The 57,671-nt window shown below is 65.0% G+C and carries 48 protein-coding genes and 1 pseudogene (1 of these 49 running past the window's edge); 24 read left to right on the top strand and 25 right to left on the bottom strand.

The annotated features are described in order from the left end of the window. Together GGR33_RS24825 and GGR33_RS24820 are read left to right on the top strand one after the other, a co-directional pair. Positions 1-2,704 carry the 3' portion of an autotransporter-associated beta strand repeat-containing protein gene (locus GGR33_RS24825; protein WP_210302210.1) on the top strand. It extends 7,388 nt beyond the left edge of the window, so only the last 2,704 of its 10,092 coding nucleotides appear in the window; its start codon lies beyond the left edge, outside the window; it ends in the stop codon at positions 2,702-2,704. A gap of 107 nt (positions 2,705-2,811) precedes the next feature. Next, the gene (locus GGR33_RS24820) at positions 2,812-3,444 is read left to right on the top strand and encodes an invasion associated locus B family protein (RefSeq protein ID WP_183513401.1); all 633 of its coding nucleotides are present in this window, start codon (positions 2,812-2,814) and stop codon (positions 3,442-3,444) included. 97 nt (positions 3,445-3,541) lie between these two features. On the opposite strand, the gene GGR33_RS24815 is transcribed toward GGR33_RS24820, so the two are convergent. Continuing rightward, positions 3,542-4,141, bottom strand: coding sequence for a TetR/AcrR family transcriptional regulator (locus GGR33_RS24815; RefSeq protein WP_183513421.1), 600 nt, complete (start codon positions 4,139-4,141; stop codon positions 3,542-3,544). A gap of 88 nt (positions 4,142-4,229) precedes the next feature. Here GGR33_RS24815 and GGR33_RS24810 point away from each other — a divergent pair, with 88 nt between their 5' ends. Both GGR33_RS24810 and GGR33_RS24805 read left to right on the top strand, forming a co-directional pair. Continuing rightward, positions 4,230-5,492, top strand: coding sequence for an efflux RND transporter periplasmic adaptor subunit (locus GGR33_RS24810; RefSeq protein WP_183513400.1), 1,263 nt, complete (start codon positions 4,230-4,232; stop codon positions 5,490-5,492). 90 nt (positions 5,493-5,582) lie between these two features. After that, positions 5,583-8,777 carry an efflux RND transporter permease subunit gene (locus GGR33_RS24805; RefSeq protein WP_183513399.1) on the top strand — a complete coding sequence of 1,065 codons (3,195 nt, stop codon included), beginning with the start codon at positions 5,583-5,585 and terminating at the stop codon, positions 8,775-8,777. An 82-nt stretch (positions 8,778-8,859) separates the two neighbouring features. Here GGR33_RS24805 and GGR33_RS26485 read toward each other — a convergent pair whose 3' ends face one another. The 4 genes from GGR33_RS26485 to GGR33_RS24785 form a co-directional block, all read right to left on the bottom strand. After that, positions 8,860-10,167 carry a c-type cytochrome gene (locus GGR33_RS26485; protein WP_183513398.1) on the bottom strand — a complete coding sequence of 436 codons (1,308 nt, stop codon included), beginning with the start codon at positions 10,165-10,167 and terminating at the stop codon, positions 8,860-8,862. 4 nt (positions 10,168-10,171) lie between these two features. Then, positions 10,172-12,331 (bottom strand): xanthine dehydrogenase family protein molybdopterin-binding subunit, encoded by a 2,160-nt coding sequence (locus tag GGR33_RS24795; protein ID WP_183513397.1) that lies wholly within the window; start codon positions 12,329-12,331, stop codon positions 10,172-10,174. Positions 12,332-12,342: 11 nt separating this feature from the next. Beyond that, the gene (locus GGR33_RS24790; RefSeq protein WP_183513396.1) at positions 12,343-12,795 is read right to left on the bottom strand and encodes a (2Fe-2S)-binding protein; all 453 of its coding nucleotides are present in this window, start codon (positions 12,793-12,795) and stop codon (positions 12,343-12,345) included. 208 nt (positions 12,796-13,003) lie between these two features. Then, positions 13,004-13,606, bottom strand: coding sequence for a TetR/AcrR family transcriptional regulator (locus GGR33_RS24785; RefSeq protein WP_183513395.1), 603 nt, complete (start codon positions 13,604-13,606; stop codon positions 13,004-13,006). A gap of 417 nt (positions 13,607-14,023) precedes the next feature. On the opposite strand from GGR33_RS24785, the gene GGR33_RS26480 reads away from it, so the two are divergent. From GGR33_RS26480 to GGR33_RS24760, 5 genes are all read left to right on the top strand, one after another. Next, positions 14,024-15,256 (top strand): tyrosine-type recombinase/integrase, encoded by a 1,233-nt coding sequence (locus GGR33_RS26480; protein WP_183513394.1) that lies wholly within the window; start codon positions 14,024-14,026, stop codon positions 15,254-15,256. After that, positions 15,249-15,713 carry a hypothetical protein gene (locus GGR33_RS24775; RefSeq protein WP_183513393.1) on the top strand — a complete coding sequence of 155 codons (465 nt, stop codon included), beginning with the start codon at positions 15,249-15,251 and terminating at the stop codon, positions 15,711-15,713. The genes GGR33_RS26480 and GGR33_RS24775 overlap by 8 nt, the downstream gene beginning before the upstream one ends. 71 nt (positions 15,714-15,784) lie before the next feature. Next, complete coding sequence (locus GGR33_RS24770) at positions 15,785-16,000, top strand: DNA-binding protein (RefSeq protein ID WP_183513392.1); 216 nt, start codon at positions 15,785-15,787, stop codon at positions 15,998-16,000. 638 nt (positions 16,001-16,638) lie between these two features. Continuing rightward, complete coding sequence (locus GGR33_RS24765; protein WP_183513391.1) at positions 16,639-17,472, top strand: hypothetical protein; 834 nt, start codon at positions 16,639-16,641, stop codon at positions 17,470-17,472. 1,701 nt (positions 17,473-19,173) lie between these two features. Beyond that, entirely contained in the window at positions 19,174-19,506 is a 333-nt protein-coding gene (locus GGR33_RS24760) for a hypothetical protein (protein WP_183513390.1), read from the top strand. A 133-nt stretch (positions 19,507-19,639) separates the two neighbouring features. On the opposite strand, the gene GGR33_RS24755 is transcribed toward GGR33_RS24760, so the two are convergent. Continuing rightward, a complete protein-coding gene (locus tag GGR33_RS24755) occupies positions 19,640-19,873 on the bottom strand; it encodes a DUF6894 family protein (RefSeq protein ID WP_183513389.1) in 234 nt (77 codons plus the stop codon). A gap of 144 nt (positions 19,874-20,017) precedes the next feature. Between GGR33_RS24755 and GGR33_RS24750 the strand changes: the two genes are divergently transcribed. Further along, positions 20,018-20,290 carry a hypothetical protein gene (locus GGR33_RS24750; RefSeq protein WP_183513388.1) on the top strand — a complete coding sequence of 91 codons (273 nt, stop codon included), beginning with the start codon at positions 20,018-20,020 and terminating at the stop codon, positions 20,288-20,290. Positions 20,291-20,965: 675 nt separating this feature from the next. On the opposite strand, the gene GGR33_RS26345 is transcribed toward GGR33_RS24750, so the two are convergent. From GGR33_RS26345 to GGR33_RS24735, 4 genes and pseudogenes are all read right to left on the bottom strand, one after another. Further along, entirely contained in the window at positions 20,966-21,253 is a 288-nt protein-coding gene (locus GGR33_RS26345) for an SOS response-associated peptidase (protein ID WP_284211970.1), read from the bottom strand. A 49-nt stretch (positions 21,254-21,302) separates the two neighbouring features. Then, positions 21,303-21,578, bottom strand: a pseudogene (locus tag GGR33_RS26340) (SOS response-associated peptidase family protein). A 365-nt stretch (positions 21,579-21,943) separates the two neighbouring features. Next, positions 21,944-22,198, bottom strand: coding sequence for a hypothetical protein (locus GGR33_RS24740; RefSeq protein WP_183513387.1), 255 nt, complete (start codon positions 22,196-22,198; stop codon positions 21,944-21,946). After that, positions 22,195-22,971, bottom strand: coding sequence for a COG4280 domain-containing protein (locus tag GGR33_RS24735; RefSeq protein WP_183513386.1), 777 nt, complete (start codon positions 22,969-22,971; stop codon positions 22,195-22,197). Before GGR33_RS24735 ends, GGR33_RS24740 begins: the two co-directional genes overlap by 4 nt. Before the next feature lie 150 nt (positions 22,972-23,121). On the opposite strand from GGR33_RS24735, the gene GGR33_RS24730 reads away from it, so the two are divergent. The 6 genes from GGR33_RS24730 (at position 23,122) to GGR33_RS24705 (ending at position 28,703) form a co-directional block, all read left to right on the top strand. Then, positions 23,122-23,970, top strand: a complete 849-nt coding sequence (locus GGR33_RS24730; protein ID WP_183513385.1) for an SIS domain-containing protein — start codon at positions 23,122-23,124, stop codon at positions 23,968-23,970. A 39-nt stretch (positions 23,971-24,009) separates the two neighbouring features. Further along, positions 24,010-24,789, top strand: a complete 780-nt coding sequence (locus tag GGR33_RS24725; protein ID WP_183513384.1) for a COG4705 family protein — start codon at positions 24,010-24,012, stop codon at positions 24,787-24,789. A 228-nt stretch (positions 24,790-25,017) separates the two neighbouring features. Next, positions 25,018-25,989 carry a helix-turn-helix domain-containing protein gene (locus GGR33_RS24720; protein WP_183513383.1) on the top strand — a complete coding sequence of 324 codons (972 nt, stop codon included), beginning with the start codon at positions 25,018-25,020 and terminating at the stop codon, positions 25,987-25,989. 184 nt (positions 25,990-26,173) lie between these two features. Beyond that, on the top strand, positions 26,174-27,277 hold the full coding sequence (locus GGR33_RS24715; protein WP_183513382.1) for a catalase family protein: 1,104 nt from the start codon (positions 26,174-26,176) through the stop codon (positions 27,275-27,277). Positions 27,278-27,502: 225 nt separating this feature from the next. Next, on the top strand, positions 27,503-28,309 hold the full coding sequence (locus GGR33_RS24710; RefSeq protein ID WP_246413449.1) for an alpha/beta fold hydrolase: 807 nt from the start codon (positions 27,503-27,505) through the stop codon (positions 28,307-28,309). 229 nt (positions 28,310-28,538) lie between these two features. Beyond that, positions 28,539-28,703, top strand: a complete 165-nt coding sequence (locus tag GGR33_RS24705) for a hypothetical protein (protein WP_183513381.1) — start codon at positions 28,539-28,541, stop codon at positions 28,701-28,703. 133 nt (positions 28,704-28,836) lie between these two features. Here GGR33_RS24705 and GGR33_RS24700 read toward each other — a convergent pair whose 3' ends face one another. The 11 genes from GGR33_RS24700 to ligD all read right to left on the bottom strand — a co-directional run bounded on the left by GGR33_RS24700 (position 28,837) and on the right by ligD (position 45,748). Next, positions 28,837-32,013, bottom strand: coding sequence for an efflux RND transporter permease subunit (locus GGR33_RS24700; RefSeq protein WP_246413448.1), 3,177 nt, complete (start codon positions 32,011-32,013; stop codon positions 28,837-28,839). After that, a complete protein-coding gene (locus tag GGR33_RS24695) occupies positions 32,010-33,476 on the bottom strand; it encodes an efflux RND transporter periplasmic adaptor subunit (protein WP_183513380.1) in 1,467 nt (488 codons plus the stop codon). Before GGR33_RS24695 ends, GGR33_RS24700 begins: the two co-directional genes overlap by 4 nt. After that, positions 33,473-33,883 (bottom strand): FixH family protein, encoded by a 411-nt coding sequence (locus tag GGR33_RS24690; RefSeq protein ID WP_183513379.1) that lies wholly within the window; start codon positions 33,881-33,883, stop codon positions 33,473-33,475. Before GGR33_RS24690 ends, GGR33_RS24695 begins: the two co-directional genes overlap by 4 nt. Positions 33,884-35,538: 1,655 nt before the next feature. Next, positions 35,539-36,273: an ABC transporter ATP-binding protein gene (locus GGR33_RS24685; RefSeq protein WP_183513378.1), complete on the bottom strand. Its 735-nt coding sequence runs from the start codon at positions 36,271-36,273 to the stop codon at positions 35,539-35,541. After that, complete coding sequence (locus GGR33_RS24680; RefSeq protein WP_425488815.1) at positions 36,266-38,044, bottom strand: branched-chain amino acid ABC transporter ATP-binding protein/permease; 1,779 nt, start codon at positions 38,042-38,044, stop codon at positions 36,266-36,268. Before GGR33_RS24680 ends, GGR33_RS24685 begins: the two co-directional genes overlap by 8 nt. Positions 38,045-38,057: 13 nt before the next feature. Continuing rightward, positions 38,058-38,891 (bottom strand): branched-chain amino acid ABC transporter permease, encoded by an 834-nt coding sequence (locus GGR33_RS24675; protein WP_183513376.1) that lies wholly within the window; start codon positions 38,889-38,891, stop codon positions 38,058-38,060. 52 nt (positions 38,892-38,943) lie between these two features. After that, positions 38,944-40,101, bottom strand: coding sequence for a substrate-binding protein (locus tag GGR33_RS24670; RefSeq protein WP_183513375.1), 1,158 nt, complete (start codon positions 40,099-40,101; stop codon positions 38,944-38,946). 45 nt (positions 40,102-40,146) lie between these two features. Continuing rightward, positions 40,147-40,992 carry a nitrilase family protein gene (locus GGR33_RS24665; RefSeq protein WP_183513374.1) on the bottom strand — a complete coding sequence of 282 codons (846 nt, stop codon included), beginning with the start codon at positions 40,990-40,992 and terminating at the stop codon, positions 40,147-40,149. Between the two features lie 174 nt (positions 40,993-41,166). Next, positions 41,167-41,772: an ANTAR domain-containing response regulator gene (locus GGR33_RS24660; RefSeq protein WP_425488814.1), complete on the bottom strand. Its 606-nt coding sequence runs from the start codon at positions 41,770-41,772 to the stop codon at positions 41,167-41,169. Between the two features lie 17 nt (positions 41,773-41,789). Beyond that, positions 41,790-42,944 (bottom strand): transporter substrate-binding domain-containing protein, encoded by a 1,155-nt coding sequence (locus GGR33_RS24655; RefSeq protein ID WP_183513372.1) that lies wholly within the window; start codon positions 42,942-42,944, stop codon positions 41,790-41,792. Positions 42,945-43,249: 305 nt separating this feature from the next. Further along, complete coding sequence (gene ligD / locus GGR33_RS24650) at positions 43,250-45,748, bottom strand: DNA ligase D (protein ID WP_183513371.1); 2,499 nt, start codon at positions 45,746-45,748, stop codon at positions 43,250-43,252. 207 nt (positions 45,749-45,955) lie between these two features. On the opposite strand from ligD, the gene ku reads away from it, so the two are divergent. Next, on the top strand, positions 45,956-46,861 hold the full coding sequence (gene ku, locus GGR33_RS24645) for a non-homologous end joining protein Ku (RefSeq protein WP_183513370.1): 906 nt from the start codon (positions 45,956-45,958) through the stop codon (positions 46,859-46,861). 379 nt (positions 46,862-47,240) lie between these two features. On the opposite strand, the gene GGR33_RS24640 is transcribed toward ku, so the two are convergent. Beyond that, the gene (locus tag GGR33_RS24640; RefSeq protein ID WP_183513369.1) at positions 47,241-49,322 is read right to left on the bottom strand and encodes a catalase; all 2,082 of its coding nucleotides are present in this window, start codon (positions 49,320-49,322) and stop codon (positions 47,241-47,243) included. A 178-nt stretch (positions 49,323-49,500) separates the two neighbouring features. Between GGR33_RS24640 and GGR33_RS24635 the strand changes: the two genes are divergently transcribed. From GGR33_RS24635 to GGR33_RS24620, 4 genes are read left to right on the top strand one after another with little or no spacing between them, the layout of a single operon-like run. Beyond that, entirely contained in the window at positions 49,501-50,646 is a 1,146-nt protein-coding gene (locus GGR33_RS24635) for an acyl-CoA dehydrogenase family protein (RefSeq protein ID WP_183513368.1), read from the top strand. A 4-nt stretch (positions 50,647-50,650) separates the two neighbouring features. Then, the gene (locus GGR33_RS24630) at positions 50,651-51,388 is read left to right on the top strand and encodes a PIG-L deacetylase family protein (RefSeq protein WP_183513367.1); all 738 of its coding nucleotides are present in this window, start codon (positions 50,651-50,653) and stop codon (positions 51,386-51,388) included. Further along, positions 51,385-51,990: an SAM-dependent methyltransferase gene (locus tag GGR33_RS24625; protein WP_183513366.1), complete on the top strand. Its 606-nt coding sequence runs from the start codon at positions 51,385-51,387 to the stop codon at positions 51,988-51,990. The genes GGR33_RS24630 and GGR33_RS24625 overlap by 4 nt, the downstream gene beginning before the upstream one ends. Beyond that, positions 51,987-52,838 (top strand): glycosyltransferase family 2 protein, encoded by an 852-nt coding sequence (locus GGR33_RS24620; protein WP_183513365.1) that lies wholly within the window; start codon positions 51,987-51,989, stop codon positions 52,836-52,838. Before GGR33_RS24625 ends, GGR33_RS24620 begins: the two co-directional genes overlap by 4 nt. Before the next feature lie 13 nt (positions 52,839-52,851). Here the strand turns inward: GGR33_RS24620 and GGR33_RS24615 are convergent, their stop codons facing one another. Genes GGR33_RS24615 through GGR33_RS24605 form a run of 3 tightly spaced genes read right to left on the bottom strand, consistent with a single transcriptional unit; the run spans position 52,852 to position 56,034 of the window. Next, the gene (locus GGR33_RS24615; protein WP_183513364.1) at positions 52,852-53,916 is read right to left on the bottom strand and encodes a glycosyltransferase; all 1,065 of its coding nucleotides are present in this window, start codon (positions 53,914-53,916) and stop codon (positions 52,852-52,854) included. Beyond that, positions 53,913-54,998, bottom strand: a complete 1,086-nt coding sequence (locus tag GGR33_RS24610; RefSeq protein WP_183513363.1) for a glycosyltransferase family 2 protein — start codon at positions 54,996-54,998, stop codon at positions 53,913-53,915. The genes GGR33_RS24615 and GGR33_RS24610 overlap by 4 nt, the downstream gene beginning before the upstream one ends. A gap of 4 nt (positions 54,999-55,002) precedes the next feature. Then, positions 55,003-56,034 carry a glycosyltransferase gene (locus tag GGR33_RS24605; RefSeq protein ID WP_210302212.1) on the bottom strand — a complete coding sequence of 344 codons (1,032 nt, stop codon included), beginning with the start codon at positions 56,032-56,034 and terminating at the stop codon, positions 55,003-55,005. Positions 56,035-56,277: 243 nt separating this feature from the next. Between GGR33_RS24605 and GGR33_RS24600 the strand changes: the two genes are divergently transcribed. From GGR33_RS24600 to GGR33_RS24590, 3 genes are all read left to right on the top strand, one after another. After that, positions 56,278-56,826, top strand: coding sequence for a cytochrome b (locus tag GGR33_RS24600; RefSeq protein WP_183513361.1), 549 nt, complete (start codon positions 56,278-56,280; stop codon positions 56,824-56,826). Positions 56,827-56,892: 66 nt separating this feature from the next. Further along, positions 56,893-57,081, top strand: a complete 189-nt coding sequence (locus GGR33_RS24595) for a ribosome modulation factor (protein ID WP_183513360.1) — start codon at positions 56,893-56,895, stop codon at positions 57,079-57,081. A gap of 5 nt (positions 57,082-57,086) precedes the next feature. Next, positions 57,087-57,671, top strand: a 585-nt coding sequence (locus GGR33_RS24590) for an SDR family NAD(P)-dependent oxidoreductase (RefSeq protein WP_183513359.1), incomplete at its 3' end; no start/stop codon positions are given.

Genomic DNA, 57,671 nt, shown 5'->3' with positions numbered 1-57,671 from the left:
CTATGCCGGTGTGATCTCCGGCACGGGCGGTCTTACCAAGGGCGGCACTGGCAATTTCACGCTGTCCGGTGCGAACACCTATACTGGGGCGACGACGGTCTCGGGCGGCACGCTGACGCTGGCGGCCGGTGGCAGCCTCGCTTCGCCGATCGTCACGCTGGCAGGCGCCAGCTTCGCCAATGCCGGAACGGCGACCGGCGGCCTGACCAATGCCGGCAGCTTCTCGAACAGCGGCACGCTGGCGGGTGGGTTGACCAACACCGGCACGGTGACCGCCTCGGCCGGGCGCATCGATGGTGCCGTCGCCAACAATGCCGGCAGCGTGACCATCTCTGGAGCCGTCGCGAGCAACGGTACCTTCACGAATGCCGGCGGTGCTAGCCTCGCGGTGAGCGGCAGCGGCGCCTACGCCCTTGCCGGCCTGCTAAGCAATGCCGGCAGCCTTACGGTCGCGTCAGGTGGCAGGCTCACGGCGCCGGCCGGGATCAACAATGCCGGTTCGATCACGGTGGCCCAGGGCGGCAGCATCATCGATGCCCTCGTCAATACCGGCAGCGTCGTCAATAACGGCAGCTACACCGCGGATACGACCAACACGGCCTCCGGCAACATCACCAACACCGGCACCTGGAGCACGGTGACCGGACCGTTCGGCAATGCCGGGACGCTCGCTACCAGTGGTGTCCTCAACGGCGGCTTGGCCAATACCGGGACCGTCCAGGCCTCGGGCCAGCTCAACGGCGCGGTCTCGAACGCGGCTGGCGCCAATATGACGCTGACCGGCGCCCTGACCGGCGTCACGAGCCTCGCCAATAACGGAACGTTCGATCTCGGCGGCACGGCCTTCACGGTCGGCTCGCTGTCGGGCACCGGCACGGCGGCGCTGATCCGCAATGGCGCCCTGACGGCAGGCGGCGACAACAGCTCGACGAGCTATGCCGGCACCATCGCCAACGGCGCGACCGTCACCTCGCTCACCAAGACCGGTACCGGCAATCTGACGTTGAGCGGCACCAGCACCTATACCGGCGCCACCACGGTGCAGGCCGGCACGCTGACGGTCGCGGGCAACCTCGCTTCGTCCGTGAGCGTGGCCAACGGCGCCCTCCTCGCCGGCTCGGGCAGAACCGGGGGCCTGACCGTCGCCTCGGGCTCGAGTGTGTCTCCAGGCGCGAGCGCCGGTACGGTCGGCACGCTGAACGTCGCCAACATCCTGTTCTCGAACCAATCGTTCTACCAGGTCGACGCCACGGCGCTCGGCCAGTCGGACCGGATCACGGCGAGCGGCACCGCCACAATCCAAGGCGGCACGGTGCGCGTCACGGCGCAGGCCGGCCTCTACAACCCAACCACCAGCTACACGATCCTGAGTGCAGCCGGTGGCGTGACGGGGCGGTTCTCGAACGTGACCTCGAACTTCGCCTACCTGACGCCGTTTCTGACCTACGACGCCAACGACGCCTATCTGCGGCTCGCCCGCAACGACCTGCAATTCGCCACGACGGCGCAGACCCGCAACCAGGCCGCCGTAGCCGATGCGGCCCAGGCGACGGGCGTCGGTGCGCGCCTCTATGATGCGATCGCCGTGCTGTCCGCGCCGCAATCGCGGGCGGCCTTCAATGCGCTCTCGGGCGAGATCCATTCGAGCGCAGTCACCACGCAGTTCGAGAATGCGTTCCTGGTGCGTGAGGCGGTCCTCGACCGGCTGCGCTGGGGGAATGCCACGGGCTTCGGCAACGACACGCTCGGTGTCGGCCAGCGCTTCGCACCGGGCACGACCTTGCCGGCGGCCTACACGGCCGACTTGCCGGGCCGGGCCAGCGCCCCGACGCCGGTCACGGCGCTCCTCGTTGATCCCAACCCGATCGCGGTCTGGGGCCAGGGCTTCGGCGCGTTCGGCTCGACGGCGAGCGACGGCAACGCCGCTCGCCTCGCCCGCCAGACCTCCGGCTTCGTGCTCGGGGCCGATGCGCGGATCGAGAACAACTGGCGCCTCGGCGCGGCCGGCGGCTACAGCTTCACCAATTTCGACGTCACGGGGCGGCAATCCTCGGGCACGATCGAGAGCGGCTATGGAGCGCTCTATGCCGGCGGCCCGCTCGGCGGTCCGCAGAGCCCGCTGCAGCTGCGCCTCGGCGCGACCTATGGCGGCAACAGCCTGACCACACGGCGCGGCATCGCCTTCGCCGGCTTCAACGAGAACGCCAGCGCCCGCTACGGTGGCACGACTGCCCAGGGCTTCGGCGAACTCGGATACCGGGTCGGCACGACGGCGGCATACGTCGAACCCTTCGTCGCCGCCGCAGCGATCCGCATCGGCAGCAACGGCTTCACCGAGGTCGGGGGCGCTTCGGCTCTGACCACGCGAGGCCGCGACTACGACCTCGCTACCTCGACCATCGGCCTCAGGGCGGAGGCGCGGCTCTCAGAGGTGTTCGCCACCGGCATGCCGATCATGGTGCGGGCGCTGGTCGGCTACCGCCGGGCCTACGGCGACGTAGTGCCCTCGGCGCTGCTCGCCTTCGCCGGCGGCCAGCAATTCGTGTCCGCTGGCTTGCCTATCGACCGCGACGCCCTCGTGGCCCAGGCCGGCCTCGACTGGCTGATGGCCCCAAGCACGACCCTCGGTGTCGGCTATACCGGCCAGGTCGGCGAGCGCGCCCAGGACCATGGCGTGAAGGGCAACTTTACCTACCGGTTCTAAGACGCAGCTACAGACAAAGGCCCGCGGGATCACTGAACCCACGGGCCTTCGCTTGCCGATGGGCCTGACCTGTCGCTCTTCTCATTCCCCTCTTCAGGCCAGCCGCCATGTTCCGCTTTGTCACGCTTCCCCGGACGGCAACCCTTGCGCTTGCCCTGCCAGCGACAGTCGCGCTGCTTGCCGCCGGGCTGACCTGGCCGGTCGGTGCCCAGCCGAACAAGCCCGCGTCACCGGCCGCTCCGCAGGCGGCGCCCCAACCCGCGCCGCGGGTCGTCCCGGCCGAGCCTGGCGCGACCACGGCAAGCTTCGGCGACTGGGTGCTGCGGTGCCAGCGCGGTGGCACGGCGGAGAAGCCGGTCCGCGTCTGCGAGGTCGGCCAGACCATGCAGGTCCAGGGACAGAACCAGCCCATCGCCCAGATCGCCATCGGCCGAACCGGAGCTACCGAGCCATTGCAGGTCACCGTGGTGCTCCCTGCCAACGTCGCCTTCCCGAGCACCGTGCGCCTGCTCGCCGAGGAGAAGGACAACAATGGTGTAGAGTTGCCCTGGCGCCGTTGCTTGCCCGGCGCCTGCATCGCCGATGCCGCGGCCAAGGATGAGGCCCTCAAGCGCTGGCGTGCCGCCAGCGAACCAGGCCGCATAACCTTCAAGAACGCCGCTGGCCAGGAGGTTGCCATCCCGCTCTCATGGCGAGGACTGCCGCAAGCCCTTGATGCTCTGGGTAGAGAGCTGGGTTGAACTCGCGGTCGGTGGCTCGAAATCTGAATGTCTGCTCCAAGGGAGCGCACGGGCGAATGCAGCTATTCCGCTTCCGGCCGTCTTCTGACCTATAGGATCAGCTAAGCGCATTACTGGAAAATGCGTGTATCGAGACGCGGGCAACGTCCCGCAGAGCTTCGCGATCGGCTCCCGACGACGCAAGGACGCCCATTCCTGAGGCGACGGTCGAGAGGAAGCGCGCCAGCGCCGAAGGATCGGACTCTTTCGAGAGATCGCCAGTCTGCTTCGCGAGCACGAAGCGTTCCTTGAGGTCCCGCTCGGTTTCCGCGCGCTTGGCCGCGAGCTCGAAGGGGATGCTCTCCGACCCTTCCCCGCAGGCGAGGCCACCCTGGACGAGCAGGCAGCCGGGGGGATTAGCGGGATCGGTGTGGCTTTCGGCGATGCTGGAGAGGAAACGCTCGGCCACGTCGCGGGCCGTCTTGCCGGCCAGCACGTAGCGCATATGTTCGGACCGCTTCTGCGCATAGCGGTCGAGCGCCGCCTTGAGCAGGCCCTCCTTGCTTCCGAAGGCCGCGTAGAGGCTCGGTGGCTTGATGCCCATCGCCTTGGTGAGCATCGCGAGGCTCGATCCGTCGTAGCCGTGGCGCCAGAACACCTCCATCGCCTCGTCGAGGGCCTTGTCCGTGCAGAAGGACCGGGGGCGCCCCATCACCATTGCGCGCAAGCTCCAATTTCTTTATCGAGCGATAAATAAGCATCTTGACGGCCGGCGTCCATGCCGACATGTGTAGCGAACCGTACATATGTCGGAGTCGGTCGTGAACCCTGATCGTTCCCCATCCCTATCGCGCTTCCTCTTCCGCCGCAGCTTCGGGATCGGAATGGTGGCCGTGCTCCTCGCGAGCGCATCCTATCGCCTTGCACCGCCTTCGATGTTCCACAGCGCCGAGGCGGTTGCCGCGCCGGCTCCCGCCGAGCAGGCCGTCCCCGCCGCCGTCGCCACGGTGGAGCCGCGCAACGTCGTCCTTTGGGACGAGTTTTCGGGCCGCCTCGAGGCCGTCGACCGCATCGATGTGCGGGCCAGGGTCGGCGGCGCGGTCCAGTCCACGCACTTCGCGGAAGGCGAGCTGGTCAAACCCGGCGACTTGCTGGTGACGATCGACCCGGCCCCTTACGCCGCCGAAGTCCAGCGCCTGGAGGCGCAGGTTGCAAGTGCGGAGGCGCGTGTCTCGCTGACGACCAGCGATTTGGAGCGCGGCAGGCGGCTGTCGGATCAGGCCATCGTCACGGTTCGCGATCTCGACGTGCGCGCCAATGCGTTCAAGGAGGCGAAAGCCGCCCTCGACGGCGCCAAGGCCGCCCTGGAAACGGCCCGGTTGAACCTCGGATACACGCAGGTCCGCGCCGCTGTCGGTGGCCGCGTCGGACGCCGCGAGATCACGCCCGGCAATCTGGTGACGGCCGGCGCTGGCGGAGCCGTGCTCACGACCCTCGTCTCGGTCGATCCCGTCTATGCGGGCTTCGATGCGAACGAGACGATCGTCTTGAAGGCGCTGGCGTCCATCACCGACCCGAAGGGTGGTCGCGGGAAGCTCGATCGCATCCCGGTCGAGATGGTCACGTCCGATGGTATCACCTCGAAGGGCCATCTTCAGTTCATCGACAACAAGGTCGACGCGCATAGCGGGACGGTCCGGGTTCGCGCGACCTTCGAGAATGGCGATGGGCGCCTGATCCCCGGCCAGTTCGCTCGCATGCGGCTCGGTCAAGCCCGGCCGGAGAGGCTGCTTCTCGTGGACGAGCGCGCCATCGGCACGGATCAGGACAAGAAGTTCGTCCTCGTTGTCGGCGCGGACAGCCGGGCGGAGTTCCGCGCCGTCATCCTCGGCCGGGCCGTCGACGGGCTGCGCGTCGTGACCTCGGGGCTCACCGGTGGCGAGCGCATCGTGGTCAATGGGCTGCAGCGCGTGCGTCCGGGCAGCCTCGTCAAGTCCGAGGACATCGCCATGGGTGCTCGGCCGGACAGCCAGCCCACGCGCAAGCTCGCGAACGCCGACCCCGGCTAACACCCGCCCTTCGCGCCTCATCGACATTCCGGGTAGCCGCCGCGCGGCTGCCCTCTCTCCCCACGTCTCTATTCGCCCGCGGAGGGCGGCATGAACCTCTCCAAGTTCTTCATCGACCGCCCGATTTTCGCGGGCGTTCTCTCCGTGCTGATCTTCATCGGAGGCCTGCTCTCGCTCTTCGCGATGCCGATCTCCGAATACCCGGACGTGGTGCCCCCGTCCGTCGTCGTGCGCGCGACTTTCCCGGGCGCCAATCCGAAGGTCATCGTCGAGACGGTGGCAACGCCGATCGAAGAGCAGATCAACGGCGTCGAGGGCATGCTCTACATGTCGAGCCAGGCGACGACCGACGGCATCATGACGCTGACGGTCACCTTCAAGCTCGGCACCGATCCCGACAAGGCCCAGCAACTCGTCCAGAACCGCGTCTCGCAGGCGGAGCCGCGCCTGCCGGCGGTCGTGCGCCAGCTCGGCATCGTCACGGTGAAGTCGTCGCCCGACCTGACCATGGTCGTGCACCTCGTCTCGCCCAACGGGCGCTACGACATGACCTATCTGCGCAACTACGCGGTCCTGAATATCAAGGACCGCCTCGCGCGCCTCGACGGCGTCGGACAGGTTCAGCTCTTCGGCTCCGGCGACTATTCGATGCGCATCTGGCTCGACCCGCAGAAGGTGGCCGAGCATGGACTGTCCGCGGGCGGCGTCGTGCGCGAGATCCAGGCCCAGAACGTCGAGGCTGCGGCCGGCGTCATCGGCTCGTCTCCGGCAGTGCCCGGCCTCGACCTGCAGCTCTCGCTCAACGCCGAGGGGCGCCTGAACAGCGAGGAGCAGTTCGGCGAGATCGTCGTGAAGACGGGTGCGGATGGCGAGATCACGCGCCTGCGCGACGTTGCGCGGATCGAGCTCGGCGCCTCGGACTATGCGCTCCGCTCGCTGCTCGACAACAAGTCGGCAGTCGCGATCCCAATCTCGCAGTCGCCGGGCTCGAACGCGATCCAGATCTCGGACGAGGTCCGCCGGACCATGGCCGAGATCAAGAAGAACATGCCGGAAGGCGTCGACTACCAGATCGTCTACGATCCGACGCAGTTCGTGCGGGCCTCCATCGAGGCGGTGATCCACACGCTGCTGGAAGCGATCGCCCTCGTCGTGCTCGTGGTGATCCTGTTTCTGCAAACCTGGCGGGCCTCGATCATCCCGCTGCTCGCCGTGCCGGTCTCGATCGTCGGTACCTTCGCGGTGATGCATGTCTTCGGATTCTCGATCAACGCGCTGAGCCTGTTCGGCCTCGTGCTCGCCATCGGCATCGTCGTCGACGACGCGATCGTCGTGGTCGAGAACGTCGAGCGCAACATCGAGGCCGGGCTTTCGCCGCGCGATGCCAGCTATCAGGCGATGAGGGAGGTCTCCGGGCCGATCATCGCCATCGCTCTGGTGCTCGTCGCCGTCTTTGTGCCCCTGGCCTTCATCAGCGGCCTCACGGGTCAGTTCTACAAGCAGTTCGCCCTGACCATCGCGATCTCGACGGTCATCTCGGCGATCAACTCGCTGACCCTGTCGCCGGCCCTGTCGGCGCTGCTGCTGAAGGACCATCACGCGCCGAAGGACCGCCTGACCCGGGTGCTCGACACGCTGCTCGGCTGGTTCTTTCGCCGCTTCAACCAGGCCTTCGGCAAGGCCTCGAACGGATATGGTCGCGGCGTCGGCTTCGTCGTCTCTCGTAGGGCGGTGATGATGGTGCTCTATGCCGGGCTCGTCGGCCTCACCGTCGTGCTGTTCCGCCAGATCCCCGGCGGCTTCGTCCCCGGCCAGGACAAGCAGTACCTCGTCGGCTTCGCGCAGCTGCCCGACGGCGCCACCCTCGACCGAACGGAGGAGGTGATCCGCAAGATGAGCGAGATCGCCCTCAAGGAGCCGGGCGTGGAGAGCGCCGTCGCCTTCCCGGGCCTCTCGATCAACGGTTTCACCAACAGCTCGAACTCGGGAATCGTGTTCTCGACGCTGAAGCCGTTCGACGAGCGCAAGGGCTCGTCGCTGAGCGGCGCGGCTATCGCGATGTCGCTGAACAAGAAATACGCGGCGATCCCCGAGGCCTTCATCGCGATGTTCCCGCCGCCGCCGGTCAACGGGCTCGGCACGATCGGCGGCTTCAAGCTCCAGATCGAGGATCGGGCCGGTCTCGGCTACGAGGCGCTCAACGACGCCACCAAAGCTTTCATGGCCAAGGCGATGCAGGCGCCGGAGCTGGCAGGGCTCTTTTCGAGCTTCCAGATGAATGTGCCGCAGCTCTTCGCGGATATCGACCGCACCAAGGCGCGTCAGCTGCGCATCCCCGTCACGGACGTGTTCGACACGCTGCAGATCTATCTCGGCTCGCTCTACGTCAACGACTTCAACAAGTTCGGACGCACCTACTCGGTGCGCGTCCAAGCCGACGCGCCGTTCCGCGCCCGCTCGGACGATGTCGGGTTGCTCAAGGTCCGGGCCGGCTCCGGGGAGATGGTGCCACTCTCGGCCCTCCTGCGCGTACGACAGACGGCCGGCCCCGAACGGGCCATGCGCTACAATGGCTTTCTCTCGGCGGACGTGAATGCCGGTGCCGCGCCCGGCTACTCGTCGGGACAGGCACAGGCCGCGGCCACACGCATCGCCGCGGAGACCCTGCCGCGGGGCTTCACCTTCGAATGGACCGACCTGACCTACCAGGAGTTCATCGCCGGCAATTCCGGGATCTGGGTGTTCCCGCTCGCCCTGATCCTGGTCTTCCTCGTTTTGGCGGCACAGTACGAGAGCCTGGCGTTGCCCTTGGCGATCCTGATGATCGTGCCGATGGGCCTGCTTGCGGCGATGTTCGGCGTCTGGCTGTCGGCTGGCGACAACAACGTCTTCACGCAGATCGGTCTGATCGTCCTCGTGGGATTGTCGGCGAAGAACGCGATCCTGATCGTGGAATTCGCCCGCGAATTGGAGTTCGCCGGTCGCACGCCGTTCGAGGCTGCCATCGAGGCGAGCCGCCTGCGGCTGCGTCCGATCCTGATGACCTCGATGGCCTTCATCATGGGCGTGCTGCCCCTGGTGACGGCGACGGGGGCCGGCGCGGAGATGCGCAACGCCATGGGCGTCGCCGTGTTCTCCGGCATGATCGGCGTCACCGCCTTCGGGCTGTTCCTGACACCGGTCTTCTACGTGCTGCTGCGTCGTCTGAGCGGCAACAAGGCGCTGAAGCATCACGGCAGCACGGCGGCGCCGATCGCGCACGATCAGGTCGCCGAGCCGGCCTAGCGTCGCCCGGCCCAATCCCCGGAACGAGACCGCGACGGCCCAGTTGCCGCCGCGGTCTCTCGGGCGTTCAGCGCCCCCGACGCTAGTGCGGAGTCCGCCGCTCCCGAACCGCCGTCGCGGTGACTTGGCCCGGCTTTCCGCCGAAATGGCCGATCACGTAGTTCGCGACGGAGGCAAGTTCGGCATCACTGTAGCTGTCGGCGAAGCTCGGCATGAAACCGCGCCCTTTGCTCGTCTTGAGGTCGGCGCCCTCCAGCATCACGCGAACGAGGTTGGTGCCCGCCGGATCGTTGACGGCCTGGCTGCCGGCGAGGGAAGCGTAGTGAGTCTGGCGGCCGCCGCCGTTCCACTGGTGGCATGAGGCGCAGGCGCCCTCGAAGATTCGCTGGCCGGCTTGGTTTCCGGTGTCGACTGAGCCCGGCTTCCAAGCGACGGATGACGTCATCGTCCCCGGGGCCGGATTGACCTCGGTGCCCGGCTTGCCGGTCCTCGGCTCGACCTTGCGGAGATAGGCGACCAGGGCAGCGATGTCCTCGCGCGGCAGGTATTGCAGGCTGTTTGCGATGACCTCGGCCATGGGGCCGGCGGCCGATCCGCGGCCCGGCGCATGGCCGGTCGAGAGATAGGCCGTGAGCTGGTCGTCGCTCCAGTCGCCGATGCCGTAACCCTTGTCGGTGGTGATGTTGTAGGCGTGCCAGCCCTCCAGCATGGCGCCGCCGAAATGCTTCGACATCGCCATGGCGAAGCCGACGTTGCGTGGGGTGTGGCATTCGCCGCAATGGCCCAGCGCCGTCGCGAGATACTCGCCCCGGTTCTCGACCGCACTCGCCTTGGGCTCCGGGCGGAAGCGCTTTTGGTCGAGGAAGGCGAGGTTCCAGAAGGCCAGCGTCCAGCGCTGGTTGAATGGGAAGGCCAGAGTGTTGGGCGTCGCCGGGGCGCGAGCGCTCGGGAGCGAGAAAAGGAAGGCCTTCATCGCGACGATGTCGTCGCGGCTGAGCCCCGTATACGAGGAGTAGGGGAAGGCCGGGTAGAGATGCGATCCGTCCTTGGCGACACCCTTGTGCAGGGCGCGCACGAAGTCGTCGTCGCTCCACGTGCCGATGCCGGTTTCGCGATCGGCGGTGATGTTCGTCGAGTAGATCGTTCCGAACGGCAGCGTGAAAGCGCGGCCGCCTGCGAAAGGCTTGCCGCCCGGAGTGTCGTGGCAGGCCGCGCAATCGGCGGCCTTCACGAGATAGTCGCCCCTGGCGATCAGCTCCGGAGTGTGCGGAACGTCCGGGGCCGAGATCCCGCGGTCCCGGTCGTAGAGGCGCCAGCCCACGAAGCCGGCGCCGGCGAGGGCGACGACCGACGTGGCCGCGATGAGGGATTTGAGGAAGCGGCGGGCCACGGCGTCACCCCACCTTCGCGTTGCTGAGGATCGGCAGCGTGCGTACGCGCCGGCCGCTCGCGGCGAAGACCGCGTTGGCGACGGCCGGAAAGGCCGCGGCCGTTCCGGTCTCGCCGAGACCGCCGGGTTTCTCGCTGCTGTCGACGAGATGGACCTCGATAGGCGGCGTCTCGTTCATGCGCAACATGCGGTAGGTGTTGAAGTTCGACTGCTGCACCCGGCCCTTGTCGAGCGTGATCTCCCCGTAGAGCGCCGCCGTCAGCCCGAAGACGAGTCCGCCCTCGATCTGCGCCTTGACGGAATCGGGATTGATCACCTGCCCGCAGTCGAGCGCGGCCACGATCCGGCGCAGTCTGACGTCGCCGCCCTCGGCAACCTCCGCCTCGCAGACGACGGAGAGGAACGAGCCGAAGGCGTTCTCCAGCATGATCCCGCGGCCGACGCCCTTGGGCAGCGGCGCGCCCCAGCCGGCCTTTTCGGCCGCGAGCTCCAGCACCTTCAGCGAGCGCGGGTTCTTGGCGAGAAGCGGCTTGCGGAAAGCCACCGGGTCCTGCTTGGCGGCATGGGCAAGCTCGTCGATGAACCCTTCCACGACGAAGACGTTGTGCGCCGGTCCGACGCCGCGCCACCAGGCCGTCACGACCCCAGGCGGCTCGTGGCGCACCCAGGACACGTGATGAGCAGGGATTTCGTAGGGAGTCTCCTCTGCGCATTCGACGGTATCGGGGTCGAGCCCGTTCGGCTTCATGCCGGGCGGCGCCCAGCGGGCCATCACAGTCGACCCGGTGACCTTGTGCGTCCAGCCGACGATGCGGCCCTTGGCATCGAGGCCTGCCGAGACCTGGTCGTAGTAGTACGGCCGGAAGCGGTCGTGCCGGATGTCGGTCTCGCGCGACCAGATCATCTTGAGCGGGTAGGGGACCTGCTTCGCCAGAGCCGTCGCGATGCCGACATACTCCGCCTCGAGCCGGCGCCCGAAGCCGCCACCAATCATGTGGCTATGGATGGTGACCTTGGCCTTTTCGACACCGGCCGCCTTGGCCGCCTCGTCCTGCGCGCGGCCCGGCACCTGCGTTCCGCACCAGACCTCGACGCCGTCGGGCTTCACGTGGACGGTACAGTTGATGGGCTCCATCGGCGCGTGGGACAGGAACGGCAGCTGATAGACCGCATCGAGCTTGACCGCCGCGCCGGAGATCGCAGCCGGGGCATCGCCCTCGGCCTTGGCGACGATCCCGTTGCCGCGGGAGGCGACGCGATGGCCTTCGACGATCTCGGCCTGCGAGAGCCGGGCGTTGGGGCCGAGATCCCACTCGATCTCGAGCGCGTCCAGGCCCTTCTGCGCGGCTCCGAAATGATCGCCGACCACGGCGACGCCGTTGTCGAGCTTGAGCACGGCGACGACGCCCTTGATCTTCCGCGCGGCGACGTCCTCAACCTTGCGGAGCTTGCCGCCGAGAACGGGGCACATTGCCACGCTGGCGACCTTCTGCCCCGGCACTTGAACGTCGATGCCGTAGACGGTGCCGCCATTGACCTTGGTCGCCGTGTCGAGCCGCTTCTGCGGCGTGCCGATCAGCTTCCAGGTCTCCTTCGGCTTGAGGGGCGCATCAGCGGGCAACGGCAGGGTGGCGGCGAGTGCAGCCAGCGACCCGTAGGTGGCCGAGCGTCCAGAAGCGGCGTGGTGGACGGTACCGCGCTCGACCGTGCAGGTCGCGGCATCCACGCCCCATTGCTGGGAGGCAGCCTGGACGAGCACCGAGCGGGTGATCGCCGCGGTCTTGCGGAACTGCTCCCAGTCGCCGCGGATCGAGGTCGAGCCGCCCGTCGCCTGGGTCATCAGCACGGGGCTCGCGTAGAGCTTCTCGTCCGGTGGAGCGAATTCCGGCGTGACCTGATCGAGACCCACGTCGAGTTCCTCGGCGAGCAGCATGGAGGCCCCGGTCCAGATGCCCTGGCCCATCTCGACGTCGCGCATGATCAAGGTGATCTTGCCGTCACCGGCGATGCGGATGAAGGCGTTCGGAGCGAACTCGGCGCCGGCGGCGCGCGCAACACGCGGCCCCGCCGGGAGTGATGCGGCAACGACGAGCGCGCCGACGCCCGTCAGGAAGCCACGGCGATGGAGCGGCGCGAAATCGCGATCGGAGAGAGGCTTGTTCATGGGTCGCCTCCTCAGGCCGTCGCTGCGTGCTTGATGGCGGCGCGGATCCGCGGATAGGTGCCACATCGACAGATGTTGCCGCTCATCGCGGTATCGATGTCGCCGTCGCTCGGCTTGGGATTGCCGGCGAGAAGCGCCGCGGCCGACATGATCTGGCCAGACTGGCAGTAGCCGCACTGCACGACTTCGAGGTCGAGCCACGCCTTCTGGATCTTCGCGCCGGCCTCGGTCTCGCCGATCGCCTCGATCGTCGTGATCTTGCGGCCGGCGACGTCGCCGATGGCGGTGACGCAGGAGCGGATCGGTTCACCATCCAGATGGACGGTGCAGCAGCCGCACAAGGCCACGCCGCAGCCGAATTTCGTGCCCGTCAGTCCGGCCACGTCGCGCAACACCCACAGGAGGGGCGTGTCGTCAGCGACATCGAAGTCGCGCGTGCGTCCGTTGATCTCGATCGATGGCATGGAGGCAATCCTTCGAAGGTGACGGGGGGGGCCCGACGGGGCAGGTGGTTCAGTGAGCGACCCGCAATCCCGGATTTGCAGGGTGCGGGCAGCGGCGAGGGGAATGCGCTGGCTTCAAAATCGTGACCGGACCAATTCAAAAATTAGACCAGTCGAATATTCGTTCCGTGGGTAGCTCCGATCTGCCTGCATGGTGTGCCTCACGACGTCAGGAAGAGGGACGGTCGAGGAGGCGTCTGGTCGCCACCATCGCGGAATCGAACGGTGCGGTAGAGCGGACGATCTTCGCCCTCAGGCTCGCACCGAGCCAGAGATGGTAGAGCGTCTCGGCAAGGCTGCGTGGATCATCGGGGATCGTGAGCGATCCATCGGCGACGCCGTTCTCGATCGCCTCGGTGAGGCGCCCGATGATCCCGGCCGTGCCGCTCTTCAGGACTGCCCGCATCGCCTCGGAGAGGTCCGCGACCTCGGCGCCGAGTTTAACGGCGAGGCATTTGCCCTGGCAGTCGAGCGCTCCCTGGTTCTCCTGCCATTGGCGAAAATATGCAATCAAGCGCTCAGCAAAGGTGAGATCCCCCATCGCGAAGATCTCATCGACCCCCGCGAGGTAGCTGTCGAAGTAGTCCTTCAAAAGCGCCTCGCCGAAGGCATCCTTCGAGCCGAAATAGTGATAGAACGAGCCCTTCGGCACGCCCGCAGCCACGAGGATCTCGTTCAGCCCGACCGCCGAAAACCCTTTCGCCGCCATGATTGATTGGGCGGTTGAAAGAATGCCGTGGCGAACGTCGCCTGTTTCTCTCGCCGTCGTCATGGCGAATAAATAGCTCGAACTAGACCGGTCGTCTAGACCCCATATTTGGCGGCTGAGGCTTCACGCGTTCAGGCGCTCCAGCAACTCAATGCGGACTACATCAGGCCCGTCGAGGGTGCGAAGATCGAAAACCCGAATTATGGAGTAGCTGCAATGAGATAAGTGGTGAGCGCGCTGGGACTCGAACCCAGGACCTACAGATTAAAAGTCCTTTTCGCCCCTATCTCAGGACATAACAAATCTAAACGTCCGACTGCCCACAAGGCATTGATGCGATTGAAATTGACGGGCAGTGATTGGAAACGTTATTACCACGGGGTAACGGCCCTTAACGGGCCATGCGCGTTACCCCTGAGCTACCCCGCGAGGATCAACAGATCCTGCGCCGGCATGTCTTAGCGGGCCTTTGGAGCCGCTGTGCCGACCTTCACTGCCCGATCAATCGAACTAGCCAAGGCCGACCCCGGAAAGCGCCTCGAGCTGCCTGATGCAGCGCTCCCCGGCTTTTACCTGGTAGTGCAGCCATCAGGGGCAAAGTCCTGGGCCGTGCGCTACCGAGCCGACGGGAAGCCGAAAAAGCTAACCATCGGCCCGTATCCGAGACTGGGGTTAGCAGACGCACGAGAGCGGGCTAGGACGGCGCTGCAGGCCGTCTCGGAGGGTAGGGATCCCGGTGCGGAGAAGGCAGCCCTTGCCGTGGAGGAAAGTGCTGCGAAGCGAATCACCTTCGGTGTTGTCGCCGCCGACTTCATCGCCCGATACGCGAAGCCGCGGAACCGCAGCTGGCCGGAAACCGAGCGCCTGCTGACGAAGGCTGATGTCGCGGGATGGCAGGATCGCGACGTGCGGAGCATCGGCCGGCGGGACGTCCTCGATGTCATAGACGGCGTCGTCGAGCGGGGCGCCGCGATTCACGCCAACCGTCTCTTCGCCGCTCTCAGAAAGATGTTCTCGTGGTCCGTCGAGCGGGGCATTCTCGATGCATCGCCGATGGCGACCCTAAAGCCGCCGTCGCCCGAGGTCGCCCGCGATCGCGTCCTCAGCGATGCCGAGCTGCGGGCCATCTGGCTCGCAGCGGAAGGCATGGGCTATCCGTTCGGGCCCTTCGTGCAGCTCCTGGTCCTCACCGGGCAGCGTCGATCTGAGGTGCTCGACGCCGAGTGGCCCGAGTTCGCCGCCGCCGAGCGGGCATGGACGATCCCACGGCACCGCGCAAAGAATGACCGGGCTCACGTTGTGCCGCTCTCGGACGCAGCCTTGATCATTTTGAAGGGACTGCCGCGAATTCAGCGCTCCTCGCAGCCCGACCAACTCTCCCGCTTTCTATTCACTACGACCGGGGACACACCGTTCTCGGGCGTCAGCAAGGCCACCGATCGACTGACAAAGCTTGCTGCAGGCCACATGCCGGAGGGCATTCAGATCGAGCCGTGGCGCCTCCACGATCTGCGACGCACCTTCGCATCCGGCTGCGCCCGCCTCGGTGTTGGGGTCCATGTGGTCGAGAAGGCGCTAAACCACACCTCTGGAACTTTCGGAGGGATTGTTGGTGTGTATCAGCGCTTTGACTTTGCCGACGAGCGTCGCAAAGCCTTAGAGCTTTGGGCAGATCATATCTCAAGGATATCGAAAAGCCGATCAAATGGCTGATAGGCGCAAGCCCCAAATATTCGAAGACTATGATGCAGCAGAACAACACTGGTTGTCGGTCGAGAAAACGTCTCTCAAAGGGACTGACAGGGCCCTAGGCTATCTTGTTTCTGCGGCTGCATTCATCGATCAGCTCGAAATATTGCACTCGGAATCTGGAGATCAGAGATTTCAAGATGCAGTGACAGCCTTGTACGATAATGGGTTTATGAAAGGGGAAAATTGGCGCCAGACCACGCCCTATTATGACATGATAAATGCCGAAGCCCAGTATAAAGCAGATGTTGTAGAGTGTATCGATGGGTTGATTAATGATCTAGGCATCTCACACAGACTTGCATATGCGAATTGTGCCGCGAATTTACGATGGCACGCCAATTCGTTCGAGGCCGCAGTGAAAGCGCTTGAGCGACTGCACCGAGCCCACAGTAAATCCCAGGTTGAAGACATTTCGTAGTTTCGAATGTCCAATGACACAGAATTAGATCCGCCTCATGAGTTTCCCCGTGAGATTAACGGGAGTGAACAATGGACGGGTCGCCGAACTATCTAGCGACGAAGACGGTACTGCACCGCTACGGCGGCATCTCGCAAATGACGCTCTGGCGCTGGGAGCGCGAAGCAACTCTACCTTTCCCCGCACCGCTTATCATCAATCGGCGCAAGTATTACGATCTCGCCAAGATCGAGGATTGGGAGCGTGCGCGCGCGTCCTCCGTGATGCCGCGGGAGAAGGTCGCGTGACCAACAGAGCTCTCCCTGGCGCGGCGCCTGGCGACCAATCGCTCTACGCCGGCCGCGCCCTCCTCGGATTCCTTCGGCCGTCGGTCGGCGGGATCCACGTCTACGCCGCGGACGGAAAGCCGCTCGGGTCCTTCTCAAGCCGAAAAGCCGCCATGGCGGCCCTGACAGCGTCAGTTGCCATAGGGGAAGGCGATGATGGCGACTGAACCTCCGGCGGACCTGTTCTCGCGTGCCGGCATCAGCCTCCCACGGTCGGTCCCGATGCCGACGAAACGCGCCCATAGCCCGATGCACGCCTTAGCGGCCGCACGAGCCGCATCGGGACGCCTTGTAGGCGCCCGCCGCTCCCGGCCGTCGCCGCGAAATAGAGTCGGCACGGCACGCTATATCGGTGCCGCCGAAGTGCTGGCGTTCCCATTAACCCGCAACGTCCGGATCGTCTCGCAGATGAGCGAGCGCATTCCTCCTGGCTATAGCGCAGAGCTTTCGACGATGTGTGATCGTGAAGCTCGCAAGCTTGAGAAACGTCTAATCTATATAGGCATCAACAAGCAATCCGCACGGAGATGTGCTATGGATTTACTACACGAGGTCTACATGAAGCGTGTAATCGAAGCGGAGAGAGGATCCTGATAAATATGGCCCAAGCCACCAAAAGGGCGGCTTGCGCGATCCCCGGACGAGAAAAGGCCCAGGAGCGCCAACTCCCAGGCCCTTCAGATTTCTCAACACCCACTTCCGGACATAGCGCAGCTGCATTCTACCAACAAGCCGCGAACGTTAACCGCGATGGATACGGACGAGACGGATCGCGTCTGATCCGCAACCCTGGTCATCTCAAGCAGTGCATCACAAAGTTGCACGACCTTCATTGGCTGCGCCGCGAGCGAGGCACAAGCTCTGCCGCAGATGAGGCCGGCCTTTACTTTGCGACCGGCGTTCTTGAGGGGAAGATAGCGGCTGCAGATCTCAAATTCATCCGAGACCTTACTAACTGGGCCGAGCGGAACTATCGTCGTCTTGACCCCCTAACTCGTGCGGAGCTCGATATAGACTTGCAGAGGTACGGCGGTGACATCGAGACCACTCAGCGTTGGCTCGGCGAAGCGGTGGCGCTGTTGGATGAGGAGCGCGACAGATTAGAGTTTTGGCTCGCTCTACCCGTTGACCTCTCGGCCGAGGAGTTCGCGGCGAAGCTGAAGGCCAAAGACGCCGAACGCCAGCGCAACAACAGCAAAACGCCACGCGACCAATGCCCAGAACGGGGCCGTCCCGCGGGCATGCCGAAAGCGACCTTCTATGATGGCCTGAAGCGCCAACGCAAACGCATGGCGGCTAAGATCGGCCCGACGCAATTGAGCCGGAAAATTCCTCCGAAAGGGGGGGACAAAAAGGCCGCAAAGCGCCGGAAAATTCCTCCGAACGTCTCCGTAGCGCCAACCCCAGCGACGGTACTTACAAACTCAACCTGAACCGATGAGGGCCTCGTAGGGCACAGGGTCGGGGCGCCTAGGGCGTCCCCGGCCCCCTTCCGTCGTTGGCGCGGGTATGGGCGCATCACTTGTAGACCTAGCATCTCACACCGCGCGAGAAATCTCACGCTAATGCGCCGAGATCTTACGCGCACCCGCCAAATCCTAACGCTTCATCCGATCAGCTAACGAAAACAGGCGATTCCCTTACGACCCGCCGCGAAAGTCCGCCAATCTCCCCTTGGAAGGGGAGGCGGCCTTTCCTCGGCTACTCGATGCCCCTTGGGAATCGAAGCAATGACCTATCCTGAAAGCTCGGCGATACGAGGAAGCGGTGTCGTCGGCACCGGCCCGCATGCCGGTGTCGATGCTCACCACCGAAATCTCCGAGGTCACTGGCAAGCGGCACGAGCACGTGATGCGCGACGCCAGATCGATGCTTGAGGAGCTACATGACGATGATGCCCCCAAATTTGGGGCCATCTACCCCCATCCAAACGGCGAGAGGGTGTGCTCAGATTTGAGCAGACCTGCCGCATCGCGCAGATAAGCCGGCATTCATACTGCCAGGGTCAATTCCTGTTCGAAATGGCTCTCTAGCACACGACATTGACCTCAAGCCGGGCGTCTATCATCCGTTGCACCACGCCCGGGCTAAGTGCTTCGGCGTTGCGGACCCGGCGGGCTTCGAAGATGTCCTTCCGGGTCAGGCCCAGGTCGGCGACAGTTGCTGCCCTGAAACCGTTCCCGTCTGGAACGGTTTTTGGGCGCCCCTCTTGCCCTACCTCGCCCCGCTCCTGCGCGGCGTCGTACTCGTCCGCCAGCCGGCGCTTTGCGGACGCCTCGATCTCAAGGGCAACCGCCTGAACAGCAACCCCCAACTCTTAACAGACGCCCCCGCGTCGTAGAGGCCATGGTCTTCAAGCGCGTCGCTCGTCTCCTCTGAACCGCCTACGTTGCCCGCTCACGCCCGCGGCTACATTCGGGCGCGGGAAGAGGCACAGAAAAGGCACTACGCCGCTCACGGGGCAAGCTCGCGGAACCCACGCCCAAGCCAGAGCGGTAGGCTGGCCCGCATCGGTCCAAAACCTTCAAGGGACCGTATCAGTAGGGAAGTCACCGCGCTAACGACGTAGCCCGGCTTTTGCGCGTTTCTGGTGGTTCGCGTTTTTCGGTTTCGTTTCATATCAGCGCGCGAAGTTCTGGCGCTCCTTTCAATCATAAACGGCTTCAACGCCATTGCGTGAAGGCCTTGCGGGTGCAGGCATACGGCCGCTTAGCGCCCATCTCGGTCGTTCAGGGCAGGCAGTCATTTGCTCCGAAGCGGACGCTTGAGGTTCGGCAGGAGGAGGCTGTAAGCGAGCGTCCTCGCCGTGACGGTAGACGCTCCTGTCCGCGCGCAACATCCTCATGCCACTAGGAAGGAGGTCATTCGTGCGGCCTTCTACGCTCCGACGGACGGCAAACTCATTGATCCAGACATGGCCAAGGAGTTGCATGGCTTCGCCTTGAACGAGCGCAGAGACGACCCAAACAGCGCTGAAAATCGGCCAAGTGGCTCGACTGAGCCAGCGCAACCAAGCCTAAAAACCGGCCCAAGGCGAAGGCGCGTCCAAGATAAGAAAGATATGTATCAAATTACACAATCTTCACTAAAGCGTGATGCGCGTAACTGCAGTGATCTTTTCTCCGAATGATTGATTGTTCACGGCGAACGAAAAATATCAGGAGGAAAATATTATGCGCCTCGCAACAATAGCACTTGCCTCGACGCTCGCTCTCTCGCTGAGCGGAGCCGCCTGGGCTCAGGCTTCGGCTGGCAGCAACAACGGCATGGGCAAGACGAATAGCCAGGAAGGCACCGTCAACAATCCCGGCAGCGTGAATGGCAAAAGCGAAGTTGGATCGTCCTCAACCGGCTCCATGGAAAAGGGCTCCGGCAAGATGATGAAGGGCGACGCGATGAAATCGGGCGCGGGCGTGGAGAAGGGTGGCCAGACCGCGTCTCCCGCCGAGCCGACGCCCGGCCGCTAATCCGGAAACACCGAGACCAGGAGAACCGGGCTTGAGCCCGGTTTTTCTTTGTCCGACAGAGACGTTGTCTCAGCTAAGTGACCTTGCTCTCTAATTCCGCGGAAGCGACCTTGTGCAGCAAATGCATCGATGACTAGCCGGCGACCTCAATCTGGCAGACGAGGCGGATGGTCAACACGACCGCATCGCCCGTATTGCGAACGCTGACGACAAGTAAGCCGCCTGCGCCGAGGTTTTCCGGGTCTTTGGCGTATTTGGCTGCAATCTGAATGGCTTCCCGGCGCGCGGCCTCAATATCGGGCAGCTGACGGCCGATATCATCTCGCACAGATATGCCATCGTGAACGTCAAAGAAAAAATTCGTCATTGCACTCAGCCCCTTTTCGGGGAAGCCAACCGCCTACCAATCAGTTGGTTGCCACTAATTAACTCATACCAGCACTGCAACTTTGTAATTTCTATTCTGTTGTAGCCTCTCACGGCCTCTCGGTCGAAGATTTTGGACTACCCCATGGATCACGAGCGCGGCGATAAAATAGCGCAGGTTCGCGAGCTGATTTTCCGCGCACGAGCGGCGCTTCAAGACGGTGACAGCTTCCGACTGCGCGTATTGCTCGACATGCTCCATATTGAGATTGAGATGGAACGGACATCAAAGGGCCGGATCGGCTCGCCTGCCAGCCGGGCAAATCTGATGAAGGGCGGCCTAGTTCTCGCCAGTTTGATCGGGGTAGCGACAGGGATCGATGCCCTCGATCTCCTAGGTATCGACTTCATCGCATGACGAAAAAGCCCGCCACGGCGAACCGGGCGGGCTTGAGAAGTCTTGGCTCGGCCGATCGGGGTGAGGCTCCGCCGCTTCAACGCATACCAGCGGTGCTGATGGCGCGTTGTAGCTGGCAGGCCGCATCTCACAGAAAAGCCCGCTCCAGCTTTCGCCGGGCGGGCCAAGGTGCTTAGGGAGGAAGGCGGAGTGCGTGCAAGCGTCGCTCCAGACACAACAAAGCCCGCACCGGGGAGTTCAGCCGGGCGGGCTCTGAAGCCGGACCACCTTATCCAAGGGGCAGGACGGCGGACCCAGGATCGGTGAACCTCCGCCTCGAGAGGCGGTTCGGCCCGGGTCGCCGCGCGCGTTGACGCAGGGTGCCATCATCACCTCGTCAGGCTTCTCGGGCACGAACCGATAGGTCTTCGAATTGAAGGACAAGTGCGCCTTGGCAGAGGACTTAGTCGCCTCTAGGTGACCACCATGGAAAAGCTCGAAGCCCTTCTCGCACGCCTGAAAGCTCGTCAGCGCGAGCTAATCATGGAAGCGGCCGAGCTGAATATAGTTCCAGCTGCTCCTACGCTTCGACAAATCGCGGAACTGCAGACCGCAATTACGGCGGTTCTGGCCGTTTCCGCGGGGAACAATAATCTGGCCGAGAAGGCTTTCGGCATGCTCTGGTCGCCGCGGCTCTTAGGCGGCTTCCTCAATCAAGGTTGGGTCATCGTCATTGCCGACCTTGTTTACCCGCCTCGACACCGGCCGCTCCTTCAGCGCGCTCTCCTCGGCCGGTCTCAGAACCTCGATTTCGGCCGAGCCGTCGAGCCAAGAGTCGATCTGCTTGCCGTCGAGGATCACCGGCATGCGGTCGTGATAGAGCTCCATCCAATCCGATGGCTCTGTGACGACCATCGTGCAGGACAGCATCTCCTCGCCCTCGGGATCGCGCCAACGGTCCCAGAGCCCCGCGATCGCCAGCACGGGTGCGCCATCGGCCGCCGTGAAGAGATGGGGCTCCTTGTCACCCTTCTTAACTGGTCCACTCGTAGAAGCCGCTTGCCGGGATGATACAGCGTCGCTTCTTGAAGGCGTCGCGGAACATGGGCTTCTCGGCCACGGTCTAGGCGCGGGCGTTGAAGGTCGCTGGTACGCTCTTGAGCGGCTTCTTCCCCCATACCGGGACGAGCCCCCAGCGCATCGGAACGATCGTGCGCCCATCGTCGCCCTGGCGGACAACCTCGACCGTTGTCGTCGGTGCGATGTTGTAGCGGGCGCGCAGGTTTCGCCGTGGGCCGATGATGCTCATCGCCTCGTGGATCTGGGCCCAGGTCGGGTATTGGGTGAAGCGTCCACACATCCGGGCAGTGTGACTCGCGCCAGGGCGCGTAGCCAGACCTCACAATCGTACCGAGGCAATCCCTTTGGTGGTCGGTGATCCAGTTGGGTGGTTTTGCGACTGTCTGCTTTGGGGCGCTAAAGCGGCAAAGTGGACGTAGTGCGCGCAGTGTGCGCTGTTACTGCCAAATTCGGCGGCGAACCGCTTTCCATGGGACCTTTTTTGCAAAGTGTCTGATGGATCAGCGGTTTGCGCTCCGTAGTACCGCCCGTGTGCCAGTGGCTCCGCTGAACACCTGCGATGGTAAGCCGATAGCTAAGTCCATCGCCGCAGCTTCACTGGAGCGGCGCTGGCAACGGAGGGATTGCATCGCCGGCATTTGCCGCCGCTCTCGAGCGGCGCATCACGCTTTCGAGAACGATCGTGCCGAGCCCGACGAAGAACATGGTCGGGACCCAAGGGCTAGGCGACAGGATGAAGTCGGAGAGCAGCCAAACCAACGCGATCCAGACGACTACGGCTAAAGCAAACCCGACGTCATCGACGACCAGACCGCCGAGCTCATGGACGATGGTCTTGATGGCGTTCATCGGGATGCCTGGCGAAGGGCCACGGAGAGATGGGCCGACGCGCAGCGCCGGCAAAGCGGCACGGCGACGGCAGCAACGAGGAAAAATCCGAACATCAGTCCGAGGATCGACCAATCGGCGCCCGGCCAGGTCAACCCGATGCCTTCTCCAACCCAAAACGTGCCGAAAGCCGCAAGCAGCACCCCGACCGAGAACTTGAGCGTATTCTCCGGCACCATCGACAGAGGACGGTGCAGGACGATTCCGAGGATTACGACCAACACCAGCGCGGCCGTTGCTCCGATGCTGGCCGGCACAAGGAGGCCCATGCCGCCTGCGCCCACGGCGATCACGATGAACACGACCTCCAGGCCTTCGAGCATGGTGATCTTGAAGGCGGTAGCGAGAGCTACAGGATCCCAGGGTCCGCTTGCCAGCCCGGTCGATTGCAGGGTGCCGGTCTCTCTGGCGTAGACCGCGACCTCGTCATGAAGGGGAATGACCCCAGCCGCTCGCAGGATCGCCTTGCGGAGCCAGCGCAGTCCGAACAGCAGGAGCAGGCCGCCGACGACCAACTGCACGTCCTGCAGGGGAATGCGGGTCAGGAGCGGCCCGAACAGCCCGACGATGACCAGAAGGACCGCGATCGCCGCGCCGGCTCCAGACAGGGCGCTCTTCCAGCCTCTTACCGCGCCGACCGCCAGCACCACGGTCAACGCTTCGACGAACTCGACGATAGAGGCGAGGAACGCGGCCAGGACCGTGGGCCACACATGCAGCCAATCGACCACCATCCTAGACCTTCCCGCTGCCCGGCGAGCTCCACAACCGGGCTTGCCGACGTCAACGATTGTAGTTAACACTACCATTGTCAATATCATATTTGAATTGGCTACAGAGGCATTGGTGTCTCGGAGCCGTTCAAATCTGGAGGGATCGTGCCTGTGGCGGATGCGTTCGGCGATACGGTCAGGCGCCTGGCGCCATCGCTGTCACCGGCCCTGGCTCGGGTCGCGATCTACCTCGACCAGAACCGTGCGATGGCCCTCGCGAACTCGGCCCTGCAGATCGCGGCGCACCTCGGAACCTCGGACGCGACCGTGATCCGGACGGTCCAAGCGCTCGGGTTCGACGGGCTGCCCGATCTCAAGCAGGCGCTTGCAGCCGGACTGGACGAACAGCGGTCGCCGGCGACGAATATGCGCCGCACCCTGGCGGAAGCCGGTACGGACACGTCGAAAGCCATCGCCGCCGTGCTGAACGCGCATCGCGAGGGAATGGAGGCTTTGCAGACGGAGGGCGGCCAGGCGGCCATCCTCGCGGCCGTCACCGCCCTGCATCCGGTAGCCCGGATCGCAGTTTTCGGGATTGGGCCATCGGCGCATCTCGCCCAGTACATGGCTTTCCAGCTGACGCGATCGGGCAGGCAGGCCCTCCTGCTCGATGCCACCGGGTGGGCGCTGGCCGACAAGCTCCTCGGCCTGCGGCAAGGCGATGCCGTCGTCATGCTCGCCTACGGCAAGCCCTACCGCGAGGCGCAGGCTGCGATGGGCGAAGCCCGCCGCCTCGGTCTGCCGGTGGTCCTGGTGACCGACACGGAGAGTAGCGCCATCGCTCGTCAGGCTACGGTCGTGCTGCTCGCCCGACGCGGCCGCGCCAACCAAGTCGCGCTTCACGCTACGACACTCGCCGCGCTGGAGGCCGTCATCCTCGGCCTGACCGCGGCCGACAGCGACAACGCCCTCCAACAACTGGCCGACCTCGACCGGCTCAGGAAGCTCGTCAGCCCCTGACTGTACTCACTCCGCCGTACCCCGAAGGAACCCACAACCATGACAGAAAGCAGGAACGGTATCGAGGCGAGCAAGGTCCCCGAGATCACGCTTGCATTCTGGGCGATCAAGATCGTCGCGACGACACTCGGGGAAGTCGGCGGCAATGCCGTCACCCTGACCCTGGGGTTGGGTTACCTCGTCGGGACCCTCATCTTTGCGTCTTTCCTCGTCGTAGCCGTAGTCGCGCAGATCCGGGCCAAGCGGTTCTACCCGTCCCTGTACTGGGCGGTCATCACGGCGACGACGCTCGCCGGTACGACGCTTGCCGACCTTTTCGACCGCTCGCTAGGCATCGGCTATCTTGGCGGATCGCTCTCTCTGTTCGCCCTCGTGCTCGCCTCGCTCGGCATCTGGTACCAATCCGAGGGAACGGTTGCTGTCGAGACGGTCGCCACTCCGAGGGTGGAGGGCTTTTATTGGCTGACCATCATGTTCTCGCAGACGCTCGGCACCGCTTTGGGCGATTGGATGGCCGACGATACCAGCCTCGGCTACAACGGAAGTGCACTGCTTATCGGTGCCGCCCTTGCGGTCACGGCGGCCCTCTACTTCTACACCAAGGTCTCGCGCACGGCCCTATTTTGGGCGGCCTTCATCCTGACGCGGCCGTTGGGCGCGACGATTGCCAATTCGCTCGACAAGCCCGCTGCCCAGGGCGGCCTAGCTATCAGCGACCTGACCATCTCGGCCGTCCTCGCCGCAATGATGATCGCGTGCGTCCTGCTCATCCCACAGCGTCCGGGTCATCATCCCGTCGCACAAGGCCGGACGGTCTGAGCCCCGCAGTGGAGGCGCCGAGACGGAGAAAATTCCCTGATGCCCGCTCCAGTTGGTCGCTCTCCGGACACTGGTGCCGGGCTAATAGCGAAAGGGACGTCCGCTATCGGGAACTGCGTGGTCACTCGCGTACGGCGAGGTTGGGTCGAAAGCAGCGTATCAGCTTCGCCGCCACATCCGCTCGAAACCGTTGGGGGTTTTGTCAGTGGTGACGCATAGTCCATCACCATGGGAGCCGACCTTCTCGACCGCCTTCTCGTCACGCTCGCAGTGCGACTGCGCTCGTTCTCCGTTTGCACCATACAGCGCGGATGGCGCCTGGGTTTCAGCCCGTTTGAAGCGATCACCGTCCATTACGTGCTGCGCGGAACCGGGAGCCTCCGGGTCGGGCAAGGCCCGTGGCGATCCTTCGCGCCGCATACCATCATCGTCGTGCCGGCTCGCCATTCGCACAGCCTCGGCGCCGCCGAGGATTGCATCGGTGAGGTCCGCGCCGAGGATCACTGCGTCCTCCACGGTGACGGCATGATCTCCTTCACGGCCGGTGACGGGAGCCCCGATGCGCTGTTCGTGTGCGGCCAGATTGCCGACACCCACACCGGTGCGATGGGTCTGTTCGAGCTGTTCCAGGCCCCCATGGTGGAGACCTTTCCCACCGATCCGGCGCTGCACTACGCCTTCGAGCTCATGCTCGCCGAGGTTGTAAGCCCCAATCTCGCGACACAGGCGATGACGGAGGTGCTGATGAAGCAGTGCCTCATCCTCCTCCTGCGCCGCCAGCTAACGGTGAGCGATTTCACGTCCCCGATCCTGGCGGCCCTGCAGGACCCGAAGCTCGCCCGCGCCGTCCTGGCGGTCCTCGAACAGCCAGGCGCGCACTACTCCGTCGAGGGTTTGGCGGCCCTCGCGGGCATGGGCCGGACCAGCTTCGCCGAGGCGTTCGCCGCGGCCTTCGGGCAAGGCCCGATGGAGTTCGTCCAGAGGGTCCGCCTCCGGATCGCCTCCCGTCTCCTTAGCGGCACTGACCTACCGGTTAAGGTCATCGCCGCCAGCGTCGGCTACGCGAGCCGGAGCGCATTCAGCAAGGCGTTCGCGATCGAGTTCGGGACTGCGCCTAGCCATTTCCGCATGGTGGGCGGAATGGACGAAGGCGAACCGGAGCGCATCGAGAGCGAGCCTCCGGACACCGAGCCAACCTGATCCCATCACGACGCCGAGTGGCCCCGTCCCGGTGCTCCAGCGTTCGGATCACGTCCGCGAGCGTTCAACCGGACCAAAGCCATCGGAACCGTCGAGGTCGGGTGATCTTGGCCACCGAGAGTGGGTGAGGACGAAAGGTGACCGGTCCCCGGTCGTTCCATCGCTCCCGCCCCAAGGAACGATCATGGTCGATGCGCGTGACTTCTATCTTCGCTACAGCCCCGACGTCGAAACCGTCGCCGACGACGAGGCCGAGACGGCGAAGGGCCTGATGGAGACGATGCGGTCGGTCAGCGAGAAGACTCTGGCGGACGGTGGCCATGCGATCCGCAGCGTCCACGCCAAGAGCCACGGGTTCCTGGAGGGCGAGCTTCAGGTGGCATCGGGGCTAGCGCCCATGCTGGCCCAGGGCCTGTTTTCCAAGCCGGCGACCTATCCCGTGATTATGCGGCTCTCGACGATCCCCGGCGACATCCTCGACGACAGCGTCTCGACCCCCCGCGGCCTCGCCGTAAAGATCATCGGTGTCGAGGGCGAGCGGCTGGAAGGGTCCGAAGGTGACGTCACCCAGGACCTCGTGTTGGTCAACGGACCCGCCTTCGGCGCGCCGACGCCGAAGGCCTTCCTCGCCACCCTGAAATTGCTCGCGGCCACGACCGACAAGGCAGAGGGTTTTAAGAAGGTCGTCTCGGGCGCCATGCGCGGCCTGCAGGAAATCATCGTCGCGACCACCGGTGGGCCCAACGCCACCGTCGCCACGATGGGCGGCCAGCCCGAGACCAACATCCTCGGCGAGACCTTCTACAGTCAGGTGCCCGTGCGCTTCGGTGACTACGTCGCCAAGCTATGCGTGACGCCGGTTGCGCCCGAACTGACAGCCTTGACCGACAAGCCCTTGGCGGAGAACGGAGGCCCAAACGCCATACGGGCGGCGGTCGTCGAGTTCTTCCGTGCGAATGGAGGGCTTTGGGAAGTCAGGGCGCAACTCTGCACCGGCCTCGACGATATGCCGGTCGAGAACGCCGCCACGGTCTGGCCCGAGAGCGAGAGTTCGTACCAGACCGTGGCGCGGATCCGGGTGAAGCCGCAGACGGCCTGGAGCGAGGCCCGATCGAGCGCGGTCGACGACGGCCTGTCGTTCAGCCCCTGGCACGGGCTAGCCGCGCATCGGCCCCTCGGCGGCATCATGCGCTCGCGCAAACAAGCCTACGAAATGGGCAAGCGTTTCCGCGCCGAGCGGAACGGTCATGCCATCGCGGAGCCGCGTGAGGCGGTCAACCTGCCGTAGCGTGCGATAGGGCGCGACGATCTCGGTACGAAATGAGGAACGGCGGGGCTGGCTCGGCAAGCGCCAGCCCGGCCAAGGGTCTTGTACTGATCGCCTTTGGGGTCACCGAATTCTTCGGAAGCCCGCTCGGCATCGAAGCGTCGGATAGGGTTGGCCCGCGGATCTGACAGGCGCTCCCTGCCTGACCAGCTGCGACGGACCAATGTTCGGACTGCGGCCTGAACATTGAAGGACAATGCCGTCATGCTTCTACATTTTGAGCGCCTCGGCACGGGCCGGCCGCTACTGATGGTCCATGGGCTGGGGTCCAATCTCCGAACCTGGGATCCGCTCTTGTCCGCATTGCGCGGCTCGCGCGAACTGATCTTGGTCGACCTGCCGGGACATGGCAGATCGGCCCCGCTCGCGGGTCGGCAGACGATGGAGGCCCATGCGGACGCCCTCGCCAGCTTCGTGCAGTCGCAAGGCCTGACGACAGCGGACCTTGTCGGCAGTTCGGTGGGGGGCCGGCTGGTGCTAGAGCTGGCGCGGCGGGGCATCGGTCGGCATTGCGTGGCGCTTGATCCCGGCGGTTTCTGGCGCGGGTGGGAGACACGCTGGTTTCACTGGACGCTCGCGGCATCAATCCGCCTGGTGCGGTTGCTGCGCCCCTTCCATCCCGGCCTGTCGCGCCACGCCGTCACCCGCACGCTGCTGCTAGCCCAGCTGTCGGCCCGTCCGTGGGTACTGCCACCGCAGCTTGTTGCGGAGGAGTTGCAAAGCCTGGCAGCCACACCGGTGTTCGATGCGATGCTGCTTGAGCTGGCACGCGGGCCGTTGCAGCAGGGCTCGGCAGAGACCCCTGGCCGGGTCACCATAGGCTGGGGCCGCCAAGACCACCTGCTTTTGCCAAGCCAGGCTGCACGCGCCCGGGTAGCCTTCCCGTCGGCCCAGCTGCACTGGTTCGAGCGCTGCGGCCACTTCCCGCATTGGGATCAGCCTGTCGAAACGGCGCGCGTGATCCTTGAAACGGTTGGGAAGAATGCACCTTGAAATAACTTGTCGCACACGCGAGCCCGCGGTCTTCCACGGGTCGGTCACGGAACGCCCCCCTCAGGGCGAAGCGTCAGGGTCCGCGCTTCAACCCCAGCCGAAGTTGCGCGACGGCTGACAAGCGACCGCTTTGGAGAGGCGCAATCAGCGGTTTCGGCGTCTTGGTTGGGTCGAAAGCAGACCAAGACCTTGGGTACCCCCGTCAGATTCCGACCTGCAGTGGAGGAACATGCGCATTTCGATGTTCACCGCCCTGGCCTTTGCCGCCGTGGTTGGCGTCTCAGAACCTGCCGCGGCGGCGGCGCTGCCCGTTGGTCCGGCGGCTCCCGGCGCCGTCGAGTTGGTTCAGCACCACTATCGTTTCCGTCCGCGCCATCACCATTACGGCAGGTAGGGTCACCATCATCACCGATGCTGGCATAACTACCGCTTTTAGGAGTGGCCGCGACCTTCGGCATTGATAGCGAGAGCCGACATGTCGAAGGTTTTTCTGCGCAGTAGCTATTTTGGCACCGAGACATGGGCGCTCAGGCCAAGCCTTGTTTCGTCCCAAGAGGCGGTGTGATGGCCGAGGATTTGGTCGGTTCCCAGACCGTCGATAGGGCGCGACCCTTCACGAGGGCGTAAACCGCTGGGATCACGACGAGGGTCAACACGGTCGATGAGACCATTCCGCCGATCATCGGAACGGCGATCCGCTGCATGACTTCGGAGCCCGACCCGGTGCTCCATAGAATAGGCAGCAGTCCGGCCATGATCGCGACGACCGTCATCATCTTCGGCCGCACCCGCTCGACAGCGCCGATCATGATGGCCCGTTGAAGGTCCGCTCGGGTCAGAGGCCGCCCCTCGCGTTCCCGTTCGGACCGGATCTCGGCCAGCGCGTGGTCGAGGTAGACGAGCATGATGACGCCGGTCTCAGCCGCGACGCCGGCCAGGGCGATGAAGCCGACGGCGACCGCCACCGACATGTTGAAGCCCATCCACCACATGAGCCAGACGCCGCCGACCAGGGCGAAGGGCAGCGACAGCATCACGATGAGGGTCTCGGTCAACCGTCGGAAGTTGAGGTAGAGGAGCAGGAACACGATCAGGAGCGTCAGGGGGATCACGATCCTCAGGCGCGCCGTGGCTCGGTCGAGGTACTCGACCTGCCCACTCCACTGCACGAAGGTGCCCTGCGGCAGGGCCACCTCACTGGCGACCGCCTGTCTCGCCTCGGTGACGTAACCCCCGAGATCGCGGCCGGCGACGTCGACATAGATGAAGATCGCAAGCTGCCCGTTTTCGGTGCGGATCTGCGTCGGGCCCCGCGTCAGCTGCACCTTAGCGACTTCGCCGAGCGGCACCGTTCCCCCGCTCGGAATCGGGACCTGGACCTCGTTCGCGATGGATTGCGGGTTCGATCGGAAGGCTCGAGGGTAGCGCAGGTTCACGGTATAGCGTTCGCGGCCCTCGACGGTGTTCGTGACGCTGTCTCCGCCCAGCGCCATCGCGATGACGTCCTGCACGTCGCCGACCGTCAGGCCGTAGCGCCCCAGGATCTCGCGGTCGGGGGTGATGTCGAGAAAGTAGCCGCCTTGGACCCGCTCGGCATAGGCGCTCGACGTACCGGGGACTGCCTTCACCACGGCTTCGACCTGTCGGGCGACGGCCTCCATCGCGACCAAATCCGTGCCGAGCACCTTGATCCCGACAGGCGTCCGGATGCCGGTCGAGAGCATGTCGATGCGTGCTCGGATCGGCTGGGTCCAGGCGTTGGACACGCCGGGGAATTGCAGAGCCGCGTCCATCTCGGCCCGCAAGCTCGCCGTCGTCACCCCGGGGCGCCAATCGGTCTTCGGCTTGAGGTTGATGATGGTCTCGAACATCTCCGAGGGAGCGGGGTCCGTCGCGGTGCCGGCGCGGCCTGCCTTGCCGTAGACCGATACCACTTCGGGGAAGGATTTGATGATCCGGTCCTGGGTCGCGAGGAGTTCGCCGGCCTTGGTCACCGAGATGCCGGGCAATGTGGTCGGCATGTACATCAAGGTGCCCTCGTCGAGTTCCGGCATGAACTCCGATCCCAGCCTGCTCGCGGGCCACACCGTTGCCGCCAAGACGACGAGGGCGAGCAGGATCGTGAGGACCCTCGCCTGAAGCACGCCGGCGATCAGGGGGCGGTAGAGGAAGGTCAGGAGCCGGTTCACCGGGTTGCGGTGCTCGGGCACGATCCGGCCGCGCACGAACACCACCATCAGGGCCGGGACCAGGGTCAGCGAGAGGATCGCCGCCGCCGCCATGGCGAAGGTTTTCGTATATGCGAGCGGCCCGAACAGCCGTCCCTCCTGGCTCTCCAGCGTGAAGATCGGCAGGAAGCTGACGGTGATGATGAGGAGCGAGAAGAACAGCGACGGGCCGACCTCGTTCGCGGCCTCGATCAGGATCTCGGTCCGGGGCTTTCCGGGTGACGCCCGTTCGAGATGCTTGTGGGCATTCTCGATCATGACGATCGCCGCATCGATCATGGCGCCGACGGCGATGGCGATGCCGCCGAGGCTCATGATGTTGGCGCCGAGCCCCAGCGCCTTCATGCCCGCGAAGGCCATCAGGATGCCGACCGGCAGCATCAGGATGGCCACCAGCGCGCTGCGCACGTGGAGCAGGAACGCAACGCAGACCAGGGCGACGATGACGCTCTCCTCGATCAGCGTGCCCTGGAGGGTCTCGATGGCAGCCTCGATCAGGTGCGAGCGGTCGTAGACCGGCAGGATTTCCGTGCCCTTGGGCAAGCTCGCGGCGACCTCGGCGAGCCGGGCCTTGGCGCTTTCGATGACGGTCAGGGCGTTGGCGCCGAACCGCTGCAGGATGATGCCTCCGGCGACCTCGCCGTCGCCGTTCATTTCGGTGATGCCGCGGCGCTCGTCCGGGCCGAGTTCGACCCGAGCGACGTCCTTGACCCGAAGCGGCGTGCCCGCCTCGGTCTTGAGGACGATGCTCTCGATGTCGGCGACGCTCTTGAGGTAGCCCCGTCCTCTGACCACGAACTCGAACTCGGACAGCTCGACGGTGCGGCCGCCGACATCGGCATTGCTCGACCGGATGGCGTCGCGCAGCTTGGAGAGGGTGATGCCCTGCGCTCGCAGGCGGTTCGGATCGACCACGACGTTATACTGCTTGACGAAGCCGCCGACGCCCGCGACCTCGGCCACTCCCTCGGCGCGGGACGCGCCAAAGCGCACGACCCAATCCTGGAGGGACCGGAGCTCGGCCAGCGTCCGCTCCTTCGCGACCACCACGTATTGATAGACCCATCCGACCCCCGTTGCGTCGGGGCCCAATGTCGGGGTCACCCCCGCCGGCAGGCGCTTGGCCGCCGTGTTGAGATACTCGAGCACCCGGGAGCGTGCCCAATACGGGTCGGTCCCGTCCTCGAAGATGACGTAGACGAACGAAACGCCGAAGAACGAGAAGCCCCGCACGACCTTCGACTTCGGCACCGTCAGCATCGCGGTCGTCAGCGGATAGGTGACCTGATCCTCGATGACCTGGGGCGCCTGACCCGGATACTCGGTGTAGACGATGGTCTGGACGTCGGAGAGGTCGGGGATGGCGTCGAGCGGCAGGGTCTTCAAGGCGTGGAGCCCGGCTGCCACGGCGAAGACGGTGCCGATCAGGACCAGCACCAGGTTTCTCGCCGACCAGGCGATCAGGCGGCCGATCATGGCGTCTTCCCCTCAGCCGCCGCCTGCGGTCCCGGATCGGGCTTCGGCTCCGATAGTCCCTGAAGGGCAGCCTTCAGGTTGCTCTCGGCGTCGATCAGGAAGTTGGCCGAGGTGACGATGCGATCGCCGGCGGCAATGCCGTCCCGGACCTCCACGTAACCGTCGCCGCGCATTCCCATCCTGACGGGGCGAGGCTCGAAGCGGCCGTCACCCTTGTCGACGAGCACGACCTGCTTGGTGCCGGTATCGATGACTGCGTCGTCGGGAACCGCGACCACCGCCTCGCCGGTGCCCGTGGTGATCTCGGCATCCGCGAACATGCCGGGACGCAGATCGCCGTTCGGGTTGGGGAGTTCGATCCGAAGACGGGCTGTCCGCGTGCCCATGGCGAGATGCGGGTAGATCCGCGTCACGGTTCCGCCGAAAGCCCGATCGGGGAAGGTTCGAACCCGCACCGTCGCCTTCTGCCCTTCGGCCACGGCCGCGAGATCGCGTTCCGTGATGTCGACGAGGACCCAGACACGGCTGTGGTCCACGAGACGGAAGAGGGTATCGCCGGATTTCGCACGCATGCCGTCGGAGACGTTGCGCTCCACGACGACGCCGTCCCGGGGCGCCGACCAGGTGATGGTCGCCGGTACTTTCCGTGTGCGCTCGATCTCGTCGATGGCCTCGGACGGAATGCCAAGGTTTTCCAGGCGTCGGCGTGCACCCTCGTAGCCGATGCCGGTGAGATACTGCGCCGCCGCGGCGTTCATCTCGGGCGAGAACAACCGCAGGAGAGGCTGCCCCTTGCGGACGTGATCCCCGGTGGTGACGGCTTCGACTTTCTCGACGAAGGCGTCGGTGCGCATCGCGATCACGGAGATCCGCCGCTCATCCTCCTCGATTGCGCCGGGCGCTCGCACCGGCATCGACAGGACACGGCGCTGGGCAACCTCTGTACGGACTCCCGTGCGCTGAAGCTTGCCGGGCGAGATGCTGACCGTGCGGTCGCCGCTGTCCTCGCCCTCGTAGACGGGGAGGTAGTCCATCCCCATCGAGTCCTTCTTCGGTGTTGGCGAGGTGTCCGGCAGCCCCATCGGATTACGATAGAAGCGGACGCGTCGTGTCCCACCCGCCGGGGCGGCCGATGCTTCCATCGGTGCCTCTGGCTCCTCGGCCTCGAACCGAACATCCTCGCTGGAATGCACGGCACGGAAGGCCCGCCCGTCCGCCGTGGAGGTCGGCCCGAGCGAGTAGGCCGGCCTTCCGTCAGGGTCCTGGTAGTAGACCACCGGACCGGTCGCCCTGACGGGGCGCGCTTCCGGCCCCGTATTCGAAGAAGCTTCGTGCTGGGCGATCCCGAGCCGCAGCCGTTCGATGAACGCCGGCATCGGACCGGCGTCGTGCCCAGCCCAAAAGCCGGCGCCCCCCGCCGCGAGCGCGGCGAAGGTCCCGGCCACCCAAGCGGACCAGCTCATTTGACGGCCTTCAGGACCAGCTTGCTCTCGACGGATCCCGTCTCGCCCTGCACCTTCGCCCCGAGCGAAAGCCGCCATCCGCCGGCCATCGAGAGCTTCGTCCTGAAGCGGTAGATGCCGGGTTCGGTCGAGGGGATCTGTTCGATTTTCGAGGCCATTTCCTCCATGCCGTCCGGCGCCATGTCGACGCGCTTGGCGAAGATCACGGCATCGGGCACCGGCTTGCCGGTCCGTTTGTCGACGAGGCGAACGGACAGGTCAGCCTCCCCGACCCTGGCCTCCTGCTGCACGAGCTGGAACTCGTAGTCCTTTATGTCGGCTCGCGCGGGGCCGGTCATGTTCATGCCGACCATGGCGAAGCCGAACAGCGCAGCCGCACGGGCGCGCGTGAAAACGATTTTGGTCATGGATGCTGTCTCCTGAACGCGATGGATGGCCACGCGCGGACGCGCGTCACCGTGCCGGCGCTTGCGCCGGCGGCATCGGGTTCAGGATCGAGGGGGCTCGGGCGAAGGGGCCTGCGCGAGGCTGTCGAAGTCGGCTGCCACGCTCCAGGTGGGTCCGGTCACGACGCCGATCCGCACTGGAAAGCCGAAGCCGGTCGGAAGGCCCGTCGCGACTTTCGCGAAGCAGAGCGCCAAGAGAGGGCAGCTCTTGGAGCAGTCCGGTGCGGCAGGCCTGTCGGGCGGGCAGCAAGGCATCTCGTCCATGGCGGCCACTGCGCCGCTCGCTTGACCGTCCGGCATCGCCATCATGTGACCTGGCATGCTCATGGGCGCGCGCATTCCCATGGCGGCCGCGGATGTGGCCGAGGGCGAGAGGGCCAGGCTGACGACCGCGAGAAGCGGGAGCAGCCGCCGTAAGGCGAGCCAGAACGTCACGAAACCATGATGCCAGTTATCGAGATCAGGATGAAGCGTGCTGCTTCAATCGCGGTCCGACAGGTGCCGGAGCGGGCTGGGTAGCGCTTAACATTGTTGGAAGGTCAAGAGGCAATATGGGCCGCATATCGGCCACTCTAGCAGGTGCGCCATAAAGCAATGGCAAACGATACCGACGAGGCGGCCGACACCGTCACATCGGACCTCTTCAAGGAGGGCATGCGCGTCGACAAGTAGCTGTGGTTCCTCGAAGCGGTATCTGTGCCACATTGAGCACAGTCGTAAGTATTATAGCAATATCATATCTTGATCAGTTGCAAATCTCACCAATCGATTTATGTTCTGATTTAACATGTAAAAATCATAATCCTCGTGATCGTTTGTTGGTGATCAAGAGCTAGCACCGCATCATGACTTGCATTAATTCTCACCGGATCGAGATCGCTGAAGATCCGGTCAATCCGCTATATTATCGATGGCAGATTTTTCAGGACGGAAAGCTTCTCGATCTGTCAGGGTTCGCCTATGCAACAGCCCGATCTGCTAAGGAGGCTGCGCAGGTGGCGCTTAAATGGCATTTGATCTTGGAGCCGCTCCGATCTCGTCTCGACATGAGCGGGTTTCACCCTCAGCACTGACTCTGATCCGCGCCGCTCGAAAGCGGCTGAGAGCAGGTGCAGCATCTATCGCGCGAACTGGTCTAGCCGGATCCCCTGCCTGATGAGGTTCATCACCTCTTGGAGTCAAAACATCTTCTGCATGCGCCAATGAGCGCCCGATGTGTCTTTCTTCACGCGCCGCTCATCCAGCTGCCCGCAGACCCTTCGATCGCAGCCTGATCGAAACCAGCAAGACCTGTGCGAGCCCCATCAGGAGTCGGCATCGCGCCAGATTGTCGGCAAATCGCGCTATCTGAGCTTCCGTACGATTCCATTGCGAGCACTGCTTCGGAAGACTATTACTCTTCGATCAAAGATCAAAGCCATGCGGCCGGTGCACTTCTGCATCAACGTCTGCTATCGCAGATCGTAAATGCGAAAGCGGCCGTTCCGCTTTCGGCCAGAACGCGCCACTTCTCGCCGCCGCCAGACGCCGTAAGTAGAACTTAGATTAACGCCGGTAAGCCGACAACTGACGCCGCGCCCGATGGCGATGTCATGATCTCGCAGGCAAATATTGAATTACACGCTGAGGTGTCTCAGAACACGCTCACGTTCGTTCGGCTCGGCTGGCCCCTCGTCATCGATCTGACCGAGTTTGAGCACCGCCCAGCGGTCAGCAACCTTGAGCGCAAAGTCGAGATTCTGTTCAACGAGCAGAATGGTCACGCCGCTTTTCTTTCGCTCGTTGAGCAAAACGGATGCGATCTTGTCGATCACGGAAGGCTGCAATCCTTCCGTGATTTCATCGATAAGGAGCAGGCGCGGCCGCAACATCAGGGCACGCGCGAGGATCAGCATCTTCTGTTCGCCGCCCGACAGCGTGCCTGCGTGCTGCGCAAGCCGGTCCTTCAGAAAGGGAAAGTAGCCGAACACGCTTTCCAGTGCTGCCGGAAGCTGCCTGTCGCTCGCGATCGCCAGCCGGAGATTGTCCCGGATCGACATGTCCTGAAAGAGCGGCTGCTCCTGGGGGGCGTAGCCGACGCCCAGCGCGGCGAGCTTCGAGGGCGCGAGACCGACGACAGAGACGCTGTCGACTGAGATCGCACCGCCGCGAAGGCCGATCATGCCAAGGATCGTCTTCAACGTCGTCGTCTTGCCCATCCCGTTTTTGCCGAGCAGGGCAACGATCTCGCCCGGTCCCACATGCAGGGATACGCCCTTCACCACGGAGATCGCGCCATAGCCGCTGACGACGTCTCGCAGCTCCAGTTCGCCGCCCATCCCTGGTTCAAGCCTGCGCGCCGCCTCAGTCATGGCCGCCTCCCGAATAGATGGTCTTGACCAGTTCCGAGCCGACGACCTCGTCGACCGTCCCGTCGAGGACGAGGCGGCCCTGGTGGAGCACGACGATCCGTGAGGAGATCTCGCGGACGAAATCGAGATCGTGTTCGACCAGCACCGCGGCGATGCCGAGATCGCTCGTCAGCGTCTTCAACACCGTGCCGATGGTCGTGCGCTCGGCCTTGGTCAGGCCGGCGGTCGGCTCGTCGAGCAAGATGATCCGGGGCTCGAGCGCCACCACCATGGAGAGTTCGAGTGCCTGTTTCTGACCGTGTGACAGAAGCCGCACCGAGGTTCCGAGCAGGCGGTCGAGCCCCGTCATCCGCATGACGTCGAGCGCAGCCTGCGGAAGGCTCAGCGTTCCGGCCTGCCCAACGAGGCTGAGCCCGTCCTGAGAGGCGCGGGCGAGCAGCAGGCATTCGGCCACCGTGAGGCTTTCGAAGACGCTTGCGACCTGGAACTTGCGTCCAACGCCGAGCGCGACGATCCGGTCAGGCGCAAGGCCCGCGATCGGCGCGCCGTCAACCGTGATGGCGCCCGAGATCGGCTCCGTCCCGTCGCTGAGGCAACGCATCAGCGTGGTCTTGCCGGCCCCGTTTGGGCCGACGAGGCTAACCAGTTCGCCCGGCCGGATGGCAAGGTCGATATTCTCGAGCACCTTGAGGCTGCCGTAGGACTTGGCGAGGCCGGAGACGGTCAGCAGTGGGTGTTCCGACGCGACCTGGATTGGTTTCGGCGGACGTGCGACGAGCCTCGGTGCTGTCTCCTCGGCGCCCTTGGATGGCAGGACAGCGAAGGCCCGCTTCGCGATCTCGGCCAGACCGCCTGGCAGCAGGATGATCACCGCGACGAAGGTCGCACCCAGCAGTAGCTGCCACAGGAACGGCAGGTCTCCGGACAGGTTGGCGCCGAGATAGTCGATACCGATCGTCCCGAGCACGGGGCCGAGCAGCGTGCCGCGACCGCCGAGTGCGACCCAGATCACCAGCTCCGTGCCGAACAGAAAGCCTGCATTCTCCGGGGCGACCACGCCGCTCGCATTGGCGAAGACGAAGCCTGCAAGGCCAGCGACGCCCGCTAGAACGGTCGTCATCACGACCTGTAGTCGCTTCGGGTCCAGCCCGAGATAGGCGCAGCGCGCGTCGTTGTCGCGCACAGCGACGAGGGCGCGGCCGGCATCGGAGCGGGCGAAGACCCAGGCCGCAAGCGTCACCGCCACCATGACGATCGCGGCGAGCCGGAAATAGCCCTCGATCTCGAAAGGCAGCACGTCGAACCCGACGAGCCCGCTGCTCGACCCAGTCCACTCACCCCCGGAATAGATCAGCTGGACAACGACAATAGGCACGACCAGCGAGACGACAGAGGCGTAGAGCGCCGTCGAGCGGTGGTAGAAGGAGAGCCATCCCACCGCGAGACCGAGCGCCGCCGGAACGGCAACGGCGAGCCCTAGGGCGGCCGCCATCCATTGCGGCGCGCCGCCGTACTGGCCGAGCAGCATCGCCGCCGCATAGGCGCCGATGCCGAAGAAGGCCGCCTGCCCGAAGGTCAGGGCACCCATAAAGCCCCAGAGCAGATCGACGGTCACGGCGAGGACCGCGTAGATCATCGAACGCGTGAGCACGTTGGTCGCGAACGGGTCAAGAACCGACGGGGCGACCCACAAAGCTGCCGCCGCAAGCGCAGCGACGAGGATCGGTGCAGCACTGGACAGGCGCCAGCGGCCGGGCGCGGCAGTGGCCAGGGCGGGGGCATCGTTACGCACGGGCAAATCCCTTCGGGCTGACACGCAGCACGAGTGCGGCGAGGATCGCGATCGCGATGCTTCCGAGGATCGGGCTGACGAAGGTGCTGATCAGGACCTGAGCCGCCCCGAAGAGCAGGCAGGCGATGGCAAGCGCGAGGAGCGATCCGTTCGCAACCATGACCAGCATGAAGGCGCCGATAAGCCAGCCGACGCCCATGGTGGGGTCGACGCTGGTGAGCGGCGTCAGCAGCACGCCAGCGAGGGCCGCGAGTCCCGCGCCGATCATGAAGGTGATCAGCCTGACGCGGGCCGTGTCGATGCCAAGGCCCCGCGCCAGCGTCTCGTTCATGATGACCGCGCGTGCCGAGAGGCCGAGCCGCGTGCCCTCCATCGTCGCCGCGAAGGCGACGCCGATTACGAGCGCCGCAGCGAGCGCCACGAGCCGATAGGCCGAATAGTCAGTGCCGAGCACGGTAACGGTGCCCGATAGGAGATTGGGCGTGAACTGCACGTCGCGGCCGAAGCCGAGCGTGATCAGCTGTCCGATAACGATGCCGAGTCCCCAGGTCGCGAGGATCGCGTCGAGCGGCCTTCGGTAGAGCGGGCGGATGATGAATAGTTCGGCGAGCCCCCCGAGCGCGCCGCCGACCAGAAAGGCGAGTGGCAGGGCCAGCCAGGGATTGAAGCCGAGTTGCGCCGTGACCACCGCACAATAGGCTCCGATCGTGAGCCACGCCCCATGGGCGAAGTTGATGATCTTCAGCACGCCGAAGATGGCGAGTAGTCCGATGGCGACCACGAACAGGATCGCAGCCGTGGTCATGATGTCGAGGATCAACAGCATCACACCCTCCTGATGTCCGATGAGGGCCGGCCCGATTGCGGGCCGGCACGGATCAGTTCAGCTTCGGGCACTGATCGCCAGGATCGACATTTTTGAAGGTGCCAACGACGTTGACCGCGCCGTCTGCCTGAACCTGGCTGAGATACATGGTGAGCGGCGCGTGGTGCTGCTTGCTCATGGTGATCACGCCGCGCGGACCGGTGAAGCTGACGCCCGGAAGCGCCTCGATCACCTTCGCGGTGTCCGTGCCCCCCGCTTTCTCGACAGCGGCCTTGTAGAGGTAGATGGCCTCGTATTGCGGAACAGAGAGATCGTTGGGCGTGCGCAGGGCCTCGCCGAACTTCGCCTTCATCGCGGTGAGGAAGGCCTTGTTCTCTGGGCTGTCGATGCCGGTCACGTAGGAGGCGGACAGGTATACGCCCTCCGCGTCCTTGCCCATGCTCTTGGCCGTGCCTTCGTCGACGGCGAGATTGGCGAAGGGCAGCGAGACGCCTGCGCCGCGCAGCTGCTTCGTCAGAGTGACGTTAGGCGCGCCGCCGGCCGTCGAGGTGACGAGCGCATCGGGCTTGGCCTCCTTCAGTTTCGAGATGATGGACGTCCAGTCGCTGCCGTCCATCGGCAGATACTCTTCCCCGACGACTTTTCCGCCGGTCTTCTCGATGTAGCCCCGCGCGAAAGACAGCATCCCGCGCCCGAAGGCATAGTCGCTGCCAATGAGGAAATAGGTCTTGGCGCCCTTGTGCTTGTTGAAGGCATCGACGACGGGCGGAACCTGCTGCTCCGGCACCCAGGCATCGACAAACATGTTCTTGTTGCAGGATTTGCCCTCGTAGAACGAGGTATAGACGTACGGCTTGCGTCCCTTGGTGATCGCCGGCAGTCCGGCATTTCGCGCGGCGCTCGTCTCCATCGAGATCAGCACATCGACCTTCTTCGCATAGATCAGCGAATCGAAGGCCTTCTGCGCGCCGGCCGCTCCCGAGCCGTCGTCGGCGATCTCGAGCGCGAGCTTGCGGCCGAGCACGCCGCCGGCCTTGTTGATCTCCTCGACCGCGAGTTCCGAGGACTGCACGACCGACGGCGCGACGACGCTGTTCGCCCCGGACAGACCGACCGGCACCCCGATCAGGATCGGCTTTTCCTCCGCCGCGGCGACGGTGACGCCAGCCGCAAGCGCGACGGCGACGCTGAAAAGAAGACGTGTGGACATGAGTTCACTCTCTCGATGGAGGAATTGACGGGGTCGGCTCGGCGCTTAGCCGTAGACGTCGACGCGACGGTCCCTGAGGACCGAATTGAACGTGCTCAGCTCCTTGCGGGCGGCGTCGCCGAGATCGACGCTGGCGGTGACCGTCTCCGGCCGGTCGCGGCTTGCGGGTCCCGCGATCGTCCAGCCCTTGGGGCCGATGATGAGGCTCTGACCCTCGAAGGGCTGGCTGCGTTCGACACCGATGCGGTCCGCGCAGGCGATGAAGATGCCGTTCGAATGAGCCGCCGCCCGGTGGAGCGTGTTCGCCATCGCCGCCTCGCCCTCGGGCTGGCCCGGCATCGGCACCCAGTTCGTTGGGACGCAGACGATCTCGGCGCCTCCGAGCGCGAGTTGCCGGAACGTCTCCGGGAACCAGCCATCGTAGCAAATGGCGACGCCGAGCTTGCCGATCGACGTCTCGAAGACAGGAAAGCCGAGATCGCCCTTCCGGAAGAAGAGGTTCTCGCGGTCCCATAGATGCGCCTTGCGGTAGACGCCGATAGGACCGTTCGGGCCGGTTAGCAGAGCCGAATTGAAAAGCGCGTCTCCGGCCCGCTCGGTAATCCCGGCCACGATGTGGATCCCGAGTTCGATAGCGAGCGCGCCCCACGCCTCGGAGGTTGGGCCCGTGGGGACCTCCTCTGCCAAGGCGGCCGCCTCGTCGGTCGACTGGAACACATAACCAGTATTTGCAAGTTCCGGCAGGACAACGAGCTTGCTTCCCGACGCGGCCGCCGCGCGGATCAGCTCGCAGGAGCGCGAGACATTTCCGGCCACGTCGCCGAAAATCGGCTCGAACTGAATACAGGACACCTGTAATCGCGGGCGAGCGGGATCGTTCGCTTGGACCATGACAGCTCCAAAACGCAAAAAAGCCCCTGGCCGCGGACATCGTCCGCAATCCAGAGGCTTCAAAGCCAAGATGTTGAGCAGCAATCCTGCTGCAGGGCAACACTGCCCTATCTCTTTACAGTAACATCGGTCGACTGAGATGCAAGCCGACAATCGCGCCAGCGATTGCCGGCGTTATGGGCGCTTCGCCAATGAAATACTCAGGCCGAGGCCGCTCATCGCCTCATGCGCGGAGACGACGCTTTCCGCCACGGTCGTCAGAGTCATGCGAGCGCCCGTGGCGCGATCGCGCAACAGGCGATAGGCGGCCTCCTCGTCGAGCCCGTTGAGCTCGGTGATGACGCGCACAGCCTTTTCAACCGTCCGGCGCCCCTTCATGGTCTCCTCGAGCTTCTCGATCTTGTTGGCGAGCCGGTTCTCGTAGCCACGCCGGTACCACGCTAAAGCGAACTGGCTGAGCACCCCGCGCGGCCTGAGCGGCTTGTTCAGCACCGCATGCGCGTTGAAGTCGACGAGGGCGTTGAGCGAGGTCGGACTCTCGTAGGTCACGATCGCGATCACGGCGGGACGGATTTCCTCGATCGCCCCGACCAGATGCGTGACGTCGAGATCGTCGAGCTGGACGAAAAGCGTGTCGATCTCCGGAGGCAGCGTCGCCGGCGGCGGCCACGCGATCGAAACCTCGCAACCGAGCCGGCGAAGCTGATCCACCAACGCCGAGCCTTCCTCGTCACGCGGATGAACGACGAGGGCGCGGGCCCTGCGCAGATCGTCGAGCATCTTGCGGGGCTTTCCGCTCAACGACGAATGCCTTCTTCGAGCCAGTTTGTTTCGAACCGCGACGAGGCCAGATAGGGATCGGGCCGCACCGGGCGTCGCGCCCGCCAGACGATGTCGAACTGCCCGTCTCTCCGAGCAATCCCGATGCCGGGCGTGAGCCAGGCGTGTCGGTTCTCGGCGTCGAAGCCCAGCTCGCCTTCCGGCGCATCGAAGCGCTGCCGCATCACGGACCGACCCAGCGGCTCGGCATCGAGCACGCCCGCGCGGGCGAGCGCGAGGCCGAAGAGATGGACCTGGGCGTAGGCCGTCTCCGACCACATGCTCGTGACCTGTTCCGGCCCAAACCGTTCCCGGAAGGCCGACACGAAACGCGCATTGTCGTCGCCGTCGAGCGCCTGGAAATAATGCGCGGCGAGGACGTGGCCGTCACATTTCTCCGGCCCGATCTTCCGGATCTGCCCTTCCGACATGGTGAGGCTGGCGATCGGCCGGCGGGACCGGTCGAAACCGGCCGCGGCGTAGCTGTCGTAGAGCCGCTCGGCCCCGCGGCCGACCACAGTGGAGAAGACCCCGTCCGGCGCGGCGCGTGCGATCTCCTCGATCAGCCGGTCGTGGGCATCCTGGTCGCCATCGAGCGGCGCATAGAGCTCGCCGACGATCACGCCACCCTTCGCCTCGATCAGGTCGCGCATCACACGATTGGATTCGCGTGGATAGATGTAGTCGGAGCCGACGATGAAGATCCGCGGCCCGTATTCCTGGATCAGGAAGTCGGCCAGGGCGAAGACGTTCTGGTTGAGCGTCGCAGCGGTGTAGACGACGTTCTCAGAATATTCGAACCCCTCGTAGATCGACGGATACCACAGGAGCGCGTTATGCCGCTCGATGATCGGCAGGACGGCCTTGCGGCTGGCGGATAGCGAGCATCCGAACACGACTTCGACGCCGTCTTCCGTGAGCAACCGTCGCGCGAGGACGCGGTAGGCGTCCGTCTCACCGCCCGGATCGTAGCAGACCGGTTCGATCTGCCGCCCGAGGATGCCACCGCTGCGGTTGATCTCCTCGATCGCGAGCGCGGTGCCGAGGAAGTGCTCGGTCTCCGTAACACCGCTGACGCCGCTGCGCGAGAACAGCACGCCGACGCGCCAAGTCTTGTTCGGCGTATCCTTCACCGATGCATCCTTCCACTCGAACGGCCATTCTAGAGGAGCGCGCCCGGACGGCTACCGATGGCCGAGCACCGAAAGCCTCCCCAGCCGAACTTTTCGCAATTCGGGACTCGTTGCCTATCACGGCATAAAGTACGGCGTGATCGGCAAGGAGCAGAGCGCCGCCTTGAGGAACGCCCCCCGCGCAGCGTCTGCCTCAACGCCCTCTGCAAATCTGTTTCAACGGACAATGTCCGCTATCCAAACCAGAGGCCTTGAAACCGGTAGTTCCGCTTTCGGCCAATTGCCGGCTCGACTTCGGTTATCGACTATTTCAACGGCTTCGCCGCATTTGCGAGGGTCGCCCAGGGATCACGCTTGATGACGTTGAGCCGGCTCGACAGATTTTCGACCGTGAAGCGGCTGCCCGAGCCGAGGGACGGCAACTCGTCCCAGCCTACCGGCACCGAGACCGGCGCAACCGGCCGGGCGCGCGTCGAAAAGACCGAGACCGCTGTCGCGCCGCGCTGGTTGCGCAGGTAATCGACGAAGATGCGGCCCTCCCGGGCGCGCTTGGAGACGGTCGCGACGAAGCTGTCCGGATCGTCCTTGGCCAGCTCGGTAGCGATGCGCTTGGAAAACGTCTTGGCCTCGTCCCAGCCGGCCTTCTGCGCCAGCGGCACCACGACGTGTAGCCCCTTGCCACCGGTAGTCTTCACGAAGGCGGCGTGACCGAGCCCATCGAGCCGCTCGCGGACGGTCTCGGCGCCAGCGACGAGATCGGCCCAGCCGACGCCCTCGCCGGGATCGAGGTCGAAGACCAGGCGGTCCGGTCTATCGGGATCGTCCAGCGTCGCGCCCCAAGGATGGATCTCCAGCACGCTCGACTGAACCAGCGCGAGCAGGCCGTCGCGGTCGTGCACCACGACGACGCTGTCGTCACCGGCCTTGGCAACATGCAGGTGGTCCGCATCCATGCCGGCCCAGCCGTGCTTCTGGTAGAAGCAGGAGCCGAGGCCGTCCGGGCACCGCACCAGCGACAGCGGCCGATCGACGATGTGCGGCAGGATGTGGTCGGCGATCTCGGCGTAGAACTCGAACAGGCCCTGCTTGGTCAGGCCGACATCGTCCCACAGCACCCGGTCGGGATGCGTCAGCCGCACCTCGCTCAGGGGGGCGGCCTTGGTTTTTCTGGCCGAACCCTTGGACGTCCGGGCACGCTTAGGCTCGGTCATGCGGACGACCTCTTCCGCTGTCGCATCGGGGCGCAGGGTCTTGAAGGAGGCATGGCGAAGCTGGCCGTCGCTGGTCCAGGCTCGCAGGGTCACCTCGCAGACCAGCTTGGGCTCGACCCATTTGGCGTGTCGCCTGGCCAGCGGCGGCAGCGGGTCCGAGAAGGGCGGCGCATCGATCCGCAACGGATCGAGCGCGTTCCAGAGGTCCCGCGCCACCGTATTCGTGAAGCCGGTGCCGACGCGCCCGACATGGACGAACTTTTCTCCCTCGTGGATCCCGAGGATCAGAGAGCCGACCGCGCGCGGCGCCGAGGTCGAGGGCATATAGCCGCCGATTACGAATTCCTGCGACGAGGTGCATTTCACCTTGCGCCAGTGATCGCTGCGGCCGGAGCGGTACGGCGCGCTCGCCCGCTTGGCGATGATCCCCTCCAGCCCGAGCTGGCAGGCATGCCGCGCCATGGCCGGGCCGTCCTTGGTGAGGTGCTCGCTGAAGCGGATGCGGCTGTCTGGGCCGACATCGTCGAGCGCCTGCTGCAGCAGATCCTTGCGCTCGACGAGCGGCAGGTCGCGCAGATCCCGGCCGTCGAGGTAGAGTAGGTCGAAGGCATAAAAAATCGCCGAGTCGATCTCGCCGGTCATCAGGGCATTCTGGAGGGCCGAAAAGCTCGACACGCCGCTGGCGGTCTCGATGACAATCTCGCCGTCGATCAGGGCGGAGGGCAGCTTCAGCGCCTTTAGGGCCTGGGCGACCGGCTTGAACTTCGCGGTCCAATCGAGCCCGGAGCGGGTCAGCAGCCGCACCTTGCCTCCATCGATGCGCGCCTGGATGCGGTAGCCGTCATGCTTGATCTCGAAGAGCCAATCCGGGCCACTCGGCGCCGCCGGGGCGAGGCTCGCGAGCGCCGGCTCGACGAAGGGTGGAAGGATACCCTTCTTCCCCGCAGAAGATTTCGCCGCCGGCGCCTTGGCTGACTTGGCAACACGTGCGCGGCTCTTGTGGTCCGCCCTCAGCGCGCCGCTCGCTGCCAGTTCGGCATTGGTGCGGCCCGACTGCACGGAAATCTCCTGCTCTTCGAGGATGTCGCCGTCGCCCTTGGCGCGGGCGTACTCGTCCTCGACCTTCATCAACAGCCAGGGCCGCTTCTTGTCGCCGCCGCGGCCTTTCATCCGCACGAGATGCCAGCATCCCTTGAGGCGCTCGCCGTCGAGGGCGAATTCCAGGTGCCCCTTCGCGAGGGCCGCCGCGACGTCGCCGACCGGCATCCAGGTGCCGGTGTCCCAGACGATCATGCTACCCCCGCCATACTGGCCCTTGGGGATCGTCCCTTCCCAGCGCAGGTATTCGATCGGGTGGTCCTCGGTCTCGACGGCGAGGCGCTTGTCGGAGGGCACCAAGCTCGGTCCCCGCGTCACCGCCCAGCTCTTGAGAACGCCGTCGACCTCCAGCCTCAGGTCGTAGTGGAGGCGCCTTGCGTCGTGCTTATGCACCACGAACCGGCCCTTGCGGGCGCGACGGCGGCCCCGGCCGCTCGGCTCGGACGAGAGCGTGAAATCACGTTTGGCGCGGTAGGGTTCGAGGAGCTTGTCCATCCCAGCAGAGCAACTGCAGACCGCCCCGCGCCGTTCCAACCAACGGCCGCCGAGACGCATATCGACCAAGTCGATCCCAAGTTATCCACAGGATCAAGTCCTACGGAACGAGTCGAGAGAGACTCCTGTTGAGTCGCGGAATCGCCCGGAGATTCAAGACGATCGCCGCGGCCTAGATCTAGACTTACGGATAGACTGGAGAGAGCCGTGGCTGCCCGCGCCAACTGGAAAGGTCATCTTCGCCTCTCCCTGGTTTCCTGCTCCGTCGGACTGTATCCGGCCGTGAGCACCTCGTCTCATCTCAAGTGCCACACCATTAATCGCGAGACGGGCAACCGCATCAAGCAGCTAATCGTGGACTCGGTGACCGAGGAGCCGGTCGACCGGGAGGACCAGATCAAGGGCTGCGAGGTCGCCAAGGACGAGCTGGTGCCGATCGAGGGCGACGAGCTCGACGAGATCGCGCTCGAGAGCACGCACACTATCAACATCGAGGCGTTCTGCCGTCGTAGCGAGGTCGACGAGCGCTATCTCGACCGGCCATATTACCTCGCCGCCGAGGACAAGGTCTCGCGAGAGGCCTTCGCGGTCATCCGCGACGCGATGAAGAAGAAGAGCATGGCCGGCCTCGGCCGCGTGGTGCTCTACAAGCGCGAGCGGGTCGTCCTGCTCGAACCGTACGGCAAAGGCTTGCTCGCCACCCTGCTGCGCTACCATGACGAGATCCGCTCTCCGACGGCCTATTTCGAGGACATGCCGGACGGCAAGCCGACCGACGAGATGCGATCGCTCGCCGAGGAGCTGATCGACCGCGCCGCCCGCAAGTTCGACCCCAAGACCTTCGAGGACCGCTACGAAGGCGCGCTGGTCGCGCTGGTGAATGGCAAGGCCGCCAAGCCCGCCAAGGGTAGCAAGGGCGCAAAAGCCTCGGGCGCCAAGGCCTCCGGCAACGTCGTGAACTTGATGGAGGCCCTAAAGCGCAGCATCGCCTCCGAGAAGTCGGAGACGCCGAAATCCGAGAGCCGGAAAGCCACCGGCAAGGGCACGGCCCGCTCCTCCGGCGGCAGCACCGCCCGCAAGACCGCCGCGCGCAAGACCAAGAAGGCCGCGTGATGCTTGCTCGACGTCCTCGGCAAATCGCGATGGTGGTCGCCAATTCCGACGTGGAGCGAGCGAGCGCTTGCAACAAGCTCATCGCGAGCGGCTACGATCCACTCGGCTTCTCGGACTGCGCGAATGCCTCCGCTTGGCTTGAAGAAGAAACGCCGGTCTTAGCTGTCGTGTCAGACGATCTCGGAGCCGACTGCGCTGAGCTGACGTCTACGTTGGAAGAACGCGGATTGAAGATGCGACCCTTCAGCGGCTGCGGCCTCCGTGACGTCCACCACCTTAGAAATCTCGCCCGATCATGATGCTGCCGCCGGCAAAGACGGCAAGGCCTTGGGGCGAACGACCCTCTCCTCAAGAAGCCGTTCGCCCCGATGTTTCGAGTTTAGGCGAGCGTCCGGACCTTTGGCTCGCGGTCCCAATAACGCTTCGTCGCAGCCTTCACGAAAGCGCCGAGTTCGACCACACCATCGTCCGGCTCGACGCCGGCCTTGTCGAGAAGCGCCTGGGCTCCCGGATTGTGACCGATGGCCTTGAGATGGCCGAACGCGTCCATGACCCACTGTACGGCCGCGCCTTCCTTAACCAGCTTCGCACATGCCTCTTCCGCGAGGAGAACGGCGCAGGCATCGACGGTCACTGAAGGCTGACCGAACAACTGCGCATCGGCCTTGAGCTTCGTGCCATCCGATAGCGGGACTGCGCCGACCTTCGGCGCGATCGTGATCGAACGACCGCCGGCCTTTTTGACGGCATCCCTGAGCTTCTGCAGGTCTCCCGCATCACTGCCGTCCGCCAGAAGGATCCCGACCGTACGGCCTTCCAAGGTATGTTTCTCCAAAGGGCCACGAACGACCCGCAACGCCGGCGAGGGCTCCATGTCGATCACAGGCGCGCTGGTCGGCGACGCATCGGGCAGATCCATCGCCAAGCCGTCGGCGACCCTCTTGGCGAGGGCTTCATCGACGTTGCGCAGATTGGCCATCGTCGCGAGGCGAACATGCTCCAGAGAAACCTTGCTCAACTCGAACACGAACGCCGATGCGATGTGCGCCTGCTCGGCCGGATCCATCGACCGCCAGAATAGTCTCGCCTGGCTGTAGTGGTCCGCAAAGCTTTCCGGGCGAATGCGCAGCTTCTGCCCCTGTTCTTCGGATGGAAACGTCTTGAACCCGTTCTCTGGATCCTCCCGCGGGCCGCCGATCTCGCCGGCGAGATGCAGGCTGTTCGGTTCATAGTTGGCGCGCCCCTTAGGCAACTGCATCTGCATGTGCCCGTCGCGCTGCATGTTCAGATATGGGCAGCCACCCTCTCGCCCCTTGGCCTGGTTGATGGGAAGCTGGTGCCAGTTCGTGGTGCCGAGCCGCTTGATCTGCGTGTCCTGGTAGGAGAACAGCCTTCCCTGCAGGAGCGGATCGTTCGAGTGGTCGATCCCCGGCACGATGTGGCTCGGGCAGAACGCAACCTGCTCGGTTTCGGCGAAGAAGTTGTCAGGGTATCGATCGAGAACGAGCTTCCCGACAATCCGGACCGGAAGCACCTCCTCCGGGATGATTTTCGTCGCGTCGAGCACGTCGTAGGGCTGGCTGTTGGCGAACTCTTCGTCGAAGAGCTGCACGCCGAGTTCCCACTCGGGAAAGTCGCCGCGTCCGATCCGCTCGAACAGGTCGCGCCGCTGGAAGTCAGGATCCGCGCCCGCGACCTTCACGGTCTCGTCCCAGATGGTCGACGCCAGGCCGGCCTTCGGCTTCCAGTGGAACTTGACGAAGGTGGATTTGCCCTCGCCGTTCACGAAGCGGAATGTGTGGATCCCGAACCCCTCCATCGTCGCGAAGCTGCGCGGCAAAGTGCGGTCAGACATGATCCACATGGCCATGTGGGTCGTCTCGGGCATCAGGCTGATGAAGTCCCAGAAGGTGTCGTGCGCTGTCGCGGCCTGCGGATAGCCGCGATCGGCTTCCATCTTCGCCGCATGGATCAAGTCGGGGAACTTGATCGCGTCCTGGATGAAGAAGATCGGAATGTTGTTGCCGACGAGATCCCAGTTGCCCTCCCGGGTGTAGAACTTGACCGCGAACCCGCGCACGTCGCGCGGATTGTCGACGGATCCCGCACCGCCGGCAACGGTCGAGAACCGGACGAAGACATCGGTCCGCTGACCCTTCTTCTGGAAGAGATCCGCCCGTGTGATGTCGGACAGCGACTGGGTGCACTCGAAGTAGCCGTGGGCGCCAGTGCCGCGGGCGTGCACGATGCGTTCCGGGATGCGCTCGTGGTCGAAGTGGTTGATCTTCTCGCGATAGACCTCGTCCTCGAGCAGGACAGGACCGCGTTGGCCCGCCTTGAGCTGGTTCTGGTTGTCGCTGACCGGAACGCCGTGGTTGGTCGTCAGGACCGGGTGGTCGGCATCGGTCCTTTGATGCGTCTCGCCACCATGGCCGGTGATGCGGTCGGTGCTGTCGCTCATGGGTGTCCTCGCTGGCTTCGATCCGCAAACCTTCCGACGGCCAGCTAGTTTCGGATTGGACGAGTTTTAGTCTGACAGGCCGCCGCAGGGGGGCTCTGAGCGGAACAATACATGGCTCGCGCCGCGTTCTCCCGCGAAGCCGAGCTGCCTCGGCCGGCAGGGAGATCCATTTCCGACGATGCTTGCTTTCCCGGACCCGGTGCCGACGACGGCGTCATCCCTCCTCGCCAACACCGAGGTCGTCGTCGCCGCTGCGGCGACGCTCGACGAAGGTCTCGATTGCCACGACGCCTTCCCCACGAAGGCGTTCGAGCACTTCCGCGAGCGCGGGCTCCTGACGGCTCCGCTACCCGTGGAGCTCGGTGGATCCGACCTCTGCGAGGCGAGCGAGACCGCAGCTTTGCGCGACGTGCTCTACCTCGTCGGACGCAGCAGCCTCGTCCTGGGACGGCTCTACGAGGGCCATGTGAATGCGCTGGCCCTCGCGCTGCGATACGGAAACGCGGAAACGCGAAGACAGGTGTCTGCCGACGCGAAGGCTGGGCACCTCTTTGGCGTCTGGAACACCGAGCCTGCTACAGGCGGCCTGTCGATGACACGGCATGGCGGAGTCCTGGAACTCGCCGACTCCAAATGCTTCGCCTCGGGCGCGGGTCATGTCACCCGACCGCTGGTAACGGCGCGTATCGAGGACGGGCGGCGCCTGATGTTGATCGTGCCGCTCGAACCGGGCGTACGCGCCGAGACGAAATCTTGGCGGGCCCAAGGGATGCGGGCCACCGCAACCGGCACCGTGGATTTCTCCGGGTTACAGCTCGATGTCGGGGCGGTGGTCGGCGAGCCCGACGACTACCTGCGCCAGCCGTTCTTCTCATGCGGCGCCTGGCGCTTTCTCGCCGTGCAGTGCGGTGGGATCGCAGCCGTGTTCGAGGCGCTTCGCACCCATCTCGTGAACACAGGCCGCGGCGGCGATCCCCACCAGCGCGCGCGGCTCGGCGAGGCGGCGACGCGAGTCGAGACAGCACGGCTTTTCGTCGCGCGGGCGGCGGAAACTGCCGCAGTGGCGGAGGCCGATCCGGAGGCCGCCATCGCCTACGTCAACCTCGCGCGAGGCGCCGTCGAGCGGTGCGGGCTAGACGTGATCGAGCTGGCTCAGCGCTCCGTCGGTCTGTCGGGCTTCCTCGAGACACATCCGCTGGAACAACGCATTCGCGATCTCGCCACCTATCTGCGTCAGCCGGCGCCCGACCACGCCTTGGCCTCCGCGGCCGGCTACGTCCTCGATGCGCCGAGAGCCTTCCACGCACTCTGGCAGAAACTCTGAGGGCATGCGCGCCGACGCCTTCTTCGCAGCCCTGGATCAATTACCCGTCGCTTCGCTCGATGCGATCGTCGGCACCGGCGGCCTCGTCGTCGTCGCGCCGCATCCCGACGATGAGAGTCTCGGATGCGGTGGCTTGATCGCGCTGGCCTCGGCGGCCAACCGGCCCGTGCGGCTGGTGGTGTTGAGCGACGGCTGCAGCTCTCACACACATTCCCTCCTTTATCCGCCGGAACGCCTTCGGGCTCTGCGCGAGGTCGAGACCCTGACGGCGGTAGCCGAACTGGGCCTTCCCTCCGATACCGTGCGGTTCTTGCGCCTGCCCGACGCCAGGGTACCGAGCAAAGGCCCGCAAGCCGAAGCTGCCGCTGAATCGATCGTCGAGGCGGCTCACACCTGTGCAGCCGGCGCGGTCTGCGTGACCTGGGGCCACGATCCCCATTGCGACCACCAGGCGGCCGCCGCGATTGTCGCCTTGGCCCGCCCCCGGCTCGTCGGCGCGCGTATCTTCGCCTATCCGGTCTGGGGTCATACCCTGCCGGCGGAGGCCGATGTCGGCACCGCACCCAGTGGCGTGCGCCTCGACGTGACTGGAGCGATCGCGGCGAAGCGGCAGGCCGTAGCGAGACATGCCTCACAGACCACGGCGCTCATCGCTGACGATCCCGAAGGCTTCCGACTGGAGCCCGCGATGATCGACCGACTCTGCGGTTGCTACGAACCCTTCATCGAGATGTCTGCATGAGCCGACACTCGACTTCGCTCTCTCCCGAGTACTTCTCTGGGGTCTATGCCGACGATCCCGACCCGTGGCGTTTCGCCACGAGCGACTACGAGCGCGAGAAGTACGCGACAACGCTCGCAAGCCTGCCGCGTGACCGGTACGCATCCGTGCTGGAGGTCGGCTGCTCGATCGGCGTCCTGACGCGACAGCTGGCAGGTCGATGCCAGCAGCTCACGGCGCTCGACGTCGTGCCGGCCGTGCTAGCGAGCGCCAAGTCGCGATGTGCCGCCCTCGATCACGTCCGCTTCCAGATCGCCAGCGTGCCGGGCGAGTGGCCGGACGGCCACTTCGATCTCATCCTGCTGTCGGAGGTGATCTACTACCTCGACTGTGCCGATCTCGCCCGGTTGGTCGAGCGCGTCGAGGGTTCGCTTCTCCCGGGCGGTGATGTCGTGCTGGTCCATTATCTCGGCGAGACCGACTACCCGCTCTCGGGAGACGAAGCAGCCGACGGCTTTATCGAGAGAGCTTCCGCCTTCGCCAAGCTCGAAGACCAATCGCGTCAGGACGGGTACCGCCTCGATGTGCTTCGAAGGATCGGCTTTGAAGCGACAAGCTCATGAGTGCCGTCAGCGTCGTCACCATCAACAAAGGGCGCCGTGCGCACCTTCTTAGGCTTCTGGAAGGACTCTCGCGGGGTCCTGCGCCGACGGAGTGCATCGTAGTCGAGATGGGCAACGATACACGTCCCGTGCCCACCACCGGCTTTCCCGTGCTCCGGATCGACCTTCCGAGCGAAGGACTGCCACTTGCAGCCGCACGCAACGCGGGACGCGCCGGTGCTTCGGGCGACACGCTCGTCTTCCTCGATGTCGACTGCATCCCCTCGGCCAATCTTGTTGCTGGCTTCGATGAAGCAGTGACCGAGAATGACGGTCTCGTCTGCTGCGAGGTCCGCTACCTGCCGGCGGATGCGGTCGCCGACGACTGGGCGGCGGAACGCCTCGACCAGGTCGGTCATGCACATCCGGTGCGTCGGTTTCCGAAGCGCGGCGTCGTGCCGGCAGAGAAACCCGGCCTGTTCTGGTCGCTCGCCTTTGCCGTGCGCTCCGCGACCTTCGATCGTCTCGGTGGCTTCGACGAGGGGTTCGACGGCTACGGGGCCGAGGATACCGACTTCGCCTTCAGAGCGGCGGCCAGCGGCGTCTCAGTGCTTTTCGCTGGAGGCCCGCACGCGTGGCACCAGCACCATCCGTCCTGCGATCCGCCGCTCCAGCATTTCTCGGACATCGTCCGCAGTGCTCTCCGCTTCCAAGCACGTCACAAGATCTGGCCGATGGAGGGCTGGCTCGAAGCATTCGCCGAACGCGGCCTGATCGCCTGGGACCGAGAGGACATCCTCGAGGTTCTGCGCTCACCGACCCCAAACGAGATTGCGGCGGCCCGATTGCACCCAGATCGGCCTTTCTAAAGCGCGCTCCGTCTTAAGTGCGGGGGCGGCCCCGATCCTCGATCTCACGAGCGATCCTCTCGATCTCCGCGACGGTCCGTACCAACGAATCCGCATCGGCCAGACTGGCGATCCGCGACGCATCCAGGGCCATCGCCTGGCGGATGAGCTCCGGCCACGCCGCGGCATTCGGCCAGCCGTGATTAACGATCGCCGCTCCGAGGCTCGCCAGCGCGTCGGCCTTGGAGGCCTGTTCGCCGTACGGGCGAGGCTCAGGCAGACAGACGAACCGCTTGGACGCTGCGACGACGGCCGCGACGACGCCGTCGCCGGCTCCTCCCACGACAAACGAGGCCTGCGACAGATTCGCGTCGACGTCCTCGACCCAGCCATGAAGATGCAGATTTGCCGGCACCGGGGTACCGTCAGCTAAGCCCACAACAGGCCCCAGGACATGCCACGCCCGATCGGGAACGGCCCGCGAAGCATCGGCGAGATCCGCGATGCAGCCACCGCGGCCGCCCTGTCCGAACACGACGACGATGCGGCCATCTTCCGCGCCCTTCGTGACCGGAGACGACCCGAGAAAGCCCGAGAAGAAGGACTTGGCGCTGACCCATTCCGGCACGTCGGCGGCATCGAGGGCGGCGGGATAGGGTACGATCAGACGGGTCGCAGCCCGAAATGCCTCGAGATGAGGTGGATCGGTCCGCGTACCGGCAAGGCGCAGAACCACGGTTGGCACGGACAGGAGACGACACAGCAGGGCGACCTCGACCGAGACATCGACGATCACCAGAACCGGGTCGGCCTTTGCGATCCAGGCCGCGATCCTCGCCATACGCTCTCGTATGCCGGGATGGCCGAGCGGCGCGTAGTGGAGAGCCTCCGGACGTTCGGCCTCTCCGTCATCCCCATCGAAGCCGACGATACGATCGTCCGGCAGATCAACGAGTGGAACGCGCGCCTCCATCGTATCCAGTTCGTTGAAGGTACCGAGCAGCGTTACGGGCCTGTCCAGGGCGGTCGCGATTCGACAGGCGCGCTGCCAATGCCCGGCTCCCTGGTGATGGACGTAGATGCCGATCGGACGGGTCACGGCGCCGCCCCGAGCAGCCTGCTAAAGCCGGCCAGCGCCGCATCAAGATCCTGAAGCAGCGGCTTGGCGGCGCGTGCTTCAAGCCGCCGGCTGACGCGCTCGACGAAGGCAATGGCATTCGTGCAAGAGGCGGGAGAGATGGCGGCGTGGTCCTCGTCGCTCAGTTCGAACTGCCGGGCGACCTCCGACCATCCGGACGCAGTCGTAGCCGCTGGCCAGCATCGCCGGAGGGCAGCGCGGCGCAGAACGAGCCCGTGCCAATGTTCTGCGGTGGGGAGCAGATAGGGATCGCCACCGCTCGCCACGAGGCGACGTCGGGCCATCTCCGGTGCCATGCCGCCCTTGGCGCGGCCCTCTGCTCGGTCCGACACCCTAACGAAGACGTCCGGACAATGCCGCAACCGGCCGCCTCGCTCCTGCACGCGAGCAACCAGCGCGTTGTCCTCGCCTCGGTCGAGGGGCGGCAGGCCCCCGACGGCCCGATAGAAATCGGCCCGCATGGCGAGGCTCGCTCCGGTATGATCGCCATGGCGCGGCGCAGGGTCGTACGCCGGCGGATCTAGCTGGTCTTCGAGAGCACGCACCGCCCGCCAGTAGCGCTCGATCCGGTCGTTCAGGCCAGCGACAGTCGGGTGCGGCTCGCGTTCGTAGGCAATGACCAGGCGGCCGCCAACGATCTCGGCCTCGGCCAGCGCGCTCAGGTTGGCAGCGACCCAGGTCGGAGGCAGCCACGCGTCGGCGTCCGACGTAAGCAGAACACCGTCTGCACATCCGTCCGCAACGAGCCAATCCGCGCCGGTGTCGAGGGCGAGGCGGCGTGCGGTGCCGACATGGGCTGACACTGGAGCGAAGGTGGTCTCGATCAAGCGCACCGCGAGGCAGGCCGTCTCGTCGCGGGCGATCATCGTCTCGACGGCCTGGACCGTTCCATCGCTGCAATTGTTGGCCACAACCACGACGCGGAGACGATTCGCCTTCGAATATCCGTCCTGTGCTGCGAGCGACCGGATCAAGCGGGGCAGCCGCTCAACTTCGTCCCGAGCCGGCACGCACACCACCGCCGGGCCGCCGGAACTGGCCATTCGCTCAGACCGCGGCCGCGTCGAGCGCTTGGCCGGGCTCTGCGGCGACTCTGCTCGGGGTGGCAAAAATCGTGCGGTACAGGGCCTCGTAAGTGTCGATCATGGTCCCGGCATCGAACATCGCCTCACCGTAGGACCGGCAGGAGTATCGGTCGAGCCGACAAGCCTCGCGGATGGCGCGAGCGAGATCCTCGACGTCATCTGCACGTGCACAGCGTCCGCAGGAGGGCGTCACGAGATCTGGCAGAGCGCCTCGGGCAAAGGCTGCCACTGGCGTGCCACAAGCGACCGCCTCGGCAACGACGAGGCCGAACGGCTCCTCCCAGCGCGGCGTCACCAGTGCGACGCAGGCCCGACCGAGGTGATGAGCCAGATCGGCATGCGGTAGATGACCAAGGTCGGTCAGGTCTGAGCCGACGCGGGGCGCGATCTCCGCGTTCCAGTAACAGACGTCATTGCGCGGACCGGCGAAGACCAAGGGAAGCCCCGCGAGACGGGCGGCGTCGATCGCCAAATGCAGGCCCTTTTCCGGCACGATCCGACCGCTCCAGAAGGCATAAGACGGCCGAGCAGCGTCCGCTTCGAAGCGAAAAGTCGAGAGGTCGATGCCGTTTCCGACGATGTGGGCAGCGGACACATGCAGTTGCCAATCCTGCGCGAGCGTCATTGAGACGACGGCATAGGTCATGTCCGTGCCCGCCGCCTCGACGCCCGCCACAAGCGACGGGAACGGCGGTGTGTGGAGCACCGTGAGCATGGGCGCCCGGAGGTTCCGGACGGCGCGGAGCGGGAGGTCGTGCAGACTGTTGTTGTGCACGAGATCGAAGTCGCCCTCAGCTACGGCTTCAAGAATGTTCGAGTAGGCAGCGAATTCGATGGCGTCGACTTCGAGCGCGCGGACGGGATCGTTGAAGGCTTCACCAGTCGCGGCGCAAACGGTTCGAGGTTCGAGCGCGGGGTCGGACCCCTGCGAGGCGAACAGAACCACATCGTGGCCACGTTCTCGGAGACCTCGTGCCAGCAGATGCGTCTGCATCTCCAGGCCGCCAGCGAAGGGCTGCGCGATCGGGTGCTTGAGATGAGCGAGAAGTGCGATCTTCACTAAGGGCCTTCAACGATGCGAGGGCCTGGGACGGTCGCAACTACCGCGTTTCACGTCGCAAACCTATGTTCTCAAACTCTGTTCGACACGCGCGAGAACCGCGCCCGATGGCGCGGGTTCCTCACCGCGTGTGGACGCTCGATCGCTGTAGTCGACCTGCGGAGCAACCGACACAGCATGAGTGAGAAGATGGGATCGGGTTGGCTCGACACTCCGCAGCGCTACGGTCGCATCAGCCGCGGTTTCCACTGGTGCATGGCGGCGTTCTTCGGCTGGCAGTTCGCAGGCGCGGTGCTGTTCGTCAGCATCGGCGACAAGGCGATCACGCGCCTCGTCGGGGGAAGCCACTCTACGATGGGCTTCGTGCTGTTCGTTCTGGTCCTGCTCCGTGGAGTCTGGGGCTTGATGAACCTGAAAAGGAGGCCGGCGCATGCCGGACGCCTTGGCCGCGCAGCTGTCACTGGTCACTTCCTTCTCTATGCTCTGATGGTCGTCGTGCCCTCTCTGGCACTGTTGAGGCAGTACGGATCGGGGAAGGGATTCTCGCCGTTCGGCGTCGAACTGATGGCGACCCGAGGCTACAAGATCGAGTGGATGATGGTGCCGGGCGACCTCCTGCACTACTGGCTCGGCTTCCTCCTCCTCGGGAGCATTCTTGGCCACGTGACCATGGCGTTCGTTAACCGCCGCGCGAAGCGCGACGACGTCCTCGAACGAATGATCTGAACGGGCCCGTCCGGGTTCGGGTTCTCTGTCCGGAGCAGCATCGGCCGGAAGGATGAGGAGCGCGGAATGGCGAACGACCTGGATCCTAAGCGGCGGCACGAATTGGCTGTGGAAGGTGCGAACGTGCGGGCATCGGGTCGACCGAAGGACGCCTGCCCATATCCGTTGGAGTCGCTTGAGCGGATAGCCTGGGTGGAAGGGTTCGACGGAGAACCGATCGACCAGGGTCCGGACCTCCCGATCGACCAGACCTGATTTTCATGACGAACGCGGTCGTTATTGGCGCGTCCGGCGGGATCGGTTGCGCCGTTGCCCGAGCCATCGCAGACGCAGACGCCTATGAAACGGTCTTCGCGTTGTCGCGCTCGGGCGTGTGCGCGCCCTTACCGATACGCTCCGCGACCATCGACATCACCGACGAAGCATCCGTCGCCGCTGCTGCCCAGGCCATCGAGGCTGCGGGTCCCATAGGACTCATCGTCGTCGCGAGCGGGATCCTCCACGGGCCGGGTATCAAGCCCGAGAAGGCGATCCGCGCGCTGGACCCGGCTGCGATGGCCGCCGTCTTCACGGTCAACACCATCGGACCGGCGCTCGTGGCCAAGCACTTCCTGCCACTGATGCCTCGATCCGGTCGAAGTCTCTTCGCCGCCTTGTCGGCGCGGGTCGGCTCCATCGAAGACAACCGACTGGGTGGCTGGTACGCGTATCGGGCGTCTAAGGCGGCCCTGAACCAGATCCTCCGCACATTGGCCATCGAGACCGCGCGAACGCATCCGGACGCGATCATCGTCGGGCTTCATCCAGGAACGGTCAGGACTGCGCTATCGCATCCCTTCCGACCG

Source organism: Methylobacterium brachythecii (assembly GCF_014196345.1).
In the GTDB taxonomy this organism is placed as follows: Bacteria; Pseudomonadota; Alphaproteobacteria; order Rhizobiales; family Beijerinckiaceae; genus Methylobacterium; species Methylobacterium brachythecii.
This window is presented reverse-complemented; position numbering and strand designations above follow the sequence as displayed.

What these genes read in the sequence shown, in the direction of transcription:
- GGR33_RS24820 (WP_183513401.1), top strand. Translation starts at nt 2,812, where the DNA reads ATGTTCCGCTTTGTCACGCTTCCCCGGACGGCAACCCTTGCGCTTGCC.
- GGR33_RS24815 (WP_183513421.1), bottom strand. Translation starts at nt 4,141, where the DNA reads ATGGTGATGGGGCGCCCCCGGTCCTTCTGCACGGACAAGGCCCTCGAC.
- GGR33_RS24810 (WP_183513400.1), top strand. Translation starts at nt 4,230, where the DNA reads ATGTCGGAGTCGGTCGTGAACCCTGATCGTTCCCCATCCCTATCGCGC.
- GGR33_RS24805 (WP_183513399.1), top strand. Translation starts at nt 5,583, where the DNA reads ATGAACCTCTCCAAGTTCTTCATCGACCGCCCGATTTTCGCGGGCGTT.
- GGR33_RS24795 (WP_183513397.1), bottom strand. Translation starts at nt 12,331, where the DNA reads ATGAACAAGCCTCTCTCCGATCGCGATTTCGCGCCGCTCCATCGCCGT.
- GGR33_RS24790 (WP_183513396.1), bottom strand. Translation starts at nt 12,795, where the DNA reads ATGCCATCGATCGAGATCAACGGACGCACGCGCGACTTCGATGTCGCT.
- GGR33_RS24785 (WP_183513395.1), bottom strand. Translation starts at nt 13,606, where the DNA reads ATGACGACGGCGAGAGAAACAGGCGACGTTCGCCACGGCATTCTTTCA.
- GGR33_RS24775 (WP_183513393.1), top strand. Translation starts at nt 15,249, where the DNA reads ATGGCTGATAGGCGCAAGCCCCAAATATTCGAAGACTATGATGCAGCA.
- GGR33_RS24770 (WP_183513392.1), top strand. Translation starts at nt 15,785, where the DNA reads ATGGACGGGTCGCCGAACTATCTAGCGACGAAGACGGTACTGCACCGC.
- GGR33_RS24765 (WP_183513391.1), top strand. Translation starts at nt 16,639, where the DNA reads ATGGCCCAAGCCACCAAAAGGGCGGCTTGCGCGATCCCCGGACGAGAA.
- GGR33_RS24755 (WP_183513389.1), bottom strand. Translation starts at nt 19,873, where the DNA reads ATGACGAATTTTTTCTTTGACGTTCACGATGGCATATCTGTGCGAGAT.
- GGR33_RS24750 (WP_183513388.1), top strand. Translation starts at nt 20,018, where the DNA reads ATGGATCACGAGCGCGGCGATAAAATAGCGCAGGTTCGCGAGCTGATT.
- GGR33_RS24740 (WP_183513387.1), bottom strand. Translation starts at nt 22,198, where the DNA reads ATGAACGCCATCAAGACCATCGTCCATGAGCTCGGCGGTCTGGTCGTC.
- GGR33_RS24735 (WP_183513386.1), bottom strand. Translation starts at nt 22,971, where the DNA reads ATGGTGGTCGATTGGCTGCATGTGTGGCCCACGGTCCTGGCCGCGTTC.
- GGR33_RS24725 (WP_183513384.1), top strand. Translation starts at nt 24,010, where the DNA reads ATGACAGAAAGCAGGAACGGTATCGAGGCGAGCAAGGTCCCCGAGATC.
- GGR33_RS24720 (WP_183513383.1), top strand. Translation starts at nt 25,018, where the DNA reads ATGGGAGCCGACCTTCTCGACCGCCTTCTCGTCACGCTCGCAGTGCGA.
- GGR33_RS24715 (WP_183513382.1), top strand. Translation starts at nt 26,174, where the DNA reads ATGGTCGATGCGCGTGACTTCTATCTTCGCTACAGCCCCGACGTCGAA.
- GGR33_RS24705 (WP_183513381.1), top strand. Translation starts at nt 28,539, where the DNA reads ATGCGCATTTCGATGTTCACCGCCCTGGCCTTTGCCGCCGTGGTTGGC.
- GGR33_RS24700 (WP_246413448.1), bottom strand. Translation starts at nt 32,013, where the DNA reads ATGATCGGCCGCCTGATCGCCTGGTCGGCGAGAAACCTGGTGCTGGTC.
- GGR33_RS24695 (WP_183513380.1), bottom strand. Translation starts at nt 33,476, where the DNA reads ATGAGCTGGTCCGCTTGGGTGGCCGGGACCTTCGCCGCGCTCGCGGCG.
- GGR33_RS24690 (WP_183513379.1), bottom strand. Translation starts at nt 33,883, where the DNA reads ATGACCAAAATCGTTTTCACGCGCGCCCGTGCGGCTGCGCTGTTCGGC.
- GGR33_RS24685 (WP_183513378.1), bottom strand. Translation starts at nt 36,273, where the DNA reads ATGACTGAGGCGGCGCGCAGGCTTGAACCAGGGATGGGCGGCGAACTG.
- GGR33_RS24675 (WP_183513376.1), bottom strand. Translation starts at nt 38,891, where the DNA reads ATGCTGTTGATCCTCGACATCATGACCACGGCTGCGATCCTGTTCGTG.
- GGR33_RS24670 (WP_183513375.1), bottom strand. Translation starts at nt 40,101, where the DNA reads ATGTCCACACGTCTTCTTTTCAGCGTCGCCGTCGCGCTTGCGGCTGGC.
- GGR33_RS24665 (WP_183513374.1), bottom strand. Translation starts at nt 40,992, where the DNA reads ATGGTCCAAGCGAACGATCCCGCTCGCCCGCGATTACAGGTGTCCTGT.
- GGR33_RS24660 (WP_425488814.1), bottom strand. Translation starts at nt 41,772, where the DNA reads ATGCTCGACGATCTGCGCAGGGCCCGCGCCCTCGTCGTTCATCCGCGT.
- ligD (WP_183513371.1), bottom strand. Translation starts at nt 45,748, where the DNA reads ATGGACAAGCTCCTCGAACCCTACCGCGCCAAACGTGATTTCACGCTC.
- GGR33_RS24640 (WP_183513369.1), bottom strand. Translation starts at nt 49,322, where the DNA reads ATGAGCGACAGCACCGACCGCATCACCGGCCATGGTGGCGAGACGCAT.
- GGR33_RS24635 (WP_183513368.1), top strand. Translation starts at nt 49,501, where the DNA reads ATGCTTGCTTTCCCGGACCCGGTGCCGACGACGGCGTCATCCCTCCTC.
- GGR33_RS24630 (WP_183513367.1), top strand. Translation starts at nt 50,651, where the DNA reads ATGCGCGCCGACGCCTTCTTCGCAGCCCTGGATCAATTACCCGTCGCT.
- GGR33_RS24625 (WP_183513366.1), top strand. Translation starts at nt 51,385, where the DNA reads ATGAGCCGACACTCGACTTCGCTCTCTCCCGAGTACTTCTCTGGGGTC.
- GGR33_RS24620 (WP_183513365.1), top strand. Translation starts at nt 51,987, where the DNA reads ATGAGTGCCGTCAGCGTCGTCACCATCAACAAAGGGCGCCGTGCGCAC.
- GGR33_RS24610 (WP_183513363.1), bottom strand. Translation starts at nt 54,998, where the DNA reads ATGGCCAGTTCCGGCGGCCCGGCGGTGGTGTGCGTGCCGGCTCGGGAC.
- GGR33_RS24605 (WP_210302212.1), bottom strand. Translation starts at nt 56,034, where the DNA reads ATGCAGACGCATCTGCTGGCACGAGGTCTCCGAGAACGTGGCCACGAT.
- GGR33_RS24600 (WP_183513361.1), top strand. Translation starts at nt 56,278, where the DNA reads ATGAGTGAGAAGATGGGATCGGGTTGGCTCGACACTCCGCAGCGCTAC.
- GGR33_RS24595 (WP_183513360.1), top strand. Translation starts at nt 56,893, where the DNA reads ATGGCGAACGACCTGGATCCTAAGCGGCGGCACGAATTGGCTGTGGAA.